The sequence below is a fragment of the bacterium genome (genome assembly GCA_014360495.1).
GTDB lineage: Bacteria > Armatimonadota > JACIXR01 > JACIXR01 > JACIXR01 > JACIXR01.
In genome coordinates this window covers 57,672-115,342 of sequence record JACIXR010000009.1, presented here as the reverse complement: position 1 = coordinate 115,342, position 57,671 = coordinate 57,672, and the positions used below count along the sequence as shown (strand labels likewise).

The 57,671-nt window shown below is 46.1% G+C and carries 49 protein-coding genes and 1 tRNA gene (2 of these 50 cut by a window edge); 24 read left to right on the top strand and 26 right to left on the bottom strand.

What is annotated here, in order from left to right:
• The 3 genes in view from H5T88_08770 to H5T88_08760 are tightly spaced (at most 54 nt apart) and all read left to right on the top strand, a layout consistent with a single transcriptional unit that may run on beyond the window.
• A protein-coding gene (locus H5T88_08770; GenBank protein ID MBC7330434.1) for a hypothetical protein crosses the window boundary here: on the top strand, positions 1–1,577 show its 3' portion. 394 nt of this gene lie to the left of the window's left edge; only the last 1,577 of its 1,971 coding nucleotides appear in the window; its start codon lies beyond the left edge, outside the window; its stop codon occupies positions 1,575–1,577.
• Positions 1,578–1,599: 22 nt separating this feature from the next.
• Positions 1,600–2,769 carry a Gfo/Idh/MocA family oxidoreductase gene (locus tag H5T88_08765; GenBank protein MBC7330433.1) on the top strand — a complete coding sequence of 390 codons (1,170 nt, stop codon included), beginning with the start codon at positions 1,600–1,602 and terminating at the stop codon, positions 2,767–2,769.
• Between the two features lie 54 nt (positions 2,770–2,823).
• The gene (locus tag H5T88_08760) at positions 2,824–3,918 is read left to right on the top strand and encodes a M48 family metalloprotease (protein ID MBC7330432.1); all 1,095 of its coding nucleotides are present in this window, start codon (positions 2,824–2,826) and stop codon (positions 3,916–3,918) included.
• A 22-nt stretch (positions 3,919–3,940) separates the two neighbouring features.
• Here H5T88_08760 and H5T88_08755 read toward each other — a convergent pair whose 3' ends face one another.
• From H5T88_08755 to H5T88_08745, 3 genes are all read right to left on the bottom strand, one after another.
• Positions 3,941–6,016, bottom strand: a complete 2,076-nt coding sequence (locus H5T88_08755) for a hypothetical protein (protein ID MBC7330431.1) — start codon at positions 6,014–6,016, stop codon at positions 3,941–3,943.
• Positions 6,017–6,184: 168 nt separating this feature from the next.
• Positions 6,185–7,435 (bottom strand): DegT/DnrJ/EryC1/StrS family aminotransferase, encoded by a 1,251-nt coding sequence (locus tag H5T88_08750; protein ID MBC7330430.1) that lies wholly within the window; start codon positions 7,433–7,435, stop codon positions 6,185–6,187.
• Entirely contained in the window at positions 7,422–8,891 is a 1,470-nt protein-coding gene (locus H5T88_08745) for a hypothetical protein (GenBank protein MBC7330429.1), read from the bottom strand. Before H5T88_08745 ends, H5T88_08750 begins: the two co-directional genes overlap by 14 nt.
• 454 nt (positions 8,892–9,345) lie before the next feature.
• On the opposite strand from H5T88_08745, the gene H5T88_08740 reads away from it, so the two are divergent.
• The 9 genes from H5T88_08740 (at position 9,346) to H5T88_08700 (ending at position 18,240) form a co-directional block, all read left to right on the top strand.
• Positions 9,346–9,786, top strand: a complete 441-nt coding sequence (locus tag H5T88_08740; protein MBC7330428.1) for a hypothetical protein — start codon at positions 9,346–9,348, stop codon at positions 9,784–9,786.
• Positions 9,779–13,291 carry a carbohydrate binding domain-containing protein gene (locus H5T88_08735; protein ID MBC7330427.1) on the top strand — a complete coding sequence of 1,171 codons (3,513 nt, stop codon included), beginning with the start codon at positions 9,779–9,781 and terminating at the stop codon, positions 13,289–13,291. Before H5T88_08740 ends, H5T88_08735 begins: the two co-directional genes overlap by 8 nt.
• 169 nt (positions 13,292–13,460) lie before the next feature.
• The gene (locus H5T88_08730; GenBank protein MBC7330426.1) at positions 13,461–13,787 is read left to right on the top strand and encodes a hypothetical protein; all 327 of its coding nucleotides are present in this window, start codon (positions 13,461–13,463) and stop codon (positions 13,785–13,787) included.
• 3 nt (positions 13,788–13,790) lie between these two features.
• On the top strand, positions 13,791–14,786 hold the full coding sequence (gene ilvC, locus H5T88_08725) for a ketol-acid reductoisomerase (protein ID MBC7330425.1): 996 nt from the start codon (positions 13,791–13,793) through the stop codon (positions 14,784–14,786).
• Positions 14,787–15,152, top strand: coding sequence for a 6-carboxytetrahydropterin synthase QueD (gene queD / locus H5T88_08720; protein ID MBC7330424.1), 366 nt, complete (start codon positions 14,787–14,789; stop codon positions 15,150–15,152). It begins immediately after the preceding gene.
• On the top strand, positions 15,142–15,837 hold the full coding sequence (queC, locus tag H5T88_08715) for a 7-cyano-7-deazaguanine synthase QueC (GenBank protein ID MBC7330423.1): 696 nt from the start codon (positions 15,142–15,144) through the stop codon (positions 15,835–15,837). The genes queD and queC overlap by 11 nt, the downstream gene beginning before the upstream one ends.
• Complete coding sequence (locus H5T88_08710; protein MBC7330422.1) at positions 15,816–16,370, top strand: DUF366 family protein; 555 nt, start codon at positions 15,816–15,818, stop codon at positions 16,368–16,370. Before queC ends, H5T88_08710 begins: the two co-directional genes overlap by 22 nt.
• 5 nt (positions 16,371–16,375) lie before the next feature.
• Entirely contained in the window at positions 16,376–17,131 is a 756-nt protein-coding gene (locus H5T88_08705; GenBank protein MBC7330421.1) for a 7-carboxy-7-deazaguanine synthase QueE, read from the top strand.
• 2 nt (positions 17,132–17,133) lie between these two features.
• The gene (locus H5T88_08700; protein MBC7330420.1) at positions 17,134–18,240 is read left to right on the top strand and encodes a gamma-glutamyl-gamma-aminobutyrate hydrolase family protein; all 1,107 of its coding nucleotides are present in this window, start codon (positions 17,134–17,136) and stop codon (positions 18,238–18,240) included.
• 5 nt (positions 18,241–18,245) lie between these two features.
• Here the strand turns inward: H5T88_08700 and H5T88_08695 are convergent, their stop codons facing one another.
• From H5T88_08695 to H5T88_08645, 11 genes are all read right to left on the bottom strand, one after another.
• Complete coding sequence (locus tag H5T88_08695) at positions 18,246–18,833, bottom strand: DJ-1/PfpI family protein (protein ID MBC7330419.1); 588 nt, start codon at positions 18,831–18,833, stop codon at positions 18,246–18,248.
• Positions 18,834–18,853: 20 nt separating this feature from the next.
• Positions 18,854–19,798 carry a hypothetical protein gene (locus H5T88_08690; GenBank protein ID MBC7330418.1) on the bottom strand — a complete coding sequence of 315 codons (945 nt, stop codon included), beginning with the start codon at positions 19,796–19,798 and terminating at the stop codon, positions 18,854–18,856.
• Between the two features lie 6 nt (positions 19,799–19,804).
• A complete protein-coding gene (locus H5T88_08685) occupies positions 19,805–22,045 on the bottom strand; it encodes a YfhO family protein (protein ID MBC7330417.1) in 2,241 nt (746 codons plus the stop codon).
• Between the two features lie 105 nt (positions 22,046–22,150).
• Positions 22,151–22,516 carry an EamA family transporter gene (locus H5T88_08680; protein MBC7330416.1) on the bottom strand — a complete coding sequence of 122 codons (366 nt, stop codon included), beginning with the start codon at positions 22,514–22,516 and terminating at the stop codon, positions 22,151–22,153.
• A 24-nt stretch (positions 22,517–22,540) separates the two neighbouring features.
• Positions 22,541–23,005, bottom strand: a complete 465-nt coding sequence (gene lepB, locus H5T88_08675) for a signal peptidase I (protein MBC7330415.1) — start codon at positions 23,003–23,005, stop codon at positions 22,541–22,543.
• Positions 23,006–23,083: 78 nt separating this feature from the next.
• Positions 23,084–23,944: a zinc metalloprotease HtpX gene (locus tag H5T88_08670; GenBank protein MBC7330414.1), complete on the bottom strand. Its 861-nt coding sequence runs from the start codon at positions 23,942–23,944 to the stop codon at positions 23,084–23,086.
• 69 nt (positions 23,945–24,013) lie between these two features.
• A complete protein-coding gene (lpxK, locus tag H5T88_08665) occupies positions 24,014–25,078 on the bottom strand; it encodes a tetraacyldisaccharide 4'-kinase (protein MBC7330413.1) in 1,065 nt (354 codons plus the stop codon).
• A complete protein-coding gene (locus tag H5T88_08660; GenBank protein ID MBC7330412.1) occupies positions 25,079–26,989 on the bottom strand; it encodes a DUF374 domain-containing protein in 1,911 nt (636 codons plus the stop codon).
• Positions 26,973–28,694, bottom strand: a complete 1,722-nt coding sequence (locus H5T88_08655) for an ABC transporter ATP-binding protein (protein MBC7330411.1) — start codon at positions 28,692–28,694, stop codon at positions 26,973–26,975. The genes H5T88_08660 and H5T88_08655 overlap by 17 nt, the downstream gene beginning before the upstream one ends.
• A gap of 69 nt (positions 28,695–28,763) precedes the next feature.
• A complete protein-coding gene (locus H5T88_08650) occupies positions 28,764–28,922 on the bottom strand; it encodes a hypothetical protein (protein MBC7330410.1) in 159 nt (52 codons plus the stop codon).
• 232 nt (positions 28,923–29,154) lie between these two features.
• A complete protein-coding gene (locus H5T88_08645) occupies positions 29,155–30,372 on the bottom strand; it encodes a Gfo/Idh/MocA family oxidoreductase (protein MBC7330409.1) in 1,218 nt (405 codons plus the stop codon).
• A 166-nt stretch (positions 30,373–30,538) separates the two neighbouring features.
• On the opposite strand from H5T88_08645, the gene dnaN reads away from it, so the two are divergent.
• The gene (gene dnaN, locus H5T88_08640; protein MBC7330408.1) at positions 30,539–31,630 is read left to right on the top strand and encodes a DNA polymerase III subunit beta; all 1,092 of its coding nucleotides are present in this window, start codon (positions 30,539–30,541) and stop codon (positions 31,628–31,630) included.
• Complete coding sequence (gene recF, locus H5T88_08635) at positions 31,594–32,697, top strand: DNA replication and repair protein RecF (protein ID MBC7330407.1); 1,104 nt, start codon at positions 31,594–31,596, stop codon at positions 32,695–32,697. The genes dnaN and recF overlap by 37 nt, the downstream gene beginning before the upstream one ends.
• Positions 32,698–32,701: 4 nt before the next feature.
• Here recF and H5T88_08630 read toward each other — a convergent pair whose 3' ends face one another.
• From H5T88_08630 to H5T88_08580, 11 genes are all read right to left on the bottom strand, one after another.
• Positions 32,702–34,108 (bottom strand): glycoside hydrolase family 32 protein, encoded by a 1,407-nt coding sequence (locus tag H5T88_08630; GenBank protein MBC7330406.1) that lies wholly within the window; start codon positions 34,106–34,108, stop codon positions 32,702–32,704.
• A 130-nt stretch (positions 34,109–34,238) separates the two neighbouring features.
• Complete coding sequence (hflX, locus tag H5T88_08625) at positions 34,239–35,516, bottom strand: GTPase HflX (protein MBC7330405.1); 1,278 nt, start codon at positions 35,514–35,516, stop codon at positions 34,239–34,241.
• 1 nt (position 35,517) lies between these two features.
• Positions 35,518–36,702: an LL-diaminopimelate aminotransferase gene (locus H5T88_08620; protein MBC7330404.1), complete on the bottom strand. Its 1,185-nt coding sequence runs from the start codon at positions 36,700–36,702 to the stop codon at positions 35,518–35,520.
• Positions 36,703–36,706: 4 nt separating this feature from the next.
• Positions 36,707–37,561, bottom strand: a complete 855-nt coding sequence (locus tag H5T88_08615; protein ID MBC7330403.1) for a diaminopimelate epimerase — start codon at positions 37,559–37,561, stop codon at positions 36,707–36,709.
• A 25-nt stretch (positions 37,562–37,586) separates the two neighbouring features.
• Positions 37,587–38,216, bottom strand: a complete 630-nt coding sequence (locus H5T88_08610; protein MBC7330402.1) for a mechanosensitive ion channel — start codon at positions 38,214–38,216, stop codon at positions 37,587–37,589.
• A gap of 202 nt (positions 38,217–38,418) precedes the next feature.
• Positions 38,419–40,512 (bottom strand): type I DNA topoisomerase, encoded by a 2,094-nt coding sequence (topA, locus tag H5T88_08605; protein MBC7330401.1) that lies wholly within the window; start codon positions 40,510–40,512, stop codon positions 38,419–38,421.
• A gap of 34 nt (positions 40,513–40,546) precedes the next feature.
• Entirely contained in the window at positions 40,547–41,641 is a 1,095-nt protein-coding gene (gene dprA / locus H5T88_08600; protein MBC7330400.1) for a DNA-protecting protein DprA, read from the bottom strand.
• Positions 41,642–41,643: 2 nt separating this feature from the next.
• Positions 41,644–42,006: a hypothetical protein gene (locus H5T88_08595; GenBank protein ID MBC7330399.1), complete on the bottom strand. Its 363-nt coding sequence runs from the start codon at positions 42,004–42,006 to the stop codon at positions 41,644–41,646.
• Between the two features lie 13 nt (positions 42,007–42,019).
• Entirely contained in the window at positions 42,020–43,531 is a 1,512-nt protein-coding gene (locus tag H5T88_08590; protein MBC7330398.1) for a PQQ-binding-like beta-propeller repeat protein, read from the bottom strand.
• A 65-nt stretch (positions 43,532–43,596) separates the two neighbouring features.
• Positions 43,597–44,052, bottom strand: coding sequence for an N-acetyltransferase (locus H5T88_08585; GenBank protein ID MBC7330397.1), 456 nt, complete (start codon positions 44,050–44,052; stop codon positions 43,597–43,599).
• Between the two features lie 40 nt (positions 44,053–44,092).
• A complete protein-coding gene (locus H5T88_08580; protein ID MBC7330396.1) occupies positions 44,093–46,969 on the bottom strand; it encodes a DUF4091 domain-containing protein in 2,877 nt (958 codons plus the stop codon).
• 84 nt (positions 46,970–47,053) lie between these two features.
• Between H5T88_08580 and H5T88_08575 the strand changes: the two genes are divergently transcribed.
• Positions 47,054–47,959: a carbon-nitrogen hydrolase family protein gene (locus tag H5T88_08575; protein ID MBC7330395.1), complete on the top strand. Its 906-nt coding sequence runs from the start codon at positions 47,054–47,056 to the stop codon at positions 47,957–47,959.
• A gap of 272 nt (positions 47,960–48,231) precedes the next feature.
• On the opposite strand, the gene H5T88_08570 is transcribed toward H5T88_08575, so the two are convergent.
• The gene (locus H5T88_08570; protein MBC7330394.1) at positions 48,232–50,154 is read right to left on the bottom strand and encodes an alkaline phosphatase family protein; all 1,923 of its coding nucleotides are present in this window, start codon (positions 50,152–50,154) and stop codon (positions 48,232–48,234) included.
• 175 nt (positions 50,155–50,329) lie between these two features.
• On the opposite strand from H5T88_08570, the gene H5T88_08565 reads away from it, so the two are divergent.
• From H5T88_08565 to H5T88_08525, 9 genes are all read left to right on the top strand, one after another.
• A tRNA-Leu gene (locus H5T88_08565) sits at positions 50,330–50,416 on the top strand.
• Between the two features lie 84 nt (positions 50,417–50,500).
• The gene (locus H5T88_08560; GenBank protein MBC7330393.1) at positions 50,501–51,313 is read left to right on the top strand and encodes an extracellular solute-binding protein; all 813 of its coding nucleotides are present in this window, start codon (positions 50,501–50,503) and stop codon (positions 51,311–51,313) included.
• Positions 51,310–52,116, top strand: a complete 807-nt coding sequence (locus tag H5T88_08555) for an ABC transporter permease (GenBank protein ID MBC7330392.1) — start codon at positions 51,310–51,312, stop codon at positions 52,114–52,116. The genes H5T88_08560 and H5T88_08555 overlap by 4 nt, the downstream gene beginning before the upstream one ends.
• A gap of 52 nt (positions 52,117–52,168) precedes the next feature.
• Positions 52,169–55,585, top strand: coding sequence for a DNA polymerase III subunit alpha (locus H5T88_08550; GenBank protein ID MBC7330391.1), 3,417 nt, complete (start codon positions 52,169–52,171; stop codon positions 55,583–55,585).
• Positions 55,582–56,361: a TIGR00282 family metallophosphoesterase gene (locus tag H5T88_08545; GenBank protein ID MBC7330390.1), complete on the top strand. Its 780-nt coding sequence runs from the start codon at positions 55,582–55,584 to the stop codon at positions 56,359–56,361. Before H5T88_08550 ends, H5T88_08545 begins: the two co-directional genes overlap by 4 nt.
• Complete coding sequence (locus tag H5T88_08540) at positions 56,358–56,984, top strand: LysE family transporter (protein ID MBC7330389.1); 627 nt, start codon at positions 56,358–56,360, stop codon at positions 56,982–56,984. The genes H5T88_08545 and H5T88_08540 overlap by 4 nt, the downstream gene beginning before the upstream one ends.
• 234 nt (positions 56,985–57,218) lie before the next feature.
• Positions 57,219–57,371: a hypothetical protein gene (locus tag H5T88_08535; GenBank protein ID MBC7330388.1), complete on the top strand. Its 153-nt coding sequence runs from the start codon at positions 57,219–57,221 to the stop codon at positions 57,369–57,371.
• A gap of 69 nt (positions 57,372–57,440) precedes the next feature.
• A complete protein-coding gene (locus H5T88_08530; GenBank protein ID MBC7330387.1) occupies positions 57,441–57,611 on the top strand; it encodes a hypothetical protein in 171 nt (56 codons plus the stop codon).
• 31 nt (positions 57,612–57,642) lie between these two features.
• Positions 57,643–57,671, top strand: the 5' end (the start) of a protein-coding gene (locus H5T88_08525) for a hypothetical protein (protein MBC7330386.1). It continues 2,695 nt past the right edge of the window; 29 of the gene's 2,724 nt are visible here — the first part of the coding sequence; its start codon is at positions 57,643–57,645; its stop codon lies beyond the right edge, outside the window.

Genomic DNA, 57,671 nt, shown 5'->3' with positions numbered 1-57,671 from the left:
TCCCACCTCCCGATAGCCCAGCTATTATAAATCGCACGTTCTTGGATTCCGCCTGGCTCGTCCCCTTCTACTTGCTCCTCGCTGGACAGGTCATCGGGCGTTTGAACTGGATAGGGATGGGTTACTTCCTATTTAGAATAACCTCCGATACGGAACGGCTGCCTTTCCCCCTTGCCCCGATAGCAGCTGCGGGAGCGACTGCGCTCGCGGAGGTTGGGAGAAAAGAGGAAACTTGGCGCTGGCCAGTTTTCTCCACGGGAGCAGTTTTGGGACTCATCTGGGGATTCTTCTATGTGGGCATCCCATCTATCTCAAGCGCCTTTATGGTCAAACCCCTCCAGTTAATCCCCATCCCTTACATTGACCTTACCCCTACCACCGAATCCTTCCTCCCTTCCGCCCCCATAGGTTTGGTGGGAGACCTAGGGCTATTCATAACGGGTTTCGTCTTGCCTTTCCCGATAGTTTTGGGGAACTTAATCGGCTCCGTCCTCTGTCAAGCTATAGCTAACCCCATAATCTACCATATGGGCTATATGCCCACTTGGCGACCGGGAATGACGATAATCTGGACTCAATTCGCTACAGCCTTCGATGTTTGGATAAGCGTGGGGGCGGGTTTCGCTGGCGCAGTTGCCATGATTGGCTTCTATAGCTTGGGTAAGGTTTTCGCTACGGCGAGAAAACAAGCAGGTGGTGAGAGAAGGGGAATCTTGGCACCTCCACCGGGGAGAGGCGATTTCCCCCTCGCTGTAGCCATTGGTATGTGGTTCACAGGAACGCTTGCCTCAGTAATCATTTGCCATAAGCTTGTCCCCAAATTCCCCCTATGGATACTCGTCCTCTTCGCCTTCCTATGGACACCATTGAACTCCTATATCTCTGCGAGAATGATTGGCTTCGGCGGCTTCTTCCCAGGCATTCCCTACCTCCGGGAAGTGACGATTATCTTAAGCGGATACAAGGGAGTGGATATCTGGTTCGCCCCTATCCCCCTCGCTGATTACGGTGGAACAGCCCAGTTCTTCCGGGAGGTAGAGCTAACGGGAACGAAATTCACAAGCATTCTCAAGGCGGAAGCTTTGATGTTCTTCGTTATCCTCGGCTTCTCCTTCCTGTATTGGCAATATATCTGGAAGCTTCGCCCAATCCCCGACCCCGCTTATCCCTATGCTCAGAAGATGTGGCCGCTCAACGCTATGAACTCAGCCCTCATAATGACTGCAAACCAAAATCCTGAGCAAGCCTGGCTCCTCAAAGCTTTAAAGCCTAAAGTCATTACCGCAAGCTTCGGGCTAGGGCTTATTATATACATCCTTATGAGCTATTTCGGACTCCCACCGATGTTCTTCTACGGCTTCGTTGGAGGAGTTACCGGTCTGCCAGCTAATACATTGGTGATATTCATCGGCGCCCTCTTAGGGAGATATTACTTCGCGAGGAGATTCGGAGAGCATAGATGGCGTGCTTATACTCCCGTTCTGGCAGCTGGCTATGGATGTGGGTTTGGGCTCATAAGTATGATTTGTATAGCCTTGACACTTATAGCTAAATCTGTAAGTTATATGCCCTATTAAATCAGGGAAAGGAGGAATGGATATGAGGACTATTAAAGCCGGAATAATCGGCACGGGTTTCATCGGACCGGCTCATATAGAAGCTGCGCGGCGATTAGGGTTTGTTGAAGTAGTTGCCTTGGCGGAAGCGGACTTAGAAACAGCGGAAAGGAAAGCCAAACAATTAGGTGTTCCTCGCTATTATGGGGATTATCGGGAAATGCTCGAGAAAGAGAAGGAATTGGAAGTAATTCATAACTGCACGCCCAATTATTTGCATTACGCGATAAGCAAGGATTGCCTTCTAGCGGGTAAGCATTTAATCTCAGAAAAGCCCTTGGCGATGAATTCTCAAGAATCAAAGGAGCTCGTCCTTCTCGCTCAGGAGAAGGGATTAGTCAATGCAGTTGACTTCAACTATCGTCATTATCCCCTCGTTCAGCAGGCAAAAGCGATGGTGGAGAAAGGGGAAGTGGGGAGGATTTACGGAGTTTTCGGTACCTATGAACAGGATTGGCTTTACCTTGATACGGATTATAACTGGCGAATAGAACCGGAGCTTGGAGGAGAATCAAGGGCGGTTGCGGACATCGGCACCCACTGGTGCGATACCGCCCAGTTCATCACGGGATTAAAGATAAAGGAAGTCTTCGCCGATATGGAGATTATCCACAAGACCAGGAAGAAGCCGAAAAGACCGATAGAGACATATGCGGGAAAGGAACTAACCCCAGAGGATTATGAAGAGGTTCCCGTTTCAACTGAGGATTACGCCAGCGTTCTCCTCCGCTTTGAGGGAGGAGCAGTGGGGGTCTTCACTGTCTGCCAGGTTTTCGCTGGTAGAAAGAACAGACTTTATATAGAGATAACGGGTTCAAAATGCGCCCTCGTCTGGGACCAAGAGGACCCGGAAAGGCTTTGGATTGGTAGAAGAGAAGCGCCTAATCAGGTCCTAATGCGGGACCCTTCCCTTCTCCATAAGGAAGCGAAGGATTACTGTCACTATCCAGGTGGTCATCCTGAGGGCTATCCCGATGGATTGAAGAACTTCCTCCGCAATGTTTATAGATACATAGCTGAGGGGAAGGACCCAAGGAAGGACCCCTGCGATTTCCCCACTTTCAAGGATGGTCATTACGAGATTTTGATGGTGGAGGCGGTTCTGAAAAGCGCCAGAGAGAAAAGATGGGTTGAGATAAATTACGACCTTTAGGGAAACAAAAGGGAGATTTTAGCGTCTAATATATTGAAGGGATAGTGAGAGAATTTGAGAAATCTCCCTAAGGTTTTATTTCTCTTTTTCAGCCTGTTTTCCTTGCTCGCCTTCCCCCTCACCCGGGAGGAAGAAATAGAGCTAGGAAAGCAGGCGGCTTTGGAGGTTGAGAAGGAGTATAAGCTTTACGACAATAAGGATATTCTGGATAAAGTAGACAAGATAGGGAAAACACTGGCTGCGGTATCGGAGGACCCTTCTCTTCCTTGGACATTTAAAGTCATTGTCTCCGATGAGATAAACGCATTTACCCTACCTGGAGGCTTCGTTTATCTCACTACCGGTCTTCTTTCCTTCGTCAGCACTGATGACGAGCTTGCTGGTGTTATAGCGCATGAAATAGCCCACGCAGCCCGCCACCACTTCATCAAATTAGCTGAACAACAGGCTAAAACAGAAAAGCAAATCGCCCCCTTCTTGTTAGCTGCCCTATTGGGAGCCAAAGGAAACGACTTTGAGAATATATACCTCGGTCTTCAGTTGATAGAGATAGCGAAGATGCACAGCTACGGGCAAACTCTGGAGGAGGACGCTGATTTATCGGGTGCACAATACCTCATAAAAACGGGGAAATATAATCCTGCTGGGATATTGACATTCCTTGAGAAGCTTGCAAGGATGGAGGAGAGGGGTGTTAAGCAAGAGTTGGGCATTCTGCAAACCCATCCATATGCGAAGGAAAGAGTTTCCAAACTTCTTTCTTTTCTCAAGTCCTCATCAGTGGAGATAAACAGAAGAAGAGCAGCTGGGTTATTCGTTGTTCGGCTTCAGCATATGGGTGACAGCGTTGCCGTGTATATAGATAAGCAATTAATAGTCCAGCTTCCAAGCGCGACCGGTGCTCAGGCGGCGGGAAAGATGGCTGAAACGCTTGATAATTTATTAGATAAAGAACTTAAAGTTTGGGAGATAGGGGCAAGAAGATTACCGAACGGAAACTCAGCGGTTGTGGCAAGAGGAATTGTTCTGATAGAGATTTCCCCTGATATGCTTCCGGATAGGCGTCAAGATACATTCGCTTTTGCCGAGACGATAGCGGGAAACATCCGCCACCGCCTTCTCCAGGAATTCCTAAACCAGATTTACTGAATGCTTCATTACTTTCGCCTTGCTAACCCTTAAAGCCAAGCAGATCTCTTTTTATTTTTTCTATTGGTATTTCCTCTAATAGAATCAACGATGTAATGGGGATTAGCAAGAACACACTTGCCACCACACCAGAATCATTGAAGGCGAAAGCGATGAGCAAAGAGAGAAAGACCGCTTTAAACCAGCCTGAGGCTTTTTTCTTTGGAATTATATAGCTGATTATATAGTGGATTAGAAGGAGGACGATTTGAACTACCAAAGGCATCGTCCAGTCGCTGAAGCGCAGAAGCTTGACATTAGTCATAACCTTCCTTTGAACCAATTCGAGCAAATCCCCCACCCTGCCGAGAAGCAGTTCTCTGAAAGCCAATCCTATATGAGTGCTTTTGGCGAATATATCAAAGGCGATGGGAAAAGAGAACAAGGCGAGGAAAAAAACGAAAACATAAATGTAAAATTCCCTTTTCCTTTTCACTTCAGATAATAGGAAATAAGAGAAAGCCGATATAGCCGTGAGAAAACCTCCCCAGTTCGCTCCCCACCAGGGAGCACCTATGAGAAGAGAAAAAACAACCCAAGCTATCAGGATTCCTAAAAATCTTTGGTGATAATAGCTTAAAAGTAGCAAGCAGCCCACTACCAATCCAGCGAACTCATTTCCAATTCCGTAATAACGAGCCCCTTCCTCAACTGCATGCCCAATTCCTGATACACCCATTAGCTTCCCACCCCGAAGTATGTCTAAAAGTATGAGGAAAGATAAGGCGAGGGAGATATAGAGCAAGGCTTTTTGAGGCTTGAGAAGACACAAAAAGAAAATGAGGATTAACAGTAGAGGGAGGAAGATGGAGAGTTGAAGTCCACTGAGAGGAAAAGGAGAAAGGATGAGCAAGCCAAGAGGAAGGATAAAGGGGAAGAGGGAGAAATAGCGAAATCCAGGGAAGAAAATAGGAAGAAAGAAGGCTAATAGAAAGAAGCCTACCGTTAAACCTATTATGTTACCGCTTATAATTCTATGGATTGTCCAACTGCGCTGGCTCTCCCTGCGAATTTGTCGGAGTCTTTCAACCTGTCCTTCCACTGGCTTAGCCACAACCTTTCTCCCCAAATAGAGACGCTCGCTACCACAGAAGAAGGAGAGAATTGTGGGCGGGAAATCGTAAAGAGAAACTACGCCAATCGTCTTGGTCGTCTTGGATGTCAGCAATCCCTTCATCTCAGCGCCAGAAAAAATGATGGGAGATAGAGTGAAGCCTTTACTCAAGGAGAACATTCCGGGATAGGGAGAAATGAGGATGAGTAAATCATCCTTCCTCAAACAGGTGATTATAAACCCTATCAAGTCGTCAACATCTTTAAGAATCCTTCCTATGAAGGTAGCGCGCATCGCCTGGCTTATGTAAGGATATTGGAGGTCAACTCGGAGGGAATCTCCCGTTTCCACCAAGATGAAGACATTGTCTTGTAAAAGATAACCTTTCAATTTCTCTTTTAAAGAAGAGAAGTTAGTGCGGAGTCCACCTGGGAAGAAGGGGTCTGGTTTCACTAAATTGCTATCAACCTCTCCTTCTCTGATTATCCCCCTTGAATTCAGGAGCACGCAGCTTGCCTCTCTATGAATCCCGCTAACAGTATCGGCATTCCCTAAAAGGATTACCTTCACTCCCTTCTCTTGGAGCAAATCTCCCAAAAGATGATAATTTGCTTTCCCTTTAAGGGAAGAGTTGCTGTTAACTATGTAGGGGAAGCCGATATGGATAAGGGAATTAGGAGGAGACTGAACCCCCCAATTTCTCAAGAAAACATCGCTTGCCTTCTCACCTTGAAACATTTCGTTTGGGGAAAGGCAGAGGCGAGCTTCCTCTTTGGGGACAAGCCTGCGAGCGCTTCCCATTGAAAGATAAGCCGATTCGCAAGGGTAGCGCTTGTTCAACTTACAATTAGCAAGCCCTATTGCTCCGTTTTCCATTATATATTCAATGTTTCTCAACCCTTTCCCAAGGACATCCTCAAGGGTTATCCCTGGAAAAGAGACAACAACTACCCTTTTGGCGAGAAGTAATGAGGCGATGAATAAGAGAATTATCAGCCGCTTCATAAATCATTAAATTCTACTCCAAAAGTGTATGGTAGGAAAGCAAGATGATGCTTATTCTTTAATTCATCTTTGATAATTTTATAATGTGCCTGCCTCTTCATAGAGGGATTCGTCCTCCCGCAAATGAAGAACGAGTTGTAGCGAGGTGAAGGGAGATAAAAACGCTTATCATAAGGCAAAAGCCTTTGAAACCTTCCTCAAACCCTTGATTATATCCCTCACTTCTTCCTCCCCCCAGCTTTCGTGAATCGCCACATTGAAATGGTTCTTTATCGCCTCCAAGGCGTTTGGAGTGAGGAATTCCCTATTGGGGTCTCCGTTATAATCGGGGCATGCCCACGGATAACCTGATGTCCCAAATACAGAACGATTCTTGAACCAATCCATCAAATGGGGAAGGGCAGATATATAGGAGGGAGTGATTGGCAATCCCTCCGCAATGAGAGCCTGGCAGAACTTTTCTTTATCCACCTTGCATCTCTCTTTATGAAAGCGAATCCTCAAGAACCAATAGCTCGGCTCAGCCCCAGGGAGACAAGCGGGAACGGAAATTGTCTCCAAATCCTCAATCTCTTCCTTTATCCTCTCTACGATTTCCCTCCTTTTCTCCACAATTTTGGGCAATTTCCTCAACTGCACCCTCCCAATGACGCAAGAAAGCTCATCCAAATTGAAATTTAAAGATGCGATTACATTTGTTGAACCGGGAGGAAGTCCAAAGGGCTTTCCCCTATCAGCGCTTCTTCTTATCTTCCAATAAAGCTCTTCGTCCTTCGTGAAAAGGATTCCTCCTTGCCCACCCGTGCAGTAGTGCTTGCCGAACATAGTTGAGAAAACGCTTATATCGCCGAAAGTCCCCAGATATTTGCCATTAAGTCTTGCACCATGGGATTGGGCACAATCCTCAATTACGGGAATATTATGTTTCCTTGCTATTTTCACGATGTTTTCAATATCCGCTGGCTCACCGCCAATGTGGGCGACCACTATTGCAGAGGTTAGAGGTGAGATGAGCTTTTCAATTTCCTCAGCGGAGGTATTATAGCTGTTTGGAGCGGTATCGGCTATTACGGGGATGCAGTTGAGGAAGACTATTGGCATCATGCCGCCGGGGTCGGTTACTGCGCTAACGATTACCTCGCTGAATGGCTCGGGATTGAGGGCATGGAGGGCAACGAAGAGAGCTGCGGTTCCCGAGCTTACAGCGTCAGCATACCCACCACCGAGAAAATCGGCGAATTCCTTGCAATAGGCTTCCTCCTCGGGACCATTGTAAACGATTCCCTCCCCTGTTGCTATCACTCTGTCAAGATAGGAGAGAATGGCTTCCCTTTCTTCCTCACCTATGAGGAAGCGGGGAGGAAAGGGTTTCTCCCTTGCTTTGGGACCTCCATCAATAGCAAGCTTATCCTCGCTCACTTTCCAAGCCTCCTTTTTGCAAAGATTTTTCCTTCTTTCCTATCTCAAGCTCCTCAAGATAGGCGTAAGTGCACCAGTAGGGAGAGGCGAATTTGAGGTTGAGTTGATATATTAAATAGATGAAAAGCTCCTTCGTCATATATTTCCTTGGCAACCACTCAAGAAGGAATAACCCAAGGAAATAGAGGAGGACACCAAAGCCCTTATGCCAGCTTTTGAGCAAGGCGAGGGCAGCACCGCTTAAGATGGTCAATAAGTATCCAAGATAGTATCTCCAACTAACTCGTGGAGGAGACGGAACTTTTTCCATTGGGGGTTTAATTGGTCCCTTTAGGAGAAGTTGCCTGGCACAATTCAGACAGAGATTCAAAGATACTCCATCCTTTTGTTTTGCCCCTAATTCAATAAGCCTTTGCCAATTCCCTTTTGCACAGAGATAGCCGAGCTGGAAACGCTGGCTGAATCCCTGAGGGAGCTCCTCTATCATCTCCCTAACTGCTTCCCATCTCCCTTGCTTCGCAAGGGAAGAAGCGAGTATTAGCCTTTCTCCCGCGTTAAGAGCAGGGGAGGCATGAGTTAGAAGCGAGATGCATTCGTCGTATTTCTGGAGGAGATACTGGGTTAAAGCGAGATATGGCCTCGCCCTCAACTCCCCATAGGAGAAAGCTCTGTTCAATTTCTGATAGGCTGAGCTGAGATTGAAACGCAGTAGGTCTCTTAAACCGAGGAAAAAATTGTGGAGAGCAGGCAAGGAGCTTTTCCCATCGTAAATCTCCGCTTGAAATAGGTCGCTTGAATTCGCCAGCAAGTAGCCTCCCTCACATACATCTTTGAAGAGGAAGGTTTCAAGGTCGAGTTCCGCCTGAGGAATGTAGCGAGAGAGCATCTTTAAAAGTTCAGGAAGACGCTCAATATCCATGGGGATAAAAAAGAGACCGTCTTTTATCAATATCAATTTCTGGCGATTTGCAATCTCTTCTTTATTTTGCCCGAGGAGCTCCCTCAAATCTTCGGGCGAAATTGAGACGAGGGCGAAGCCGTGGGATAGGTAGCGTGAGACAAGAGCTAAGCCTTGTGATAGGTAGCCGATGATGAACCTTTCCTCCCTCTTATGCGGACAGTAATAAATGCCTTTAACTTTATCGTAATCCATAGAGGATTTGCGATATTTTATTCTTTTATTTGTGAGTACCAAACTATACCCTATTTTCGCTTTATCCACGAAGCAGAAGCCGATGTATAGTAAGATGCAGAAGAGAGAAGCAATAAACAAGATGAGCAATGAAGGGGAGAGAAAACGGAGAAGGGAGTCCATTGAGAAGAGTAGGATGAGGATAATCAAGAGTCCTGATAAGAGGAAAACAGCAATAAGGAGGGCGATTTTATCCCCCTCACTGGGTTGATGGAAGCTCGCTATTATTTCCTCTTCGCTTCTGCCTTTTTTGAGAATCTTCATCTTTTCAATTTGGATTATAAGGAATTTCCAAGAGAATTGGAAGAGGTATGAATGATCGCGGAAAGATTTACTTTTTTACAAAATTATAGAAATTCCTTACCAATGGAGAAGCAATCTTTTCCTGAGTTGATTAAAAGACAAGAGAGCGGATTTCCAACAATGCAACTAAGTTGCAAGACTTTCCCATAGCAAGAGGAATGGCAATCTCCATTTTTTCATTACGAGAGCTCCCGCAGGGAGCCCGTGGCAATCTCGTGTTTTAAAGAAAAGGGCAAAAAGCGATTGCTTAGCTATATCTCGCAATAACAAAAGGGCTGATTCGTTCACCTTACATCTTTCTAATTGCGAGGCTTTCTTTAAGGAAAGCCTTTTAAGAGCTTCCAAATATACAAGGTATTGACTATTTTTTCCATGAACACAAAATATAGTAAATCTATCACAGAGGTGAGTTCAATTGAATAACGAGAAAAATGAGGAGTTTGAGCAGATTATTTTGGAAGCTTTTGATATGGATAACCTGCTTAACTTCCTCCAATCTTTGGGTTTCCAAATCGTCCTCATCTCCCATGCCACCCTCAAAGATTTCTCTGAGGTATATGAATTCGGACTCGTTCTCAAGGAAGAACCAGTTGGAGTGGTGAGAATCCATTTCATTGACAACCATTATTGGCCAATTGATGAGCTCTCTCCCGAGGAAAGAATAGCACGTGTTATGAAGCCAAGCGATTGGAATGTGATAGTTGAACCCGTCATCATTGTGATGGAGGGGAGCCCCAAGGTCCCCTCGGAGATAATCGCGGAAGTGCGAAGTTACAAGGATTCCCTTCCCTCTAACCCTGAAGCCCAGAAAGCCTATGAGCAATATATGAGCGGAAGGAGTGAAGGGTATGATTAAGCTTCCCCTCCTAACCCTTTTATCCCTTCTTTGCTTCGCTAATACAAACTGGCATAACAATCTCTATCTCTCAAATGGGGATTATTGGCGTCAGAGGGTGAAAGTGGAAGTCAGAAATGAGGGTGAGGAGGCGCATATGGGTGTTCCCGTGGAAATAAAAGTTGGAAAGGAGGAAGGGGAGGCAAATCTCATTGATAGAAAGATTGACGAGATAAGGGTTGTTGACGAGAAGGGAACGGAGATGCTTTTCAATGTGATTTCCCCCAAAGGCGAGGAGCTGAGAAAAGGCACCATCCCACAGGGAAGCAAGCTCGTCATTCCTGTGGAATGCCCTCCCCGTTCAACCGTCAGCTATTACATCTACTTTGATAATCCCTCAGCTTGGAGAGTTCCCGATTACCTTTCCTCCGCTTCCAACATCCGCAATGGTGGAGCAGAGGAAGGAGAGGACAATGAACCGGCTGGCTGGAAAGCCGACCCTCAAGATGATTCCCATCGCCTACTTTGGGTATCGGAGAATCCCCATTCCGGGAGGAAATGTCTGAAAACGGTTGTCTCTGAGGGAGCGCAGCCGACTTGGATAGCCTATAGGCAAGGAAGCATCCATATTTACGGAGGGGCGAGATATAGGCTTCGCGCTTGGGTAAAGGCGAAGGATGTGAAGGGGCAAGCGGGTTGGTATGTCCATATTGGGAATCAGCAGAATCCGATGATTCTCAATCAAGTCATAAACGCTGGTGAAGGAACCTACGATTGGAAGGAGATAGTCTTTGAGTTCACCGCCCCTAAAGAAGCGAATATGGGAGAGTTTGGAACCGTCCTCTATGGAACTGGCACAGCTTGGTTTGACGATATCAGCCTTGAATGTTTGGATACGCCAACGGTTCGGGTCGTTTTCGTCTCCAAGCCGGAGAGACTTTATTTAAGGGAAATTATCCCCAAAGGGGAATGGTTTGATGATAATCCGAAGGATGACATAAGCTGGGATTATCGTGTTCCCTTAAAGGTTTTCAATTTCTCACAAAAAGAGGAAAAGAGATATGTTTTCCTCAATTTTGCCTTTCTTTCCTCTCGCCTGAGGGGAAATCTAAACGAGGAATCGTTTCGCCTCATAGATGGTGATAGGGAAATCCCCTTCGTCCGTTTGAAAAGTGGGCTTCTCTTCCCTGCCAACCTTCCTCCTCGTTCCCTCAAAATCTTCTATCTCTATTTCTCCTCTGATAAGAGAATAAAAAGGGGAAAGGAGCTGAGCTATTCTCAGGTTTTGATGAGCGAGGCAAATCTGGTTAAAAATCCCAGCTTTGAAGAGGGGGATGAACTGCCTTCTTTTTGGGAGGGAGGAGCGGAGGGAACACAACCTCCAGGGACAAAGATTGGCATTGATTCTCCCGGTTTATTCGGAAATCGTTGTGGTAAGATTTATATACCTCACGGCGTTCAGAAAGCTTGGACTGGCTGGAGGCAGAGCGTCCCTGTTGAGCCGGTAAAAACCTATCTCTATTCCGCCTGGTTGAAGTGCGAAGATATAAGGGATGGTGAAGTGGTTATACACGCTCATTATCATAACGCTAAAGGTGAGCTCTGCAAAAGCGTCAAGTTTGCGAGCGCTGGCGAGCCAATCTCGGGAACGAGAGATTGGACGAATATGTTCGGCATCTTCAAGATGCCCGATGATTGTGCCTTCTTCCAACTCCACCTCACGATGTTCGCTACTGGCACCCTGTGGCACGACGGTGTTCTACTCATTGAGGTTGAGCAGGCTAAAATGGGCAATTTGGAAGGGAAAACGGATATAAAGGAACTGACAATCTGGCAGGTTCCTGCAGTCGTTAAGGTTTTCAAAGAGGATGTCCCTCCGAGAAAAATTATGCCTTTTAAGATATCAATGGCGAGAAACGAGAGGGAACCTCTTCAAATAGCCATTAGAAGTCCGAAGGCTATTGGGAAAGTGAAGGTGGTAGTCACTCCGCCAACGAATAAAAAGGGAGAGAAGCTGGGGCAATTCACCATCAATGTGGTGGGCTATGTCCCGATAGACCATCCCAGCGGTTATTACTCAAGCACAACTCCTCCCTGGCACCGAAAATTCCCCACTTACACACCTCAAGCAGACGGCTGGCCTGGATGGTGGCCTGACCCATTGTTGCCAATTGAGGAATTTGAGCTGAAAGCAAACGAGACCCAGCCTGTTTGGATAACCTTCAAATCCCCAAAGAACATATCTCCAGGCGATTATCAGGGAAAGATAAAGCTTCTTGCGGGCGGGAAAGTGCTTAAGGAGATTCCCTTTACCGTCCATATCTGGAATTTCACCCTTCCCGATGAAATCCATTGCGGCGCGATTTATCCATGCTGGGTAGGTGAGAAATACGTCTTGCCAGGAAAGACAAGAGAGGAAACAATGCCTTTGTTCTGGGCTTTTATGGCGGAGAGGCGTCTCTGCCCGGGATTTATCTATCCCGAACCCATTTTAAGATATGAAAACGGCAATGTGATTGCCGATTTCAAAGAATTTGATAAATCGGCTGAATACTACTTCAACGAACTGAAGCTACCCTTTGCCTATACGCCCTGGTATTTCTATCTTTTCGGCTGGGGTTTCCCTCCCTCTGAGAGATGGGGTGAAAAGCCCTATCCAGGAGACTATCCCTATAAGGAAGCTGACAGGAGCAAACTGAGGGAAGAATACAAGAAAGTTTTCCAAGCTTGTTTGAGAGTCTTTTGGGAACATTTGAAGGAGAAAGGCTGGGATAAGAAATTCGTTCTCTATATCTCCGATGAGCCTCATGATTGGCTTCCCGAGATTATCCCTCAGATGAAGGCGCTTTGCGATATGATTCATGAGGTTGACCCCTCAATACCGATATATGCAAGCACTTGGCATCATCAACCCCAATGGGATGGGTATATAAATGTTTGGGGAATCGGACCATCTGGCGATGTACCACCAGAACGAATGAAGGAGATAATGAGAAAAAAGGCAAGGTTGTGGTTCACAACTGACGGACATATGTGCATAGATACACCCTACTGTGCGATAGAGAGGCTTCTTCCCCATCTCTGCTTCCATTACGGGGTTGAGGCATATGAGTTTTGGGAGCTACAATGGATAACTTACAATCCATATGAGTTCGGCTGGCACGCTTATATCCCTCAAAGCGATAACCCTTCCAATTTCTATTACATCCGCTATCCAAATGGAGATGGCTATCTCGCCTATCCAGGGAAGCTTATAGGTTTCAATGGATTCGTCAGTTCTATAAGGATGGAGCAGGCGGGAGAGGGAATGGAGGATTATGAGTACCTTTATATCTTGAGGGAACTCTCTGAGAAAGCAAAGAACGGAGAAGTAGGTAAAAAGGCACTGGAGATGGCGAGCAAGCTGGTTAGTATACCGAATGCTGGCGGTAGATTATCAACCAAGCTTCTACCGAACCCTGAAAAAGTTTACGAGATAAGAGAGACGATAGCCAAGGCTATAGAACAATTAGCGGGAAAGAAATAGAAAAAGATTTCCCCCTCTTGCGATTTCATTGGCGCCCGCAAAAGGAGGGTGGTGCAATCTCCTCTCCTGCCATTGCGAGGGCTCCCGTAGGGAGCCAGTGGCAATCTCTAATTAAACAGAATTGTGTATAATCTTTCCAAAAGCACTAATAGGGGGTATAATCTAATATATGCCTGAGAAGGAACTTATAAGCGAGGAAGTAGTGGAAGCAGTCTTTAAATATATCGCAATTCTTCTGCCCTTCTTAGGGCTCTTACTCGGCGCTGTTTTCTCTGCCCTCAAAAAGAGGTTAACTCCTCTCTGCTGGGGAATTGGCTTCGGTCTTATCGGTCCCTTCAACCTCCTACTTTGGCGAATGTATAGCCTGATATTGGACAAACTCGGGTTTGACAGCGTGAAAGCGTTTCTGTTCAATGTCTTCTTGTTCATCGCTATAGGTTTTCTGCTCGGCTATTTATTGACATATATATTAAAACCACATAAAAAGGAGGTATGATTTATGGCAGAAATTTTTAGAGAAGAGGATGCGAACTTGGAAGTATTGAAGGGTAAGACGATTGCCATCGTTGGTTATGGCAATCAGGGAGAAGCACATGCCCTCAATCTCCGTGATTCGGGGTTGAAGGTCATCGTTGCCGAGCTGCCAAATTCTCCCGCTTGGCAAAGAGCAAAGGAGGCGGGATTTGAGGTAGGAGAAGCGAAGGAAATGGTGAAGAAGGCTGATGTGGTTATGCTTCTCACCCCCGATACCCTCCAGCCACGCATCTGGAAGGAGGAAATCGCTCCCTTCATCAAAGATGGCTCCGCTCTGGGCTTCGCTCACGGCTTCAACATCCATTACAACCAAATAAAGCCTCCCTCAACGATTGATGTCTTTATGGTAGCGCCCAAGGGACCGGGGCGTCTTGTGAGAAGGATGTTTGAGGAAGGGAAAGGAGTCCCCAGCTTAGTTGCAGTTGAACAGGATGCCACTGGCTCTGCCTGGGATATCGCTCTTGCTTATGCGAAGGGCATAGGCGCAACAAGGGTTGGAGTCATTAAGACGACATTTAAGGAGGAGACGGAAACAGACCTTTTCGGCGAGCAGGTCGTCCTCTGTGGAGGTGTCACCGCCCTCATCAAAGCCGGTTGGGAAACTCTTGTTGAGGCTGGCTATCAACCAGAGGTGGCTTACTTTGAGTGTCTCCACGAGCTCAAGCTCATAGTCGATTTGATATACGAGGGCGGAATCGCCTATATGCGCAAGAGCATCAGCGATACAGCGGAGTATGGAGATATGACAAGGGGTCCTCGCATCATTGATGAGCTTGTGAGAGAGGAAATGAAACAGATTTTGAAGGAAATCCAAACTGGGGAGTTCGCCAAGGAATGGATTCTGGAAGGGCAAGCAGGAATGCCTATGTTCAATGCTCTGAGGAGGATTGAAGCTCAACATCCCTTGGAGGAAGTCGGCAGGGAAATGCGAAAGCTGATGCCCTGGCTGAAAAAGGAATAAATGTATGGCATCATAATAAGGGATACATTCAGCGCTGCCCATTACTTAAGGGGTTATAAGGGAAAGTGTGAGCAAATTCACGGACATAATTATTTGGTGGAAGTTCAAATAGAGGGGGAAAATTTGGATAATATAGGGATTCTCTGGGATTTCAAGGAAGGGAAGGAACTCCTGCGGGGAATCCTTGAGGAGTTAGACCACTCCCTCCTCAACAAGGATTCCCCGCTAGGCTCACTTAATCCCACCGCTGAGAACATCGCCCGCTTCATATTTGGGAAAATAAAGGAAAATCTCCCCCCACACCTCCATTTGAAAAGAGTGACCGTCTGGGAAAATCAAAATAGCGCCGCCTATTATGAGGAATGAGGGAAGATACATAGTTCTTCTTTCTGGTGGCTTGGACTCAACTGTAAACTTGAAACTCGCTTCTCAGAAAGGAGATGTCATACTCGCTTTGACCTATGACTATGGTCAGATAGCGAGTCATAAGGAGATTAAAAGCAGCGCCCTAATCTGCGAGAGAATGGGAGTGCCTCACAAGCTCATTGAGCTTCACTTTTTCAAGGAGTTGAGTAAAAGCGGGATTATAAAGGGAGAAATTCCCCTTTTAAAAGATGTGAAAGAAGCTGGAAGTGAGACCATGGAAAAGGTATGGGTCCCGGCGAGAAATCTCGTTTTTATCTCAATCGCTATCGCCTTCGCTGAGGAGATGCAGGCTGATGCTGTCGTTTGCGGGTTCAACAAAGAGGAAGCCCAGACATTTCCCGATAATTCCCCGGAGTTCGTCGCGAAATTCAATTCCCTCCTCCCCTATGCTTCACTCAAAGAGATAAAGCTTCTTTCCTTTACCCAAAATTTGGAGAAATGGGAGATAGCTAAATTGGGATGGGAGATAAACGCTCCCTTGGAATATTGCTGGCCTTGTTATTTGGGAGGAGAAGAAATATGTGGAAAATGCGAATCTTGTCTCAGATTCATAAATGCTTTGAAATTAGCGGGAATTTATGAGCTCTGGAGGGATAAAAGAGAATGCTCAAAACCCTTTTCGTAAAAGATAAAATCCTCTACGATGGGAGCCAAATCCATTCCCACTGGGCTTACAGGAATTTCAATATAATCGGCGATAGCATCGTTTTTTTCTTAGGTCCCTGTGATGTCAAAAGGGAGGAAATGGTGGACTTGGAGGATTTCACGAAAGGGGAGATAATAAAGGCTAAGGAAATGCTCCACTTCATATGCGAGCATTTCGGAGTTGATATTAGAGAAATAATTTTTCTTCAAAGGATTCTGGTGATATGTGCTCAGGAGACTCTGCAAAATCTTGGCTGCAAAACAGAAAGGAAAGGCGATGATTTATTCGTTGATAACAGGAAATTATCCGTCTCAATTGCGACTAAAACCCCTATATCGGGGAAAATCCATCTCGGAATAAACATAGACCCTGAGGGGGCGCCCGTGCCAGCTATAGGTCTTAAGGAACTGGGAATAGAACCAATTGGCTTTGGGGAAGAGGTTATGAAGAGATATAAAGATGAGTTTGAGGACATAAAACTTGCTATGTGCAAGGTTAGGTGGGTGCCTTAGAAACCTTGTTTGAGCTCCCAAAGGCTTTTTTATACGAGATTTTCTCGGGAATTCAGGGAGAAGGATTGTATGTGGGGGAAAGGGAGCTTTTCATTCGTTTCTGTGGTTGCAACCTCCGCTGTCCTTACTGCGATACCAAGTTCGCCTTGGAAAATGCTCCCACTTGTCTCGTGGAGAGACGAGCGGGTGAAAGGGAATTTGACCCTTTTCCAAATCCTCTGTCCCCTAAGGAACTCCTCAACCTTATTGCTCCCCTTTTGGAAAACAAGAGAATTCATCATTCCCTTTTCCTCACCGGAGGCGAACCACTAATTTGGGGTGATTTCCTTGCCATCTTCCTCCCTCAAGCAAGATATCTCAACCTCCCTATCTCCCTTGAGACGAACGGCACTTTGCCAAGTGAATTGGAGAAAATCATCAGATGGATTGACATAATCTCCATGGATTACAAACTCCTGTCAACAATGGAGGGGAAGGATTACTCCCAAGCACATAAAGAGTTCTTGCGAATAAGTAAACAGAAAGAAGTGGTGATAAAATTCGTTATAACTTCCCAAGTGGAATTGAAAGAACTTGAGGAAGCTTTATTAAGCTTGCGAGAAGAAGGGGATTTTCCAATAATCCTCCAACCTGTTTCCCCTATAGATGATATATTCCCTCCACCCGAGCCGAAATTGCTCAAGATGCAGGAGCTAGCCAGAGGGATTTTCTCCGTAGTTAAGGTGCTTCCCCAAATGCATAAGATAATGGGAACGAGATGATTATGGAGAAAATCAGGATAGGCATCGCAAAAGGCAAAGGGGAGCTGAAAGGACAGGAGCGCTATATAAAGGCGATTGAAAAGGCAAGAGGGGAAACGGTATTGCTTCCTCCAGATAGCGCGGAGGAACTTGAGGGAATCAGGGGACTTTTGCTTGCTGGTGGGGGTGATGTTGACCCAAGCTTTTATAACGAAGAAAACGAAGGGAGCAATAGTATAGATAGGGAAAGGGACGAGTGGGAGATAAAATTAGTAAAGAAATTCAGGGAAGATGGTAAACCGATTTTAGGGATATGCAGAGGGATTCAGGTTTTAAATGTCGCTCTTGGCGGAAGCCTTCATCAAGATATTAAAGGACATAGCCGCAACAATCAAGAATTGAGTCATTTGATAAGGATTAAGGAGGGGAGCTTCCTTTACGAGATTTTAGGAGGATATGAGCAAATAGAGGTCAATTCAAGCCATCATCAAGCTATAAAGGATTTGGCCACCACCTTGGAGGCAACCGCTTGGAGCGAAGATGGATTTATTGAAGCCGTTGAGGGCAATGGGGAGGAATTCGTATTGGGGGTTCAATTTCATCCCGAGAGGTTGATAGAGGAAAACAAAGTCTTTCTCAATATATTCAAGAGCTTCATTAACGCCTGCCGAAAGGAAATATTCACCCTTGGCACATCAAATAGGGACTTTAAAGATTTCCTTTGTATATTAAATTTTTATGGAATAGAGGAAATCATAGATGTTCGGAGGTTTCCCACAAGCAAGTTTGAATGGTTCAAGAAAGAAAATTTTGAAAGGGGATTAAGGGAACTCGGTTTCTCCTACATTTGGATGGGCGAGGAATTGGGTGGTTATCGTTCAACCGGCTACGAAGCTTATATGAGCTCTAAGGAATTCAAAGAGGGGTTGAGAAAATTGATTCGTCGGGCTTTGATAAAGAGAGTAGCGATAGTCTGCGCCGAGCTTTTCCCCTGGCGTTGCCATAGAAGGTTCATTTCCTCGGCTTTGACTATAAACGGTTGGCAAGTAAGACATATATTGAACAAAGGCAAAGAGTGGAAGCCGAAATCCTCCAACGAACAGAAACTTCCTTTTGAAGAAGGAAGTTAATTCCTTTACGGCTCTATCTTTGTTCCTAAAAGCTCGAGGAATTTCCTAATCCATTCCGGATGGGCTGGCCAAGCGGGAGCAGTAACGAGATTTTCATCAACGACCGCGTTTGAAAGGGTCTCGTTGGGCTCAACCCATTTAGCTCCCGCATTGATTAAATCGGGTTTAATTGCGGGATAGGCTGTGCAGGATTTCCCCTTTAAAACCCCAGCAGCCGCGAGAACCTGCTGTCCGTGGCAGATTGAAGCAATTGGCTTCTTCTTCTCCATAAAATGGCGAACTATGGAGATTACTCTCTCATTGAGACGGATATACTCGGGAGCCCTCCCTCCGGGAATCACCAAGCCATCGTATTCGCTCGGCTCAACTTGAGCAAATGTCGCGTTGAGGAGGAAATTGTGCCCAGGCTTCTCGCTGTATGTCTGCTCTCCCGTGAAGTCGTGCACTGCTGTCTTCACTGTTTCCCCCGCCCTTTTCCCAGGGCATACAACATCCACTCTATGCCCCACCATCGTCAGCATCTGATAGGGAACCATCACTTCATAATCCTCAACGAAATCCCCTACAAGCATAAGGATTCGCTTAACCGCCATTTCAATCCCCCCTTTTTAAATTAACGGGGTGGACGATATCCTTCCAAGGGAGCGAAGGCATCCACCCAAGGTCGCAAAAGCTGACGCTTATCGGCTGGCAGGCGATTATAAGCGGCTGCCCCCGCCTCCAGTATCGGCATAGCGAATCTCGCTACCTCCCTTTGACGCTCGGGTGGAAGGGAAAGAAAACCACTCACAGCGTTGGCGAGGAACACCGCAACCCTTTGAATTATCCTATCCCTCTGGTCAGGTGAAAGTGAAAAGAGACGGTCAAATAAGTTGCTCATCAAATTTACCCTCTCCTCAGGAGAGAGTTGGAGGAATCTTTGGTATTGTTCCCTGAATCCTTGACCAGGCCTCTGCTGTCCTTGTTCTCCAGTTGGGACTTGCCCCTGTTCCCCTCCACTTTGCTCGGATAGGAACTTCTCCCAATCAACCACTACCTGAGGTTTGCTTACTATATAAACTTTCTGCCAATATACACCCAGGGAAGAACAAATCCTGTTTAGTATCCTCTCCAATTTCTGGTTCTTGAACTTGAGGGAGGGAACCGTTCCCTTAACATCGGGGTTCACTAAAATCTTGACATTGCTCGCTTCCTCAAGGGACTTGAAAACATCGCTCGCCTGTGTCCCCTCTTTAACTTGTAAGGAAACATATGGTCCTCCCAATTTCCTCGGCATCTCGCATTTCTTAGTCGTGATTAAATATCCTTCCACCCATCTCGCTGACACCTGGCGTGTAAGTGCGTCCAAAACCTCCTCAATCGTCGCCTTATTCGCCTCCAAGGAAACCTTGCCCTCAATGGGATTCAGAACAACTATCTCCACCTTCGCTTTCTCCTCAATCATCTTCACAACAGAGCTGAATGGCTCATCCAGGACCTTGAAAGTCAACAGGTTTTTGCTAGCCCCTAACGCAATACAAACCGCTAAGGCCATAAATATTACCAATAGCTTTTTCATTTCAATTCACCTCCTTGTTAAAAATATTTTAAAGGAAATAAAAGAACAAATCAATAGGAGGGAAAGAAGGGTACTATACAAGCTTAATTTGTAAATGAAAGGACGAAAGACAAAAGCGAGGCTATGTCTTCCCTTTGGGATGGAAACGCTCCTAAAGACATGAAATGGGAGAATCTTCGTTTCTTTTCCATCAAGATAGGCTTTCCAGCCCGGATAAAATGTATCATTTAAGATGAAATAGCCTTCCTTTTCTGCTTCAATCTCAAATTCTGCTCTATTTGGCTCGTAGCTCATCAATCTCAACTTCCCCTGAGGGTAAAATTCCCTATCCACTAAATTGAATCTCAGGGGATTGCCTTTATAGATATAGACCTTCGTTTCTCCAGCCTTTATCAATCGCAGATGCTCAGCGTCTATGTAAATCGGGCTTATGACGTATTTCACGCCCAATAAGCGAAGATTCTCCTCCTTAACGGATGAAGGAAGAAGCATATTACCGTTTTCCACGGGAGCGCTGTTCTTACCTTCAAGCTCATCAAGAAAGTTTTTATAATAAAGGAGAAAAAGGCTATCATATCCCGCTACATCAAATAGGCGATAGAGCATAGGGGTATTGGGAGGAAGGCAAGCGTGAGGATATCTGTATAAGGACCAATTGGGAGTTATCGCCATTATCCTATAGATACCATCCTTTGGAATCCCCTCCAATCTAGGGAAGACATCCTCCTTTTTGGTGAAATAAAGGTGAGAGAGGGAAATGGGGAGAAGGTCGAAAAGGAGAAGAGGAAGAAGAATGTAGGGAAGCATTTTCTTTTTGAAATGGAAAACTAAATAGAGAATCAGAGGGATGGCAACGAGTTTTGAGAAATCCAGATAAGGAAAAGAAGGAGAAACAGCTCTGACCATGCAAAAGGGTTCTTCTCTAACCGATAGGGGGAAAAGAATGAAAGGGAAGATTATGATAGCTAAAGCAACGAGTAAAATGGAGCGTTTTGAGATATTTATTGTGAGCGCGTTTTCCAACCCAATCCCCGAGAGGATGGAAAGACAAAGCGAGAACACTGCTATCAAGCGAGCGGGGGAGCCGGTCTTGCTCCATAAGGGAAAGAGAAAGTAAAATGGGATGTTTAGGGGAGTGCCTATCATCATAAGGAGAGATAAAAGCGATATTATCAACAAAGGAAGGGCGAATTTCCTTTTATCTTTAAAGGCAAAGGGAAGGAAAAATAGAGGTATCAAGCCAATATATAGAGCATATTCTATGTACTCCCCTGCCCCCCAATAATTTCCATTGGCGGGGTTCCCGAAGAAGTTGGGAAGAAATAAACCAAGTAGCCTTTCCAATGGGAGGGAAAGGGAAATGTAGGCTTTATAGGCGGACCAATCGACTGTGGGGGCTCTATGTGAAAGGCGGGAAAACTCAAATAGAGGAAGAAGGGAAACGGAAGAGAGAAGGAGACCGATTCCTGCACCAATGAGAGGAGTGAAGGGTTGGGCAAGGGAAACCCTCTTTTCCCAGAGGAGGCGAAGGACGATATAAATGAGGAAAAGCCAAACGGTATAAAGAAGATATTGAGGATGCCCTCCGAGAGCGCTGAGGGATATGGAAAGGGCAGAGAGGATGAACGATTTAAAGAGCTTACCTTCAAATGAGAGTTCAATAGCTAATAGGGAAAGGGGAGCCCAGACGAAAGAGCTCGCAACCGTTGGCAAGGGAAGCCAAGCGGTAACGAAACCACTCAACATATAGGAAGTAGAGGCTACAAGGGAAGCGAAGGGAGAGACATTTACCTTTCTCAGAAAGAGATAGAGAAAGAAACCGGCTAAGAACAAATGGAGGAAAGCGTTTATTCCCATAAACATTTTCCCCAGTATAGCGGTTAGCCAATTGAAGGGGTAGAAGATTGCTGATTGCCCATTGGCGTAGAAGGGGGTTCCGCAGAATTGATAAGGGTTCCAGAGTGGTAGGAATCCCTTCTTTAGGCTTTCCCCGAGGAAAGAACGCCAGGGATAGAATTGGGCGATGCTATCCCAGAGGAGGGGATTCCATTGATAATCTTTTTCGGGCATTTTGGTTTCTCCCCAGGGCTGGAAATGGTAGAGCATATCAGCGGGGAGAAAGGCATAGCCGAGAAAAACCTTTCCCATTAAAATGATTGCAAGGCAAAAGAGAGCGAGAAGGGAGAAATAATCGCCCTTTAAATGCTTCACCAAAGGCTTTTTTGAATGTTTCCGAGAAGTTGGCATAGCGATGTTTTTAATATTATAAAACTCATAAATGAGAAACTTGAACTCGTTTCCCTCATTCCGAGCCTAATGCCAATTGAGAGGAACGAAGCGAATGGGAACCGTTCAACTCAGGGAAACGAATATCACACCAAGACAGATGAGGAATATTCCTAATAGCCTATACGGACCCATAGCGTCGTTGAAAATGAGCCAGGAAAGAAGGGCTATGAGGGCGAAATTCAGACTGATGAAGGGATAAACGAAGGAAAGCTCCGCCTGGGAAATGGAGATTAGCCAAAAAAGACTTGAGACAGCATAAGCAAATAACCCCAACAAAACCCAGGGATTAAAGAAAGCGCGAAGGAATTGAATGTTAAATCCCGCCAACTTCCCTTCTTGCCTAACTCCCCATTTCAAACTTATCTGCCCTGCAACTCCCAACAAAAGCGCTATTGATAAAGCCATCCAGAAAGGAATTCCCTTGTTCATCTTCTTCTCTCCTTTCCTTTAAATTTAGTAGAAGCTTTTTATCCTTTTCAATGGCCAGATGATGGCTACCACCACTCCCTTGACCAAATCCCTTCTAATCGGTCCGTAATCTGAGGAATCCTCGCTTCGGTTCCTATTGTCCCCCAAAACGAAGATATAGCCTGGCGGAACATAAACAGGTGGAAGGATATAAAGGGGAGGCTCCTGTATATAGGGTTCATATAAAGGCTGCCCATTGACGAAAACCGTCCCCCGATAGATTGCTACCCAACTATCCCCTTGGGCAATGAGTCGCTTAATGATTGTTTCCCCTTTACGAAAAGGGTCCTCCAGGACGATTATCTCTCCATTTCGAAGTGCACTATTTGGACCTACTCTTTCAACAAGCAAACGGTCGCCAGGCAAAAGGGTAGGCTCCATAGAGCTTAATGTAACAACAGCAGTGAAAAAGAGATACTTCCTTATGAGAAGTCCAGCAATCAATCCCAAAACAACAGCTATTAATAGTCCCCAAACTCCCCTTTTCTTCTTTTTATAATCCTCGGACGATATCCGAATTTCTTCTCCTCACCTTACCCCCATTGAATAGGCCATTTCTTTCAACCTTTTCACTCTCTCCTCTATTGGAGGGTGGGTGGAGAAGAGGCGAACGATGAAATCCCCACCCCTTAAAGGATTCACTATGAAGAGATGTGCTGTATTTGGGGAGGCGGGAAGGGGTATCATTCTCGCTGCAGCCTGCAGTTTCTCAAGCGCGCTGGCAAGATAAAGAGGATTGCCCGAAATTTTTGCTCCCGATTCATCCGCCGCGTATTCTCGGGAGCGAGATATCGCCATCTGAATTAGAAGAGCTGCAAGGGGAGCGAAGATCGCGAGGAAAACCATCGCGACTACCGCCAGTATATTCCCTTCCCTGTCATCTCCCGCTACGGGGGCAAAGAAGAAGAGCATACGGGCAAGCAGCATTATTGCTCCAGCTAATGTAGCAGCTATCACAGCAATAAGGGTGTCCCTATGCTTGATATGAGATATCTCGTGGGCTAAAACTCCCTTTATTTCTTGGGGATTGAGAAGCTTCAATAGTCCCGCCGTTACAGCGACGGCGGAGTTCTGGGGATTCCGACCCGTTGCAAAGGCATTAGGTGAGCTATGGGGAACGATGTAAACGCGAGGAGTGGGTATTCCTGCGGATGCAGATAGCTCCTCCACTATTGGGTACAATAGCTGTCCCTCTGGGTCGGATGGTGAAACCTCCTGTGCTCCATACATAGCTAAAACGAGCTTGTCAGAGAAGTAGTAGGAAAGAAAATTCAAGCCTCCAGCGAAAAAGAGGGCTATAAGCATTCCATCCCTTCCCCAGATGCTCCCTATTGCAACAAGGAGAAGGGTAAGAAAGAGCATAAACAAGAACGTTTTGAAAGTGTTCATCGCAACACCTCCATTTAAAAATTATATTTTATGAGCAATATATTGACAACTGAAAAGAGTGCACTCTATTTAAAACAAAACTGAGCGTATCTTTCTCCAAAAAGGCTCGTGCGGGGAGATGACAAGCTCCACCCGAAGAACGAAAAAAGGAACCTCCTGTGGCAGTTCCTTTCCCATTAATTCCTTTATCTTTATTCCATCTTTCTCCGTCATCACTATGGCGGAAAGCCCTTTCATTTTAGCCTCACTCAAAAGGGAAATGATGTCTTTTCTTTTAAAATCGTAATGGTCGGGAAAAGCTTTAAAATAAACCTCTCCCGCTAACCCCTCAAGCGTCTTCCTAAATCCCTCTGGACATCCTATGCCAGCCACACCCATCACCTTTTTCCCTTTTAGCCAGTCCAATCCCCTAATTGTTCCTTCCCTTGTCTCTGTAAGCTCTTTGGACCTGTAATTCGCCTCAAAAATGAGGGCGGAAGGATTTATTCTCCTTATCCTCTCTATTATCTCCCCTTTATCATCCACAGCATCCGCATTGTTTAAGATTATGACCTGCGCTCTCCTCAAACCGGTGATAGGCTCCCTAAGGGAACCACGAGGAAAAAGATAACCATATCCAAATGGAGAGAAAGCGTTAAGCATCGCTATTTCAAGGTCCTTCTCTATGCGGAAATATTGCATCGCATCGTCCAATATTATCACTTCTGCCCCTTCTTTAATGGCTTCCCACGCCATCTTCACTCTATCCCTTCCCGCCCAGACATCCCCCTTTTCCAGATTCGCAGAGAGGAGAAAAGCTTCATCCCCCACTTCTTTTACTCCCTTTCCCCTCACTTTCCCTTGGCTTTTCCCGCCATACCCTGTGCAGAGTATTGCAACTTTATATCCCATCTCCTCCAAACGCCTCGCTAAAAGAATTGCGAGGGAAGTCTTTCCCGTTCCGCCAAGGGTTAGGTTCCCTATGCTGATAACGGGGCAGGGAAGCTTCACTGGACGAAGGCTCTGTGCCCACCGGAAAAGAACGAACAGAGGGAGATAAAGAAAAGATAACATATGTAGCAAGAAACGAAAAAGGTCATAGAAAAAGCCCTTTTCCCCGCTAATCGCTTTTCTCCAGAGTTCTTCAATCCTCATTTATTTTTGCTCTGCAAGGAGAGTTAAAATGAAATCAGCATATCTATTTCCTGCACCGCGCATCCTCTCTATCAAAGCCAATGCCTTCTCCTCTATCTCCTTCCTCCAGGAGGGAAGGGATAAAAGGAGCTTGATTTTCTCCCCCAATTCCTTCTCGTTTCTTACCTCTATCCCCACCCCCTCTCTCTTCGCCAATTCCGCTATATCGCGGAAATTGTTCATGTAGGGTCCGAAGAGCACTGGTTTCCCCCATACCAATGGCTCAAGGATATTGTGTCCACCTTTGGGAATCAAACTACCCCCTACAAAGGAAACGGTTGAGAGACCGTAAAGTGTTGATAATTCTCCGACAGTATCAATGAGGATGATGGAATGGGGGTCTAAGGTTAGGGTGGGAAGAGAACTTCTCCTCACAAAGGAAAAACCTTCTCTTGCGAGAAGCGCCTCCACTTGTGGGATTCTCTCCGGATGACGAGGGGCGATTATCAAGCGAAGGTCGGGATAAGAGAGCCTGACATCCCAATAAGCCCGCAAAACCTTCTCCTCTTCCCCTGGATGTGTGCTTCCGGCAAGAAGGACCTCTTCATATTCACTTATACCGAGGTCTCTTCGCAGACCTTCCAACTTCTCAATGCTCCTCAGCCCGCTAACTTGGTCGAACTTAGTATTTCCCAACACCTTTACATCTTTCCCACCACACATTTCCACCCGCCTCGCATCTCTCTCGGATTGCATAAGGAGATTAATTTGCCTGAGGAAAGGAGCAAAGAAGAAACGAAGTGCCCTGAGGGAAAGAAGGCTTTTATCGGATATCCTACCATTGACCAAGAGAACGGGTATGTTCATCAATCTCGCTATAAAAATCAAATTTGGCCATATCTCGGTTTCAACCAGGCAGAGGAGAGATGGTTTGAGTCTCTTCAGGGCTATAATGGGGAAAGGTAGGATATCAAAAGGGAAAAAGAAGATTGTGGCAAGGGAAGAAAGATGCTTGTTTGCTGTTTCCCTTCCTGTATGCGTTATCGTGGAGAGGAATATTTTCTTTTCAGGGGCTCGGGAAGTGATTATATCTATTATCGGCTTAACAGCCATAACTTCTCCAACTGAGACAGCGTGAAACCAGACCCCTCCCTTTGATTTAGGGACAAAACCAAACCTTTCCTTCCATCCCCTCAAGTGCTTTCCTTTTACCTCCCTCAGGAAAAGGGCTAAGAGAATGAAGGGAGAAAGCAGAAAAATGGCGATATTGTAGAGCAAAATAGGGAAGAGCATTTCCCAGAGGGAATTTCCTTCGCTTTTCAACAGCCTTTCTGCGTTTTCCTCTTCCCTATCTATCGCTTCCTTTATAATATCAATTTCTTCCTTCCCTCCCTTCAAAAAAATCGGCTCACCGAAGGAAACCACTATGCGGGAGAAAGGAAGAGGTAGAAGGTGTTTATCCCATGTTCTAAGACGAATGGCGGGTTCGGCGGAAACGCCCACGGGAATCACTGGATGTCCTTCCCTCGCTAAGAAGAGAACCCCTTTATGGGGAACGCGAGGCGGTCCCAACGGTCCGTCGGGAGTTATCCCCAATATCTCTCCCCTGTTAAGCTCCTCGCTCGCCTTGCGAAGCGCTGTTACCCCTCCCTTTCGCGTTGAACCTCTTATCACCTTACACCCACTCAGCAGGAGGAATCTTTCAAGAAGCAATCCATCCTCGGAAGGGGATACGATGCAAGTTAGATGCAATTTCCGCAAGATAAAAACGGGAAGAGAAAAAGAACCATGCCAGGAGGCAAGGATTGAGCCAGGCTTAATCCTTTCTCTTCCAACGACTATCAAGCGCGAAGTTATTGTGACAAACCAAAGGATTAGCCAGCCTAAATAGGGAGCTAAAAATGAAAGGATTTTCTCAACTACTCTCCGCATTTTGTCCTAATTGAAGCTCATATAACCGGGCGTATAACCCTCCCTTCTTTAGTAGTTCCTCGTGCGTTCCCTCCTCCACTATCCTTCCCTGATTGAGAACGATTATCCTATCCGCAATGCGGGCAGTTGATAGGCGGTGGGCGACGAGGATGACCGTATACCCACCTTGGGAGATAGCGTTTAGAAGACGTTGTTCCGCTATTGAATCCAAGTTCGCTGTCGCTTCGTCCAGAATCAAAATTGCTGGCTTGCGTAAGAGGGCACGAGCTATCGCCAATCTCTGCCTCTGCCCAGCAGAAAGAGTTAATCCCCTCTCCCCTATTACTGTGTCCAACCCATCTGGAAGTGAGGAAACGAAATCCAAAAGGTCTACCTTCTCCAAAGCTTCCCTCATTTCCTCCTCCGATACTTCCTCTGGATAGGAAAGATTTTCCCTTATCGTTCCCCCAAAGATGAAAGGCTCCTGAGAAACGATTGCTATCTGCCGACGAAGAGAGAGAACATCTATTTCCCTTATATCCTTTCCATCAACTTCTATCTTCCCTTCTACTGGGTCATAGAAATGGGGAATGAGGTCAACAAAGGTTGTTTTCCCGGCTCCCGAGGGACCGACTATCGCTAAAATCTCCCCTTTCCTAACTTGAACATTTATTCCCTCTAAAACTTCGGAACCATTATAGGAGAAGGAAACATCTTCAAACTTTATCTCCTTTCTAAATGAGGGAATTTTCACCCCTTCTTTTCTCTCGGGGATGGAGGTCATTTCCAAAAGCTCTATCAGGCGGGTAGAAGCACCTAAGCACTGCTGGAGAGCCATAACTCCATCCCCTAACCCTCTCATCTGTTGATAAACGGAGCTCAGAAGGACGACGAAGCTTGTTAACCTGCCAACATCAAAGTTTGCCCCCTTTCCTATCTGCCAAGCGGCGAATAGGATTATTCCTATAACCCCAACCGCTCCCAAAAATTGTATTGAAGGGCTAAGGAGCGCCCTTAACCTTACCCCTCGCATAATAGAGCCGAAGGTCTTTTCCGCAAGGTTCTTGAATTTGTTATCCTCAAAATGCTCGGCGCAGAGGGCTTTTATCTCTTTGATGAATGCGAAAGAATTCTCCAAAGCCGTGTTCAGGTCAGCGAGCCTTCGCTGAATCTCTATTTGAACCCTCCTCATCTTTTTCCCTGCGATGTTAATCAAGTAGCCGAGTAACGGAAGGGCAATGGCGCTGAGGAGGGCAAGTTGCCAATTGAGGACAAAGAGCGCGACGGAAAGAAAAAGAGCAACTATAGGGGATGCAACAAGCCTCTCCACCGCAGAAGGTATATTGGCTTCAAGCACTCCCACATCAACAATAACCCTTGACATCAGGTCCCCAACCCTTCTTTTGTGAAAGAGGGAAACCGGAGAACCGATGAGGCGGGAAAAGAGAAGCTTACGAATTTCCATTCCTATGTTATTTGAGGCACGGGGAAGGAAATAGGCGCCCATATATTGGCAGATACCAATGACGAAATAAACGACCAATCCTTTAAGACATACATTTAGAACTTGTTGGAAGTTTCTTTGGGCAACTCCATTTATCGCTTCCCCAGATAGGTCCGCAACGACCTTAACCAAAATGCCACCTCCCAGGGAACCCACAAGCCCCAAGAGGATATACCAAATGTATCGCCTGAGCCAGGATAATAACCAGGGCAAAGGTTTCATAAAAAATATTTTATAGGCACTAAGAGAGATTATCAAATTTATTTATAATTCCATAACATTTGAGACTCCTTAGGAGATTTCCCATATTGTTTGACTATAAAAGCCAAAGACTGTGCTTCTTGAAACGCCAAAAGCTTCCTTTGCTGATTCTACTCCATACTTATCGGAAAACTCCATTACTTCTAACCTAAACTTAACTATATCTTCTCCTTTCAAATCTCTCCTCAAATAAAATTTACCTCTTGAAATTATTCAATTATTCCCCACAATAGGGAGGAAGCCTAAAAATTTTGTAATTTACCGATAGATACGGCTTGCCCCTAAGGGGGCTTGCAATTGTTTTATTTTGACAAGTGGGACCGAGATTGCTTCCCTCCCCACCTCTATGGGCAAGGGAAACAGTGAAAAATTCTTTAAATAACCTCCCTATAAGGTGTTCTTTTTATAAATTCTTGTTTCCTTATCGCGCTATCCATTCCAATTGCTGACGAAGAAGCTCTGCTGATGCCTTATCCTTCTTCTCCTCCTTTAATCTCAGGGCAAATTCCTTGAACTCCTTCAAGCTCACGGCTCTTCCCAATCCCTGCGACATATATGCCGAACCAACTATCGCCTGGGATTCCGCTCCCATCCTCTCATCCGAAATTGAGCGTTCTCCCCGCAAAACGCACTTGACCATATTCCTTATCTCCCCCACGAACCCTCCAACTCCCTCAACGGGAATGGAGAACTTGTTTCCTTTACCATCAATGAATGTTAAAGCTGGACCTCCTTCCTCCCAAGGGAATTTTATCTGCACTATCCCCTTGCTCCCAATCAAGCTCATCTGAGGAGTATCCTGATAATACCAAGAACCCTCAACGAGTGCACTCGCCCAATGTCCTGTTATCTTATCCTCAAACCTTATGAGTATATGTCCTTTATCTTCCACCTTTACCTCCTCATATTTCCCCTCAATAATCCTTTTCTTAATCATCGTCCTAATCCCCACGGGGGGAACAGCCTCAACCATCACGGGCTCCTTATCCAAACCGATTATGAACCAGGCGCAGGTGATGGCATGAATTCCGTTATCAAGAAGGGCACCGCCACCCGCAATCTCCCCCTGCCAGAACCAGCTTGCCCACTCCGGTCCTCCGTGAGCCGCGGGAATAATCATTAAAAGAGGTTCTCCCACTATCCCTCCTTCAACAGTTTTCCGCAGACTATACCATAGGGAATCAAAGATGAAGTTCTCGTTATGCTGATAAAGCCTTCCCGTCCTCTCCACAGCTTCGCAAATCTCAAGACAATCAAGATAGGTGAGCGCCATCGGCTTTTCACACATCACATTTACCCCCCTTTCAAGTGCCTCTATGGCGAGCTTGCTATGTGTATTCGGAGGTGTGCAGATGTCAACGAGCTCCACATTCTCGCAAAGCCCTTCAAAGGATGACAAGACCCGAAAATCTTTTGCATCCTCTCTAAGGGTTTTCGCCTTTTCAATATTCCCCATTTCCTCCGCCCTTTTAGCTTCTTCCTCGTAAAGCTTCTTCGCGATTTCCCTAGCCTCCTCAGCCTTCTGAGGAACGCTATCGTAGAAAGCGTAGAGCTTTGCCTCAGGGATAGAGAGATACGCTGGGAGGTGAGCTCCTCTGAAGATAGAGCCAGTTCCAGCTACGCCGATTCTCACTCGCATAAGATTTTACCTCCTTATGAATAATTTGTTGTTATGAGTATAAATTAAAGGGATAAGTTTGGGAAGGCTTTGTTGTAATATCATTATTCAGAAAAAATCTATTGCCAATTCCAAGGTTTTAAAGTATAAATTTTTTAAGAACGAAAATTTAAAGGAGGATGTAATTATGGCAACTCTTAACAAGGACGAGCTTTCAAAGGTTCTCAGTCATGTGGTGCGCCTCACAACCTCGCAGAGAACTCTTCCCATACTTTCCAACATCTACATTTTCCCGGTCGAGAACAAGCTCCATCTTATGGCTTCCAACTACGAGATGTGGATTGAGGAAGCGATAGATTTTGAGGGAGAAATCGGAAGTTTCCTCATAAAAGGGAAAACTTTTCAGGAGATTGTCTCCTCATTAGATGCGGATGAAGTGGCGATAGAGATGGAGGATGACAGAGTACGCATATCAGCGGGGAAGACAAGTTATATATTGGAGATATGGAGAGAAGAATTCCCAGCTCCACCCGCTGAGGAGTTCGCGAAGCATTTCACTTTCAGTGGCGAGCAATTGAGGGAAGGATATTCCAAGGTCTCCTTCGCCGTGGCGAAGGAGGACATACGCCCAGAGTTCACGGGCATCCTCTTAGATGCAAGGGAAGGTCAACTTAATTTCGTCGCCTCCGATGCCTCACGCCTCGCCCTACAGCGTTTCCCCTATGAAGGGGAGGATTTTCAATTCCTTCTGCCGGAGAAGGCTTTCGCTGAATTGGTGAGGGTAATAGATGATGAGGACGAAATTATCATAGCCCATAACGACCTCATAGCGATAACGGGAAGAAAAGAAGGGGAGGTGAAATTCCGCCTCGTTTCCCGCGCGATAACGAGGAAATTCCCCGCTTACGATAAAGTCATCCCCACGCAGGGGAAAGTCCAACTGATGACGGCAAAAAGCGAATTAATGCGAGCGCTCAACAGAGCGAGGATAGTGGCGAGGGAGAATATGGAAAGGGTCAGGCTGGATATCCAAAAGGATAGGATTATAATCTCAGCAGAAGCCCCAGCTATGGGAGGATTTATGGAAGAGGTTCCTGCTATGGTTGAGGGGGAGAGCGAAAGTTATGTGTTCAATGTTCAGTTTCTCCTTGACGGCTTAAAGGTTATTGATGAGGAAAATGTGCGACTTACCTTAAACGAACCAACTCAGGCAGCCAAAATGGAGAAGGGCGAAGGAGAGGATTGGGTGTATGTGGTTATGCCAATGCACCCAACCTAATGTTCATCAGGAGGATTGTCCTCCGCTCATTTCGCAACTTCACCAACCTTGAGCTAAACCCCTCAAAAGGGATAATCCTTATAAAGGGAGGAAACGCACAAGGGAAAAGCAATCTATTGGAGGGGCTTCATTTCCTCTCCGTCCTTAAATCCCTTCGTGCAAGAGAGGATTCAGATTTAATTAACAAGAACTCTCAAAGAGCCTATATCAGGGGGGAGGTGTCAAGGGAAGGAAGGATTTACATAATTGAGTGTTATATCAGTGAGCAGGGAAAAGCTGTGAAGGTTGATTACAAGTTCAGAAAAGTGGGAGAGGCAACAGGAAAATGTGTTTCCATTCTTTATCGGGATGAGGATAAGGAGATTGTAAGGGGCGAACCCGCGAGGAGAAGGGATTACTTAGATGAAGAGCTTTCCCTCCTTTTCCCTCGCTATAGAGACGCCCTTTCTTCCTTTCGCAAGGCTCTCTCACAGCGCAACGCCCTTTTAAAAACCGAGGTCTCACAGGATGAACTGCAGCCCTGGAACGAGGAGTTCGCCCAACTCTCAAGCGTTCTTATAAAAATGAGAAAGCAGTTCATAGCGGAGCTCCTTCCTTATTTCCAAGAAGTACATATGAGAATCACGGAGGGAAGGGAAAAAGCGTGGCTCCGCTACTCCGCAACGACGGGAGAAACGGCAGAGGAGATACTGAAGGCATTGAAAGAAATGGAAGCAGAGGAGAGGGAGAAAGGAATGAGCTTGATAGGACCCCAGAGAGATGATATGGAAATAGGGATAAACGATATGGATGCGAGATATTTCTCTTCACTTGGACAAGCGAGAACTCTTTCGCTTTCCCTTCGCCTCGCCCAGTATATTTACACAAAGCAACTCTTGGGCGATTCCCCTGTTTTCCTCTTTGACGACCTCACCTCAGACCTTGAAGAGGAAAGGAGAAAGAAGATAGGGGAAATTCTGCGAAGTATGGAACAAGTGTTCATTGCCACGACGGAGAGAAACCTCTTCCCCTTACCCATTGATATGGAAATAGAGCTAAAGAATGGACGAATAGCCCGGATTTCCTAATTCTTTATTTCCAAATAGTGCAGACCTCCCATATCTCCAATTCCTCCAATTCGGTCTTCCCGCCTTTAGAAAACAGCCCAACTCCTAAACTATCCCTACGAGTTGGATAAACTCTTGTCGCAAAAGCGATTTTACTGTTAACGAACACCTCTATCACAGAGCGGTCAACATATATATGCAGGCTGAGGGGGTTACTTTTCAATTCCAAACCAGCATAGCAAATGGGCTTCGCTACAGAATCGTCAAGGGAAGAGCGGGAGGCATCAACAAAAATAGCCTTCTTATCTGCATCGTAGCCGATAAGCGTTTCTTCCTCTCCGTCCTCCGACCTCCTCACCACGATTCCGAAAGATTTCCCTTCTATTTGACGGAAGCGAGCGATTATCTCAAGGGCATCACCTTTAACATTCTCCAATGGAAGGAACGAATCGCCCTGAAGCTCTATATTTGATAACGAACTTAACCGCTTCCCCCGCAGCTTCTCCGCCTCCGGAACTACATCAACCGAAAATTCACCATCTTTTAAGCTAATCTGGCGTGGAAGGGACATAACCCCCGACCAGCCAGCCTCCTTCTGCGCCTCAGCCGAGCGTAGCTCCCTCAACCATCCAAACATAATCAACCTTCCCTTCCTATCCCGAAAGATTTGTGGTGCGTAAAAGGAATGCTCGCATCCGTCAACTTTCCCAATCCCCTCAACGCTTAAACGATGCTCCTCATACTTCCCCATCAAATAGATTGGATAACCAAGAGGAATAGGAGAGGTAATGAGAACATATTTGTCCTCACCTAGGGGGAAGAAATTTGGGCATTCCCACATAAAGCCCGTTTCCTCTTCCTTTCCTTCGCAAAGTGGATGAAGATATTCCCAATTCCTAAGGTCCTTGGAATGGTAAAGAAGGGCAAGTCCTCCCCTCCCCTTGATTCCCGAGCCCAAAACGAGATACCATCCATCTGGCTCCCTCCAAACATATGGGTCCCTGAAACCCGTTACATCCATCCCCTCCGGAGGCTTTGCTATGACAGGATTCTTTTCGTATTTTTGGAAGGTGAGCAATTTTTCATCCCCCCTCGCTATACAGACGCATTCAGGGAAAACGCCTGTGTAGATTAGGGTTGGCGTGCCGTTATCGTTGACGGCACATCCCGTCCAGCAACCGTCTTTATCGGGTCCGCCAGGTGTAGGGGAAAGAGCGACCGGATAATCCTGCCAATGGAGCAAATCCCTGCTCACTGCGTGTCCCCAACGAATATTAGCAGGCTGGGGAAAATCGGGATTGTATTGATAGAAAAGATGATAGGTTCCATCCTCCCACTGGATTAACCCATTAGGGTCGTTCATCCAATTTGCTGGAGGAAGGAAATGATAAATAGGACGATGCGGGTCGGATTCAAACTTTTTCCTTTCCATCGGATTCCCTCCTTCGGTGATGATGGGGAATATTAAAACAAATAAAAATAAAGTCAAGCGAATTTCCCTTAGCCTTGCTTTATGTGAAGAAATAAATTTCCTCTGCATTCCGTCTTTATAGCGAAAGCCTTTATTTCCCCTTGCTGTTTGTAAGAAGCAAAATTTTATCCCTTAAATCCACAGGAACCCTTGCGAGGATGTTTATTCCCTTACCTCCGAAATCCTCCCCAAGAACCCTTCCCTTCTCATAAAGCAGGGATAGGATATCGCCCCTCTCATAGGGAATAGTGAGCTCAACGAGACAGAATTCCTCCTCCAAAATCTTACCGATTTTCTCTAAAAGCGCCGAGATGCCCCTTTGCTGAAGTGCGGAGATGAAGCAAACATTGGATAATCCCGCTGGCAGCTTCGCCATAACCTCGTGGATATCGGCTTTATCCATCTTATTTATCGCATAAACCATCTTCTTCTCCCCCACCTCGACAACATCTTCCAATATCTTATTGACCGTCATTATCTGCTCAGCCATTCGCGGATGGCTTCCATCGGCTACATGGAGGAGGATATCAGCCTCCCTAACCTCCTCCAGAGTCGCTCTGAAAGCCGCTACCAAGTTGGGAGGCAAATCCCTGATAAATCCCACCGTATCCGTGAAGAGAACAACTCCTCCACCTTTCAACTTCACCCTGCGAGTTGTTGGGTCCAAGGTTGCGAAGGGGCGGTCGTCAACATACACGGAAGCCTTCGTTATGGCGTTTAGAAGGGTTGATTTACCGACATTTGTGTAGCCCACAAGGGCGACTATTGGTATGTCCTCCGCCCTCCTCCAGAGACGCCTCTTCGCCCTCTGCTCCCTCACCTCGTCTATCTCCTTCCTCAACTGGTTTATTCTATCCCTTATCCTTCGCCTATCATACTCCAGCTTCGTCTCTCCCGGACCCCTTGTCCCAATTCCACCTCCCAAACGAGAGAGGAAAACTCCCCTTCCCGTTAAGCGAGGGAGTAGATAAGTGAGCTGGGCGAGCTCTATTTGAAGCTTTCCTTCCTTTGTATGAGCTCTTTGGGCGAAGATATCAAGGATGAGCTCAGTCCTATCAACGACTTTCGTTTGAAGGATTTCCTCTAAATTGCGGTGCTGAACCAAATTCAGGCTCGCATCAACGATAACCAAATCCGCGTCCAACTCTTTTATCAAAACAGCCAATTCCTCCGCCTTCCCCCTACCTATGTAGTAAAACGGGTCTGGCTCCTCCCTCTTCTGCCTCACCTCCCCCACAACTTCCGCCCCCGCCGAGATAGCAAGCTCCTTCAGTTCCTCCATTCTTTCTTGCCAATCGTCCCCCCGCTCCAAGCCGACTAAAATAGCCTTCTCGTTGGCTACCCCTCTGCGTGAAACTCTTTCAAGCAACTTATCTATCTCCTTCACCTCTCTTGAGAAATTCCTTTATCCTTCTTACGGCTTCCCTGAGAGTTCCATCCACATCCTCTGCTTTAACCGTCAAGGCAATCCTTACATATCCCTCACCATACTCTCCATACCCCCTACCAGGCGTAACAACAACTCCTTCTTCGTTCAGCAACCTCCCCGCCCAATCAGCGGACGAAATCCCCGAGGGAAGGGCAACCCAGATATAAAATGTAGCTGGTGGAGGGGAAACCTCCAATCCAGCCTCCCTTAATCCTTCAACAACGATGTCCCTCCTGCTCCTATATATCTCCCTCATCTTCTCTGGGTGCCCATTGGGATTCTCAAGGGCATAAGCGGCTACATCCTGTATAGCCATGAACACCCCTGAATCTATGTGGGATTTGAAGGAAGTCAAGAGGCTCACTATTTTTTCATTTCCCACCGCGAATCCCACCCGCCATCCCGTCATATTAAAAGTCTTGGAGAGGGAATGAAATTCAATCCCGACTTCCTTCGCCCCGGGAACGCTTAAAAAGGAGATTGGTGGAGTATCATAATATATCTCTGAATAGGCGCAATCGTGGCAGACTATTATCTCGTTTTCCAATGCGAATTCAACAACCTCTTCAAAGAATTCCCTCGGAGCGACGCTCCCCGTTGGGTTGTTGGGATAGTTAAGAAACATAAGCTTCGCTTTCCTCGCCACTTCCTTGGGGATAGCTTTTAGGTCGGGAAGGAAGGCATTCTCCCTCCTCAAGGGCATTATATAAGGGGTTCCTCCCGCCAAGAGGGTATTGTTTTTATAAACGGGATAGGCAGGGTCGGGAACGAGAACGATGTCATCGGGATTCTCTACCAAAGCCCAAATTATATGGGCAAGCCCTTCCTTACAACCGATAAGGGATAAGACTTCCTCCATCCCCAACTCCACCCCAAATCTTTCCCTATACCAATTTATCACCGCTTGCCTAAAAATCGGCAATCCTTTATCACTTTCATCGTAGCGATGATAATCCCCATTAAGAACTGCTTCCCTCATCCTCTCAACGATATGTGAAGGGGTTGGGATATCGGGGTCGCCGATTCCCAAATCTATTATTGACAATCCCTTCTTCTCCGCCTCTCTGCGGGCGGCTACGAGTTGACTGAAAAGATAAGGCGGAACTCTTTCCAATCTACTCTTCATATTCTCACCTTTTTCCGAGAAATTTCTCCAATTTAAACTCTCCTTGAAATACTTCTTCAGCTGGTCCGCTCAGGAAAACCTCCCCGCTCTCCTGCCACTCCACAATGAGGTCTCCACCCTTTAAATGTATCCTCGCTGACCTATTCGTCAACCCCTTTAAAGCAGTAACGACGAGGGAGGCGCAAGCGCCAGTTCCACAGCCCAGCGTCTCCCCAACGCCCCTTTCCCAAACCCTTATCTTCAATTCATCTCGGTTCAAAACCTCCACGAATTCCACATTAGTCCTTTGAGGGAATAGTGGGTGTTTCTCTATTTCCGGTCCGACTTTTTCCACTGGGAAATGCTCAACATCGTCAACGAGAATGACGCAATGGGGATTGCCCATAGAGAGCGCGGATACCTCCCATCTTCTCCCACCAGCTCTCAAACTCATATTCAAGGGATTGTGCTTTCCCTTGATAGGTATGCTTTCCCTTTGGAAAATCGGATTCCCCATACCAACCCTCACACCTTCAACTTTCTTTCCTTCTAAAAACATTTTCACCCTTTTAACGCCCGCAAGGGTCTCTATATCAATGTTCTTATCCTCCCAAAGCCCGTGCTCATAGAGATATAGGGCGAAGCAGCGGATGCCGTTCCCGCACATCTCCGCCTCTGAGCCATCGGAATTGAAGATTCTCATACGAAAATTGGCAATCTTAGAGGGCAAAAGGAGGAGCAACCCATCGGCGCCAACCCCGAAATGCCTATCACAGATGTTCCTCGCCAATACTTCAAGAGGAACATCCGTCAGCTGTTCCTCAAAACAATTTATTAAGACGAAATCGTTTCCTGTGGCTTGTAATTTGGAGAATTTCACCATCTATAAAAAGTATAATCCTTCCTCATATCAATTTCAATTGCTTTTCAAAGAATGTGTCCCGAGTTACTTCCCTGAACATTAACTCCGCCTCTCTTCTCCTACTCGGATTCACAATCAAAGATAAGCGATATACCGTCTTAGCTGAATCAAAGGAAGACAAGTCCTCTATTTTGGGTAGGGAGAGCAAATCGTCACCCAATATATTTTTCAATCTCTCTCCGACCTCTTTTATCGCTTCCTCCACCCTCCCCCTCTTTTCCTCATTTGATATTGCAACCTCAAGAGAGATATAAAAACCTCCACGAGAATGATTACAGACCTGCGTAATGCTGCTATTAGAGATTATATAGAGCTTTCCATCCTCCCCTCTTATCTTCGTCGTTCGGAAGGTCATTGCCTCAACCGTTCCCGTTACCCCAGCTACTGTCACAACATCTCCTTGCCGAAATTGGTCCTCCAAAACTATGAGGAACCCATAAAAGGCATCCCTTATGAATGTCTGCGTCCCCAAACCAACCGCTACACCTAAGACTCCAGCCGCTCCCAAAATGGGCGTCGTCTTTATACCCATTATATCCAAAATCATCAAAATCAATATGAAAATCAAGACGAGAGAATAGAGACTACCCAATAGCGAACGTATCGTCTTCACCCTGCTAGCTGAGGAAGGGTCTTCCCGTTTCTCTAAAGGTTGGGTGAGTTTACGAATCAAGGATTTCCCGATAATGCTTGCTATCCAAAAGAGGATAACAAGAACAACAATTTTCCCACCTTTTGATATTATTATTGGGAGATTATCCTTAATTCCCTTAAGAATTTGCTCAAGAAATTGCTCGCTCCAAGACATTGCCAAACTATTCCGATGCTTTTATCTCCTCTTTCGCTCCCACCTCTTCTTGATAATCGCAACCTTCCCGCAGGCATACGAGGCTAACAACCTCTCCCTTCGTCCTCTTCTCCCCCAAAATAAATCCACATTTCGGGCAAACGTGATCAGTTGGCTTCAACCAGCTTGCGAACTTGCACTTGGGATAATTTGAACATCCATAGAAAAGCCTTCCCTTCCTTGTCCTTCTCTCCACAATTTCCCCATCGCACCCCTCCATAGGACACTTAATTCCCAGGGATGGAGTGATTGACCGCTTATATCTACATTGAGGGAAATTTGAACAGGAAATGAATTGACCATACCTACCATATTTTAGGACAAGGGGAGCACCGCAAAGGGGGCACTTCTCATCAAGCTTTTCCTCTTTTTTCTCCTCCTTCTCAATAACCGCAAAAGCTTGTTTCAGGGTCTTGGAGAATGAATCGTAAAACTTCTCCAAGACGAAATCCCATCGCAATATTCCCCTCTCGATATCGTCAAGCTCTTCCTCCATCTTAGCGGTAAAGGAAACATCAACGATATCGGGGAAATGCTCTACGAGGAGGTCATTGACTTTGAATCCCATCTCCGTAGGAATGAGCTGACGGTTCTCCCGCGTAACATAATGCCTATCAAGAAGGGTTTGTATTATCACAGCATATGTGGATGGTCTTCCTATTCCCTTCTGTTCCAATGCCTTGACTAAACTGGCGTCGTTATAGCGGGGTGGCGGCTGGGTGAAATGCTGAGCGGGAATCAACTCTATCAAATCCAATATCTCGCCCTCAAATAGCTCGGGCAAGGCTATTTCCCCCTTCTTTTCCTCATAGATTATGAGGAAGCCCGGGAATTTTACAACCGAGCCCGTTGCCCGGAAGATGAAGTCCTTTGCGGATATATCAACGGTTGTATGGTCAACAATTGCTTCCTTCATTTGAGAAGCCAAGAACCTTTTCCAGATTAAAGTATAAAGCTTCAACTGGTCGGAATTGAGATAGGGAGCAAGCCTTTCCGGGGTGCGGAAAACGCTCGTAGGACGAATTGCCTCATGGGCGTCCTGCGCGCTCTCCTTCACTTTGAATCTGCGAGGAGCGGGAGGAAGGAACTCCTCGCCGAAATTCTGCTTAAGGAACTCTCTTGCCTCGGCAAGAGCGCTCTCCGCTATCCTCACGGAATCCGTGCGCATATAAGTGATTAGACCCACCGTTCCCTCATCAATCTCTATTCCCTCGTATAACTGTTGAGCTATTCTCATAGTGCGAGCCGGCGTGAAGCCCAAACGATTTGAAGCTTCCTGCTGAAGAGTTGATGTTATGAAAGGTGGTGGTGGATTTCTTCTTCGCTCCTGCTTCCTGACGCTTTTAACCCTATATTCCGCCCCCTCAAGCTCTAGGAGGATTTTATTTGCCTCTTCCTCGTTCTTGATGCTTATCTTCTCCCCATTCCTTGTGATTAAAATGGCATCAAAGGGGAAATACTCCCTTTGGGAGGTCAAACGAGCGGTTATCGTCCAATATTCCTCGGGGACGAAAGCCTGAATCTCCCTTTCCCGCTCGCAGATAAGGCGCAATGCAACAGACTGAACCCTACCAGCGGAGAGGGTCTTGAAACCGAGCTTATCCCAGAGGAGGGGGCTAAGCTTATAGCCGACGATTCTGTCAAGGATTCTGCGGGCGTGTTGGGAGTAAACCCTATTCATGTCTATTTGGCGAGGATGCTTCAATCCCTCAAGGACCGCATCTCTTGTTATCTCATTGAACTCTATGCGGAGGGGATTTTTGAGCCTAAGGACCTGAACAAGATGCCAGGCTATCGCTTCCCCTTCCCTATCGGGGTCAGAGGCAATGTAGACGGCATCTGCGTCCTTTATCTCATCCTTTAGTTTCTGAACGACGGCTTTCTTCTTAGGTATAATAACAAACCTGGGAGTGAAGCCATCTTCAATATCCACTCCAAATGCTCGCTTTGGGAGGTCTCGGATATGCCCCATAGAAGCCGTGACTTTAAAGCCGTCCTTCAGAAAGTTCTTCAGCGTCTTCGTCTTCGCCGGCGACTCAACAATAATTACCTTCTTCTCCATAATATTTATATTTTACCCTCTCTACCTTCTATTTTCAACTCGCTAAGATGAAGTGGTCGCCTGGGAGGCGTTTTACTAATCCTTTAATCTCTAAAAGCGTCAATATGGAGGCTACTCGGGAGGGCGGAAGCCCCGATTCCTTTGTTATATCGCCTATGTATCTTTCCTCATGAGATAGGAGCTTGAGCAATTGCTCCTCTTCGGGGGGCAAGAATAAGCTGGGTGTTTTGGGGGTGGGTGTCGGAGAAGGATGAGTTATCTGGGAGGGAATGCCGAGCTCGGTTATTATGTCATCAACTAACTCCACGAGCTTCGCTCCCTCTTTTATAAGCTGGTGAGGTCCTTTAGAGCGAGGGTCCTCTATGTTTCCTGGCACCGCGAACACTTCCCTCCCCTGCTCAAGAGCGAGATTGGCTGTGATGAGAGCTCCCGAGCCCTCGGGAGCTTGAACGATAACCGCCCCTAAAGACAACCCGCTTATCAGTCTATTCCTCTCGGGGAAATGCCAGGGCTGAGGCGGAACACCAGGTGCAAACTCGCTTATCACAGCACCCTTCTCTATTATCCTGTCCATTAACTCCTTGTTCTCCTGGGGATAAACGATATCAATTCCGCATCCCAAAACCGCTATGGTCCGCCCACCTCCATCCAATGCCCCTTTGTGAGCGAAAGTGTCTATTCCTCTCGCCAATCCCGATACAACTGTGAATCCTCTCTGCACAAGCTCGCTCGCCAATTTGTAAGCAACGCTTCTACCATATTCGGTTGGTCGCCTCGTCCCAACTATCGCAACGGCGAATTTGTCCTCCTCCTTTATCTCCCCCCTAACATATAAGACTGCCGGTGGGTCGTATATTTCCCTTAAATTCGGTGGATATCGTTGGTCAAAGATGGTTATTATTTCCGCCCCAACCTTCTCCATAATTTTTTTCTCTTTATCCACGCCGATATCTCTCAGAGCGAAGATTTTCTCCACATTCCGCTCCGTGATACCCTCAACCCTTAAGAGAGCCTCTCTACTCGCCTTAAATATCTCCTGAGGAGAATTGAAGGCTTGGAGAAGCGCTAATTTTTTGCGTGGGCTTATCTCTAACTTGCTCAATAAAATCCAAGCTTCAATCTCTTGCAAGTCTATCCCTCTTCCTTAACTGAAGTAGCCTCCTCCACTTCCTCCACTTTTTGGGGTGGGGAGACGAGCTTCTGTTCCAAATCCTCAATCTTTCCAGCTAAACCTGCCAATTTCTTATCCATATCGGTAACCTTTGTTTCTATTTCCTTCTCCCATCTTCTGCGCTGTGCCCCCTTACATAGAGCGATTATGCCAGCCAAGATTAGGGCAGCGGCTGCTGAGACAAGGAATACCTCCCATACATAGGCTTGGAGCTGATAGTTTCCCGGAGGAAGGGTGATTGTGATTAAATCCTTGTTCAATATCGCCACCCAACACATCCCGAAAGCGAACAGCAAAGCAAAAAGCATAGCCCAAATATACATTTCTTTTCCTCCTTTACCTTAGATAATAAATCGTAGGTGTTTGCCCCCTGCCAGCTCCGGGAGCAAGGGAATTATCTATCGTGAATTTCCATTCCTTTTCCACAGAGTTGCCGAACCAATCGGAAACCTTTAGAGAGACAGTATGCTCTCCTTCTGGAATAGGGATGCCCGGCGCCCCAGAGGGATTGTAATCGCATTGTAGCTTGCCAGTATTGGGGTCGAATTTATAGGCTTTCGGTGGGATTATTTTGCCATCCACTTTTACTATTATGCTCATGCTATCTATGCCTGAGCCCTCATCGGTGAGGACGGCGGTGATTGTGAGGGGAACGGGAAGTCCGGACATAGGACCGCCCTCAGGCCAGATATCGCTTATAATTGGAGGTGAAACATCTAAAGGTTCGGAGGTAAAGCAGTGGAGAACTCCCAAGTCGTTTATGACGAAGAGATACCCTTGAGCCCATAGGGGTGCAGAGTAGATGGGAAATTGCTGCGTCGCGGGGAGAGCTGTGGGATATATAAGGGAAATCTGAGAGGTAAGGGCGGGAGCAGTCCTATATTGCCAGCGGAGCTTTCCCTTTTTATCTATAGCAACGAGCAATCCATTTGCCGTCCCGAAATAGATGTAGTCTCCATAAAGCATCGGAGATGTGGTTATGGATATGCCAGCGTCATAGGGCTTATAGCCCTCAATTGGCCTTCCATTTGTTGCGTCTATAGCGTAAAGCTTTCCGTCTTTACAACTTACATAGAGGATGTTATCAACCAAAAGGGGAGTCGCAGTTATCAAATCAGGGAAAGTAACCCTTCTAATCTCACGACCCGTGAGGGGGTTTACGAATAGAATATAGTTCCCCGCTGTCGCATAAAGATATCTTTTGCCTAAAACAGGAGAAGAGGAAATTTGAGAAGAAGGAAGGGGAATTTTCCATTTTAGTTTCCCATCTTCGGTTAGGGCGTAAAGATATATGTCGGAAGATTCAAAGAAGATTAAGCCCTTGCCATAAATTGCGCTTTGAGGGATATCATCACCAGCACGGAATTTCCATTTGAGCATCTTGCTCACATCGGTCGTCTCTGGGTCAACAGCATAAAGGGTATTGTCAAGGCATGGGAAAACAATGAAGTTCCCCACTACCGTGGGAGATGCACAAACCGCGCCCCCAGCCTGCACATTAATGAGCCGAATTTGTTTGCCAGTTTTGTCCAAAACATAGATGCAACCATCACTTGCCGGGACAAGTATGTTGTCCTTGTAAAGAAGCGGAGTGACCCTAAGAGAAACACCAGCGGGCAAGGTGAATCGCCACTTCGTTTCTCCTGTCTGGATGTTTATCGCATAGACATCGTTTCCCGCGGCTAAATAAATTGTTTCGCCATCCACCAGGGGCTGGACTATGCTACCTTGTAGGAAGGTCGTCGTGTATTTCCAGAGAAGAGAAAAGGGCGGCTTCGCTGTTTCCTGGGCAAACAGAGAAACAGCAAGTAAAAAAATAGCAACAAGAAAAAGGCTTCTTCTCTTCATTTAAAACACCCCCTTGGGGTTATTTTTTCAAAATTTTATAGAGAAACAGAAATTAAGTCAATTTTTTATTTTAATTCTATTATCATTGCCTCTTCCTTACAATCTGGGAAAAAGGGACATTTTATGCACTCTCCCCAGACTTTCCTCGGCAAATCGTCCTTACCTATCGGGCGGAAACCAAGTTTTTGAAAGAACGCAGGCTTGAATGTGAGGGCAAACACCTTGTTTATTCCAAGCTCCCTCGCTTCATTCAAACAAGCGTTAACCAACATCCTCCCGATGCCTTTCCCCTGATGTTCTTCCGCCACAGCTAATGATTTCACTTCAGCCAAATTGTCCCAGAGGATATGAAGTGCACAACAGCCGACCACATCGCCATTCTCCTCCACAACGAAGAAATCTCGCATATTTTCGTATATCTCGCTCTGGGAACGAGGAAGCATCTCCCCCTTCTGAGCGAAGTGATTGATTAAGTGGTATATCTTTTTGACATCATTTATCTTCGCTTTTCGTAATATCATAAAGAAAATTATAGCAGAGTTTTTACAATTCGTTGCAATTCTATTTGAAACTTTCTATCATCTTGCCTATTTCAATCCTTCGCTTCTCTATCTTATCTGCATCCATTGTGTAATGTGTTAAATCCTCCACTATCCCCTCCAACCATCTCTTGGCCTTCTCCTCCCCTACCTTTCTCTTAAGAATCGTGAGATACTCGTAGTCCTGTATCCCTTCCCTGATTATCTCCCATCTTATTGAATTTATAGGTCCATCCTCTCCGGGATAGATAAGGGAACCATCCCCATTTCCGCCTGGATATGTACGCGTGTCCTCCCAAGGGTTCTTCTCCCAATAGCTTATCGCCCAGTAGAGGAATCCATCAACATCATATTTGAAGCATTGCCAAAAGAGTATCCTATGGTCAATCCCGGGATAATCTATTGCCCAGATATTAGGGTAAGGCTTCTGCGCAGAGATACAAACATACATCCATATCTCCTTTCCCTTTCTCTTGAGGGATTTCAGGTAATCGTAGTCAAAGCAATCGGAATGGGGCACGAGTATGTCAACATTATCCGCTATTTCTGAATAAGCGGGAAGTCCTTTAGCCCCGGGTTCCCAGGGACGAGTTGCCCCGTAGCCAAATGTCAAAAGTCTGCGGAGATGGGGACCGTTCTCCTTAACGAAGGAGAATATCTCCTTTATTATGGGAAAATATTCCCTGCTAGGCTCATCAATTGTGTAAATATAGCCGTATTTCAGCCATCCCTTCTCCGCAAGGTGCTTTTCCGTCTGTCTTATTATCTCCGCGCTTATCTCAAGTTGCTCGGGGTCCAACTTCCCCACCTTGCCCCAACCACCGGGAATCCTCAGCCAAGCTATATTGAATCCGTTTAGCCCCCTATCAACATAAAAGCTTATCTCCTTATCGAACTCGCTCCAGTCAATCTTGACTTTTCCATCGCTAATCTCTACTTTCGGAGAAATTATGTTGCAATCGCTAACCTTATGCTCTAACATATTGAGGCGATATCTTCTAATTAACTCCCCGAGCGTCAAATTTGAGAAGCCCTCAAAATCTTCTCTATAAAGAACTTCCCTCTGCCCATCCTTCTCTCTGTAAACCTCAATATCATCTATGAGAAATGTATGCTTACAGCCCTCGTAATCGTGGACAAACTGCAATGTATAAGAGCTTCCCACTGGTACTCCACAATCAACAACCCTTACTCTCACCTTATGCCATTTTCCCTTCTCCTGCTCCTTCGGGGTAAAGAATTTGTTTCCCTCAGAAGTACCCATAAGAAGGAATGTGGTCCCTTCGTCGTTTGATTTGTAGGCGAAGGAGACATAAGTATTTTCGTCACAGGTCCCCTGATAGGGGGCAAGGATATTGCTCCAGCGGAGCTCCGTCGGCGGAGCGATAAGGGAATGCTGCCCCTCAAAAGCGTCATCGCTCAACGAGACTGAACCCCAACGCTGAGGCGGAGACTCAAACCAACCCCAGCTCGCCTCCAAGATTTTGTGAAACTTGGGAAGATAATTTGTCCAAAGGAGAAAACAGGTCTTAAGACTTGGAGTGGTTGGGAGGGAGAAGTTGAAGACATAGAGGCGAACCTTCACCCTCTTTGAGGGAACATTTGAAGGTCTTATCTCAAGCCATCCCTCATACCATCCCGATTTAGCAGAGGGTGGAACGGAAAAGGTCAGCCAAATGGGCTGAATGCTCTCAAGAGAGACATCAAAAGGCTTGTAAGGAAGGAGTGGGTCGGGATAGATTCCCGGCTCGGCACCCTTTGTTGGTTCCTTTATCTCAACATATCCCACTAAATTTATGCTTATATTTTCCCTTCTTATCTCCCCACCCTTGCCCTTCAGAGGAGTTAAATAGATTTCCACATCCTTTAAATCGCTCTGCAGGGGGAGGATGACCAGCTGAGCTGACCTTATCTCGTTTCGGGCACAGTAAATTGAAATCTCGCTCGTCGCTTTTCCCGAAAAGGGCTTGTCCTTCCTGACCTTGCTTAGAGTGCTTTCCTCACAAACAATGTATGGTGTATCCTCTTTATTCGCCAATCTCATCTTGTGGACAAGGGGTTCTAAGGAAGAGAAATTGAACGCGCGTGGGTCAATTTCTCCCCTATCCAGAGCTTCCAAGAGATTTTGCGTTTTCTCCTTCACGATTCTCGCTATCTCTCCCTTGCTTTTGTTCGCTTCTCCCAATATCTTCATAAGATAATCCCTCACTTTCTCACCTGCTTCTTTCATCTGCTCCTCGGCAATTTGAGGGAAAGGCGGAGGAGAAGTAAAGGAAATGACCCCGAAGTTATGTGGTTCGTGAAAACTCTTCTCCAAGCTTGTCCAGCTTGAAAGTTCTTGATTTGGTCTTTCCTCTCGACAGAAGTTCGCTCGCCACTCGGAGGGGGTGTTTTTGGCTAAGGGAATAGATGAGAAAGGAATGGCTATTTCAGCCTGCCATCTATCGGAGAGGATTTTCGCTTTCGCCTCCCATTGGGCATTCCATTTTGCTTCCTTATTGATTTCGTCCTGCTGAGTTCCTATCGGATTGACTATGAAGTGGAGATAATCGGGAGGATTGGGAGAAAGGAATATCTCAATGGAATCATCCCGCCATACATCCAAATCCCTTTGCTTCTGATTCGCTACAATCTCATTTATTTTGTTCTCATAACAGATGAAGGCAATGAACAGGAAGGAATCGTTATGGGCTAAAAGGACGTCGGTTTTCTGGGAAGGTTCTCCCGTCTTTCCCAAGAGATGGGCGAGCTGAATCCTCACTGCTGTATTCCAGCAGGTGTCATTTAGTTCGCCATCTATCGTCGGGGGTGTCTCTAAGCGAGGGATGGTTACGCAAAGGGTCTGAGGAAAGGAAAGAGAAAAAGTAACAAATAAAAATAATAGAACAAGATATTTCATATCCTTGACCTCTAACTTTTTATATACTATATTTTTTACACTTCAATTTGTCAAGATAAATTATACGAAAGGAGGTCAAGGATTATGAGGATTAAGGTTGCGACTATATCTATGGCGCTTGAGTATAGGAGAGCAAGCAGGGTGGAGGAAAATTTAAAATATGTTGAGGATTTAATGGAAAGCATAAAGGATATCAAACCCGATATCGTCGCTCTGCCCGAGGTCTTCCCCTATATCGGCGTTCCCGTCAAAGCGAGAGATGTTCAGGATATAGAGAAAGTAAAAGCATTCCTCAGCGAGCTTGCCAAAAAGCATCAAGTTTACATCGGGGGTTCAATCTATGATAGAAGAGAGGGAAATGTATTCAATACCTGCTTCTTGTTCAATAGAAAGGGAGAAATCGTGGGGAAATACGATAAAATCCATCCAACCGAGCCAGAGATGGAGGATGGTGTCTGCCCAGGCGCCGAGGAACAGGAACCGATAGAGACAGAGTTCGGGAAAATCGGATTCCAGATTTGCTTTGACGCAAATTGGCATCTCTATTGGAAGAAGCTCGCTGATAAAGGGGCTAAGATGATTATCTTCTCCTCCGCCTATCCAGCGGGAAGAATTTTAAACTCCATCGCCCTTCTAAACAATGTCTACATCGTCGCTTCAACTTGGGAGCTAAAGTCGGGGATAATAGATAAGGTGGGTAGATGGCTCGTTAAGACGGATAGATTCTTCCATTGGGTGTGGCAGGACATTGAATTGGATACTGGCGTATTCCACTGGGATTTTCAGGAAGATAAGCCGAGGAAGATAAGGAGGAAATACGGAGATAAAGTCAGGATTGAGACATTCGGGGATGAAGCCCTCTTCACAATTGAACCTCTTTCGGATGCAATCAAGATGGAAGAGTTAATTAACGAATTCTCTCTTGTGCCATATAAGGAATATATTAACAGGGCGGAGAAAAAGCAGATTGAGAATAGAACTTCGCTGTGATCGCGGGGCTCTCCATAGAATGGAACGACGAAGAAATCTCTTTTTGTCATGGCGAGTGATAGAGCATATTAGATTGCGAGCCTCCCGCAAGGAGAGAAAGAAATATAAATGGATTAATTGTGATTAGCTCCTAAAAACCTATACCCATAGATGCAAGAAGCAAAGCGACGAAGCAATCTCCTTTCTTGACACCACAAATGAGAGATTGCGGGGCTTCTGCAGTGCAGAAGCCCCGCAATCTGAGAAATGACGCTTTCCTCCCTTAACAAAATTCATTCATATGAATGGGTAAGAGAACGCATAACCCTTATCGTTTCCTCCAACTTCTTATATTTTTCCTCCAGCTTCTGATATTCCCTCCAAGGGAGGTTTTCATCCTCCAATGCTTGATAAATAACCGCTCCCTCACATTGCTTGGGTACAGGCAAACCAGTGATATAGCAAAGCGTGGGGACGAGGTCAGCTATGTTCACTTGCCTCTCCAAAACGACCCCTTTCTTTATCCCTGGTCCACAAAGCATCAATGTCCCTTTCATAGAACCTATTGAATACTCCCCTGAAGTGATATGGCGACCGTGCTCGCCTGGCGCCTCAGGATAAGTCCCAAAAACTATATCTCCTACCCTCTCGCCTCTCAAGCCCAAAAGAATTGCCTCCTCCTTGCGTAGGACGAACGCAAAGGGACATCTTCCCGTGCCCGGGTCCCTGTAGGAAAACAGCGCCTCAATAATCTTCTCCCTCACCTCTTCGTAATCTTTCTCCTCAACTATTCCAAAGGGAAACCTGCTTTTAAGATTTACCCATATGTAAACCGAGCGGTCTTCAAAAGCGAGGGTATTATCCCAATCTATGCTTCCATCTTCCTTGAATTTCAAAAGTCCCTTATTTGCGAGAATCCTGTTAATGCTCAAAGCCTTGTATTGCGGATGGGTCGGGCAGGCGCCATGGTCGGAGACGATGGCGATTATAGCGTCCTCCCCTGCTCCCTCCCTAATCCTTCCAACCATTCTATCAAGGGATATATAAAAGTTCCTCTCCAATTTAGCTAATCTATTTTTCAATTGGGAATCTGGCGAATGGTCAAGGTTGTTGAGGATTAAATGGTAAGTATGGTCGGGAGCATGGGCATGCATATAAAAGATATCCCATTCTTTATTTTTCATTAGATAATTTGCTACCTCGCCGAGCCACTTATTCTCCATATCCAAAATCTCCCCATAGGTCTCGTAATCAATCCAGCCCAAAGTTACCGCGTCTTCCATCGCCCTCAAAGGCAGCCCTTCATCAATTTTACCCTCTATCTCCTTCGCTATTTCGGGAGGATAACAAGCCCCTTCAACAGAACAAAATGTAGTGAAATAGAGCCTGATCGCTCCTCCATCTTGCGATAGCTCCATCAACTTTACCTTGAAATAAGCATCCCTTTCGCCCTTTTCCGTTTGGAAAGTTAACTTCGCCCTCTTGCTCCACTCCCCTCTCTTAACTTCAAAAACAGGCTCACTCTCGCTTTTATCAAGATAGCCCCTCACAATGCCCCCTTTTGTATCAATCAAAAGAAACAGCTTTATCGGTTTCACGGGGAAGAGGTTGTTGTATTTGCCGACCTCAATCTCCGCCTCAAGGAATTCGCCATCGGGGAGATTTTTCCATCCTTTTGCAGGTAGGGGGGTGATTTTATCGGCGAGGGGCAAATCCTCACTTGCGGCGCATTGATGGTCGGCGAGATTTATAAGCCATCTCCACCCAGTTAATCCCTCCCCATCTTCCTTCATTCTCCAATCCGTTACATGAAGACCAAAACCTCCGATTTGGATACCGTCCTTCATTCGGGGAGGCCAAGTGGTAGGGTAATTGAGGACGATTGCCTTTTTGCCGATTCTTTCTCCCGCCTCCCAAATCGTCTCAGCCTTGACATCAATCGAGCGGAAAGCCTGCATACAGGTTTGCGGTGAACCGGGATAACCGTCTTCCTTGGGAATATGGAAACAGGTTATCTGGTGAGTTCCTGGGTAAGCGCCGGTGGCGATTGTTGTCCAGTTGGGAGGTGTGATTGTGGGATGGGGAACGAGACAATTTTGCATCCACACTCCCCGTTTTCTCAGGGCGTCAAGATTGGGTAGCACACCTTCATCCATAAGCTTGAGAAGGGATTTCGTTATGGGGGCATCAAAACCTATAACAACTACTTTTGGCATTATCAAACACCTCCTAAATTAAAGCTAATTTCTTTTAAAACACCAACGAAGAAAAGTCAAGCGATAAAAAGAATGAATCTCTTTTTATCATTGTGAGGCTTCCCTCTCGGGAAGCCTCCCTAGAACATCGTCATTTTACAATCTTTGCTTTATTATTATAATTATTTATGGCTCTGCGGAGGTGGCGGAACGGAAGACGCGCTGGACTCAGGATCCAGTGGACTTTTCGTCCGTGCGGGTTCAAATCCCGCCCTCCGCACCAAAACCCTCAACTTTTATTAACTTCATTTTGACAAACTAAATTCACTTTTTTGACACAAAAAAACTTTAAAATCTCTTTACTGTAATGATAAGAAGAAGAGCGATTTTCCTGGTTTTTTTAATCCCTCTCCTTCTCCTAATGCATCCTTTCCTTGCTCAAAGGAAGAAGGGAACAAAGCTTTTCGTCTACTGTGGAGCAGCTATAAGCCCACCTATGCTTGAGATAGGTAAGGAGTTTGAGAAAAGATACAACATTAAAATAGAATATACATTCTCGGGCTCCCCCTGCCTTCTTTCCCAAATTACCTTCGCGCAGGAGGGAGACCTTTATATGCCGGGTGAGCAGTGGTATATGGACCAAGCAATTGATAAAGGCTTCATCCATAGATGGAAAGTCGTAGCCTTATTCATTCCCGTGATAGCCGTTCAGAAAGGTAATCCTAAAGGCGTGAAGTCTATTTTGGATTTCCTTAGGGAAGATATAAAAGTTGGCTTGGGCAACAAGGATGCCTGCGCGATTGGACATATATCCGACGAGATATTCAAGAGGGCAGAGAAGGTGCTTAAGCAGAATGGGTTAGCGGATAAGATTTGGAAGAAGACAGCATATTTGGCTATGCAGGAACCGGAGCTTGGCAATTCCATCAAATTAAAGCAATTAGATGCGACCATTATCTGGAACGCAACAGCTCATAGAATTAGAGACTCCATTGATATCATCCCCATAGACCCAAAGTATAGAATTGATTCGCCGATACCGCTTGGAATCCTCAAATTCAGCAAGCACATTGATGAGGCAGAGAATTTCCTTAACTTCGTTCTTTCACCTAAAGGGAAGAAGATTTTCGCTAAGCACGGCTTCGCTACTGTGAACAACAACGAAAAGAAAGAGAAATGAAAGCCTCTCCCGCCGCTAAAAAGGAACTCTTCTTTCAGACCTCCACTTCTTCTCTTCTCTTTCTTTATCTCGCCTTCATTTTAGCCCTCCTCGTCGCCGATGCCCTTTACCCCAAGCCTGGAGACCTTTGGAGAGCCTTCCGTTCGGCGGAAATGCTTTTCGCCATCAAATTAAGCCTTATAACCTCCCTTACAACCACCTTCTTGTCCGCTATCATAGCTATCCCTTCCGCCTATGCCCTATCCCGCTATAGGTTTCCTTTCCCCACCCTTTGGGATACCATCTTGGATATGCCGATAGTCCTTCCTCCCCTGGTAGCTGGCATAAGCATCCTCGTTTTCTTTGGCACACCCTTTGGCAGATGGATTGAAGGGTTGGGGATTCGCTTCGTCCACACAGTCTATGGAATAGTCCTTGCCCAGTTCACAATCGCAGCCGCTTTCGCGGTGAGGGCGTGTAAGGCGGCATTTGACGATGTTGACCCTCGCTATGAAGATGTCGCCCGTTCCTTAGGCTGCTCCAGACCCCTCGCCTTCTGGAAGGTTACTCTCCCTCTGGCAAGAAATGGCATAATAGCGGGATTAATAATGACTTGGGCAAGAGCGATGGGAGAGTTCGCCCCTATAATCATCGTAGCTGGTGCCACCCCCTTAAAGACCGAGGTTCTCCCGATAGCGATTTTTATGAATCTGAGCATAGGGAGGATAGAAATAGCCCTTGCAGCTACATTGATTCTCGTCTTCATAGCGTTCTCCACTCTTCTTCTCTTCAAGCTCTTGGGTGGAAAACTTTATTTGCGATAGTAACCCCTTGCTTTCCTCAAGCTCTTCTTTATAATCTTATAAAGGAGGAGCTATGCAGTTCGTTCATCTCCATACCCATTCGGAATACAGCCTTTTGGACGGGATGTGCAGGATAGACGAGTTGGTGGAATACGCTTCCCAGCTCGGTATGCCCGCCCTTGCCCTCACTGACCACGGCGTTCTTTATGGAGCGATTCCCTTTTATCTTAAATGTAAAGAGAATGGAATAAAGCCAATAATTGGCTGCGAGATGTATGTCGCTCCTCGCAAGGCGACCGATAAGGAAGGGCAAATAGATGCCTCCTTCACACACATCGTTCTCTTGGCGAAGAATTACCAGGGTTATAAGAACCTTATTAAGCTCGTTTCATTCGCTAACACGGAAGGATTTTATTATAAGCCAAGGGTTGACAAGGAAATCCTCGCAAAATATAGCGAAGGGCTTATCGCTCTTACGAGTTGCCTCGTGGGTGAAGTCCCTCGCAAGATATTAAATGATGACATTGAAGGTGCAGAAAGAACAGCCCTCGAGCTGAGGGAGATTTTCGGGGAAAGGAACTTTTATTTTGAGCTCCAAGACCACGGACTACCTGAGGAGAAAAAGGTCAAGGAAGCTTTGATAGAATTGGGGAAGAAGCTCTCCATTCCCTTAGTAGCGACGAACGATGTCCATTATCTTCGCAAGAGCGATGCGAAAATCCACGATATCCTCCTCTGCATAGGCACGGGAAGCACCATCAGCAAGCCGAAAAAGCTCGGCTTTAGCACGCCTGAATTCTACTTCAAAACCCCCTTGGAGATGTTTAATCTCTTCCCCGAGGTTCCTGGAGCTATAGAAAACACCCTGGAGATAGCAGCGAAATGTAATCTGGAGTTGGAATTGGAGAAACCACATCTTCCCTATTTTCCAGTCCCCGAGGGTTACACCTTGGAATCCTATCTGGAAAAACTCTGCTGGGATAATTTTCCCAAACGCTACCCGACTCGTCCCAAGGAAGCGAAGGAACGCCTTAAATATGAGCTATCAATCATAATTGAGAAGGGATACGCTGGCTATTTTCTTATAGTATGGGACATCGTGAAGGCGGCACGGGAGAAGGGCATTCCAATTGGACCGGGGAGGGGTTCAGCAGCAGGAAGTATGGTTGCCTATGTCCTGGAAATCACTCAATTGGACCCTTTGAAATATGGGCTTCTTTTTGAGAGGTTCCTCAATCCTGATAGGGTGAGTATGCCCGATATAGATTTGGATTTCTGCGATGTGCGAAGGGAGGAAGTTATAAGGTATGTTATAAATAAATATGGAAAAGATAAAGTGGCACAAATAATAACATTTGGCACTATGGCTGCGCGCGCAGCGGTAAGGGATGTGGGGAGAGCCTTAGAGGTCCCTCTTTCTCAAGTAGATAGAATAGCTAAGCTAATACCTCAGGGGATGAGTATTGAGGAAGCAATTGCGAAGAGCCCGGAGCTTGCGGAGTTATACGAAAACGATGAGAAAACGCGTCAGCTTCTGAAGATAGCAACTTCCCTTGAAGGGTTAGCACGCCACGCTGGCACCCATGCAGCTGGTGTTGTCATAGCTCCAGAACCTCTGGAGGAGCTCGTTCCCCTCCAACGCTCAACAGAAGGATTTGGGTTGACAACCCAATATGATAAAGACGCCCTTGAAAAAGTGGGGCTTTTGAAGATGGATTTGCTCGGCTTACGCACTCTGACGGTCGTGGAAAATTGCATCTCCTTAGTTAGGGAATTAAGAGGAGAGAAAATAGACCTTAAGGACATCCCATTAGACGATGAGCAGACATTTGATTTGCTATCAAAAGGGAACACTGTTGGCGTATTTCAATTGGAGAGCGCAGGGATGCAGAACCTCTTGAGGCAAGCCAAGCCATCTCGGTATGAAGACTTGATAACCTTAATCGCTCTTTATCGCCCCGGACCAATAAGATCTGGAATGGTGGAGGAATTCGTTAAGAGGAAAGAAAAGAAGGGAAGCTATCTCCATCCCGCTCTTAGGGATATCCTAGAAGAGACGAGAGGGTTGCTTGTCTTTCAAGAGCAGGTTATGCAGATAGCCGCCCGCCTCGCCGGTTTCACCTTGTCTCAAGGTGAAACGCTAATGAGGGCGATGAGCAAGAAGAAAGCTGATGTAATGGAAAAGATGAGGGATGATTTCCTCAAAGGAGCGCAGAATAACGGAGTGGATTTGAAGGTTGCAGAGGAAATCTATACTCAGATGGCTCACTTCGCTGCCTATGGCTTTAACAAATCCCACTCCGCTGTTTACGCTCTTCTCGCTTACCAAACCGCGTATCTAAAGGCTCATTATCCTCTTGAATATATGTCCGCCTTGCTTACAAGCCATATGGAGAACAGGGATAAACTTGCCTTCTTCGCTGAGGAATGTCGTACCCTTAACATAAAGCTTCTTCCACCAGATATCAACAAAAGCCAACTATATTTCTCAGTTGAAGGCAATAGCATAAGAGTCCCCCTGACTGCTATAAAAGGGGTAGCGAAAGGACAGGTAGCAGAGATAGTAAAGGAAAGGGAGAAGGCAGGTGAATTCCGCTCTATAGAAGATTTCTGTATGAGAATGAAAGGGGCGAAGCTCTCTCGCCCGGTTTTGGAAGCTCTCTTTAAGGCAGGTGCCTTTGATAGCCTCGGCTATAAGCGTCAGCAACTTGTTGAAGGACTTCCCAACATATTATCAGTTCTGGAAGCTGAAGAGAACGAAAGTCAAAGCCTCCTCTTTCAAGAGGAAGAGATTCCCCCAATCAGCATAGAACTACCCTCGGTTGATGAGTATCCCGTAGAGAAAATTCTTGCTATGGAAAAGGAACTCTTAGGTATATACCTAAGCGGACATCCCCTAGCTCAAATAGCCGACACTTTGGCAAAATATCGTCCAACCCCCTCAATTAAGATTGAGGAAATGCATTCTGAGGAAAAGGTCTGCGTGGCGGGAATAGTGGTGAAAGCTAAACACATTGATACGAAGAACGGAGAAAAAATGGCGACCATAACATTAGAGGATACTTATGGAAGCATCCCCGTAAGGGTCTTTCCCTATATATATAAAGATTTCTCTCGTTTTCTCCACAAGGAGGCAATCCTCGTTATAAGAGGGAAGGTCCACTCTGAGGTGAAAGGCGATGAGGAAGAGAACGAAGTATGGGCTGAGGAGATAATCCCCCTTTCCTCCAAGGGCGAACCCTTGCTACTCCCACCCGACGCTACTTTCCACATAAGGATTGAGAAAAAACACCTAAATGACACAAACCTTCAGTTATTGAGAAATCTTATTTTATACCATAAGGGGAATACGAAGGTCATCGTTCACATTCGCACAAATAACGGAGAAGAGATTTACACACTTGGGGATGAGTTGAAAGTGAAACCTTCAACAAGGCTTATGGACGAGATTTCCTCTCTTTTGGGGAAGGATAGTATATGGGTGCAATAAAAATCGTTCATTTAGGGGAGGTGGTGGGGAGGAGTGGAAGGAAGGCATTGAAGGCTTATATCAACCAGATGAAGGAAGATGTGGATTTTATGCTTGTCAACGCTGAGAATGCAGCTGGCGGCTTTGGCTTAACGAGGAATGTCGCTGAAGAACTCTTCTCAATGGGGATAGATTGCCTTACGCTCGGCAATCACGCCTGGAGCAAGAAGGAAGGAATCGAGATAATAGAAAGCGACCCCCGCATCCTTAGACCCGCAAATTATCCTAAAGGGGTAGCGGGAAGGGGGGCGGGCATCTTCACCACTAAAGGGGGATATAAGATAGGTGTTATAAATTTAATGGGGAGGATATTTATGGAACCTATTGATTCCCCCTTTGAGGTGGGGGAAAGGATTATAGAGGAAATGAGAAAAGAGACGCCGATAATAATAGTGGATTTCCACGCTGAAGCGACTTCGGAGAAGGGAGCATTAGGGGTTTTCCTGGATGGCAAGGTCTCAGCTGTCATAGGAACTCATACCCACATTCCCACAGCCGATGAGCGAATACTCCCCAACGGCACCGCTTTCATCACTGATATCGGGATGACGGGACCGATTGATTCAATAATAGGAGTTAAGAAGGAACAGGTACTTGAGCGATTTCTTTATACGACGCCGAGGAAATTCGAGGTAGCTGAAGGACCAGCAATGGTCTGCTCTCTTTATTTGGAAATAGACCCCCAAACCGGTAAAGCGCTTTCCGTAAGGAGGGACAAAGTAATAATCTCCCAATGAGCAACACCCCTTCCCTTTACACCATCTTCATCCTCTCCTTCACTGTTGCCTTCGTTGGGGCAGCTAGCCCCGGTCCCCTTCTTGTCGTCACAATCACTAAATCCCTCAGGGAGGGGATAAAAACACCCTTCATAGTGGTTGCAGCTCATGGGGTTTTGGAGCTAATTATGCTAACGATACTTCTTTTCACTGCGAAGATGATATCTCAAAACAATTTGATTGTCTCAGTGATAGGAATAATAGGCGGGATAGCGCTCGGTTATCTTGGCTATGGGATGTGGAGGGGCGAGGAAACAGAAAGAGAGGGAAACGAAAAGACGGGAAACTCCTTCATTTTGGGCGGAATAGCCACCTTGTCCAATCCATACTGGTATCTCTGGTGGTTTGCGATTGGGCTGAACTTTCTCTTGATGGGGGTAAAAAAAGGAATCCTGGGAGTAGCTGCGTTCTTCATAGGACATATCTTGGCGGACTTCGTTTGGTATCTATTCGTTGGAGCCATCACTGTTGGTGGAAAGAAGAAGCTGGAGAGATATGAGAGAATCATCACTCAAGTGGGAGGAATTGTCCTCATCTTCATCGGAGCTTACTTCTTCGCCAGCGGAACTGCTTGGTTAAGATAATAAGCCCTTATTGACCTTCGTCTCACAGTAGTTAATTGGCGGGAAAATACTAATAGATAAAGGGAGTAAAAGCGGCAAAGAAAGCTTTGGCGTTTCAAGAAACACAGTCTACAGATGGAGGTAGATATACATAGACTCAGGTTATAACCCTGCAGCGCTCCGACCTCTCTCAAGAAGACCTAAAAACCCAGAAATAGGAGAGAAAAGGCTGAAAAGTGGCAATTTTTACCCCAAATGCCCCGGAATTTAGTCCAGATTGACTTCATCGCGATTTTCCTCAATAGCGTAAAGATTTTCCTCATTTGCGGTATAGATATTGTCTCAAGATTTGGCTTCTCTTACGGTTTCCCGAGATTATCAAGCAGGAGCGCTAGGGAAATCTCCTAAGGAGTCTCAAATGTTATGGAATCATACAACTAATATACAAATTTACCCCTTTCCATTAAAATAATAGATGTGAAAATGAAATCAGGGACGAAAAGAAGACGGCTTGCCCTAAAAGGGGTAAACGCCCTGGACCCCGCTTGGAGGGAATGCTCAATGGTTTGGATACCTCCCTCAAAGCTTGGCTTAATGGAGAGCATCCTATTCGCCGTGATGAGGAGGTCTATTCTACGCTTCGGGTAATTTATTCAAGAAAGAGGTGTTTAATCTTACAATGTGGAAGATTATTTTCATAAGCTCGGC

Coding starts and splice junctions, on each gene's coding strand:
- H5T88_08765 (MBC7330433.1), top strand. CDS start 1,600: ATGAGGACTATTAAAGCCGGAATAATCGGCACGGGTTTCATCGGACCG.
- H5T88_08755 (MBC7330431.1), bottom strand. CDS start 6,016: ATGAAGCGGCTGATAATTCTCTTATTCATCGCCTCATTACTTCTCGCC.
- H5T88_08745 (MBC7330429.1), bottom strand. CDS start 8,891: ATGAAGATTCTCAAAAAAGGCAGAAGCGAAGAGGAAATAATAGCGAGC.
- H5T88_08735 (MBC7330427.1), top strand. CDS start 9,779: ATGATTAAGCTTCCCCTCCTAACCCTTTTATCCCTTCTTTGCTTCGCT.
- H5T88_08730 (MBC7330426.1), top strand. CDS start 13,461: ATGCCTGAGAAGGAACTTATAAGCGAGGAAGTAGTGGAAGCAGTCTTT.
- ilvC (MBC7330425.1), top strand. CDS start 13,791: ATGGCAGAAATTTTTAGAGAAGAGGATGCGAACTTGGAAGTATTGAAG.
- queD (MBC7330424.1), top strand. CDS start 14,787: ATGTATGGCATCATAATAAGGGATACATTCAGCGCTGCCCATTACTTA.
- queC (MBC7330423.1), top strand. CDS start 15,142: ATGAGGAATGAGGGAAGATACATAGTTCTTCTTTCTGGTGGCTTGGAC.
- H5T88_08710 (MBC7330422.1), top strand. CDS start 15,816: ATGCTCAAAACCCTTTTCGTAAAAGATAAAATCCTCTACGATGGGAGC.
- H5T88_08700 (MBC7330420.1), top strand. CDS start 17,134: ATGGAGAAAATCAGGATAGGCATCGCAAAAGGCAAAGGGGAGCTGAAA.
- H5T88_08695 (MBC7330419.1), bottom strand. CDS start 18,833: ATGGCGGTTAAGCGAATCCTTATGCTTGTAGGGGATTTCGTTGAGGAT.
- H5T88_08690 (MBC7330418.1), bottom strand. CDS start 19,798: ATGAAAAAGCTATTGGTAATATTTATGGCCTTAGCGGTTTGTATTGCG.
- H5T88_08685 (MBC7330417.1), bottom strand. CDS start 22,045: ATGCCAACTTCTCGGAAACATTCAAAAAAGCCTTTGGTGAAGCATTTA.
- H5T88_08680 (MBC7330416.1), bottom strand. CDS start 22,516: ATGAACAAGGGAATTCCTTTCTGGATGGCTTTATCAATAGCGCTTTTG.
- H5T88_08670 (MBC7330414.1), bottom strand. CDS start 23,944: ATGAACACTTTCAAAACGTTCTTGTTTATGCTCTTTCTTACCCTTCTC.
- lpxK (MBC7330413.1), bottom strand. CDS start 25,078: ATGAGGATTGAAGAACTCTGGAGAAAAGCGATTAGCGGGGAAAAGGGC.
- H5T88_08660 (MBC7330412.1), bottom strand. CDS start 26,989: ATGCGGAGAGTAGTTGAGAAAATCCTTTCATTTTTAGCTCCCTATTTA.
- H5T88_08655 (MBC7330411.1), bottom strand. CDS start 28,694: ATGAAACCTTTGCCCTGGTTATTATCCTGGCTCAGGCGATACATTTGG.
- H5T88_08645 (MBC7330409.1), bottom strand. CDS start 30,372: ATGCGAGTGAGAATCGGCGTAGCTGGAACTGGCTCTATCTTCAGAGGA.
- dnaN (MBC7330408.1), top strand. CDS start 30,539: ATGGCAACTCTTAACAAGGACGAGCTTTCAAAGGTTCTCAGTCATGTG.
- H5T88_08630 (MBC7330406.1), bottom strand. CDS start 34,108: ATGGAAAGGAAAAAGTTTGAATCCGACCCGCATCGTCCTATTTATCAT.
- H5T88_08620 (MBC7330404.1), bottom strand. CDS start 36,702: ATGAAGAGTAGATTGGAAAGAGTTCCGCCTTATCTTTTCAGTCAACTC.
- topA (MBC7330401.1), bottom strand. CDS start 40,512: ATGGAGAAGAAGGTAATTATTGTTGAGTCGCCGGCGAAGACGAAGACG.
- H5T88_08595 (MBC7330399.1), bottom strand. CDS start 42,006: ATGTATATTTGGGCTATGCTTTTTGCTTTGCTGTTCGCTTTCGGGATG.
- H5T88_08590 (MBC7330398.1), bottom strand. CDS start 43,531: ATGAAGAGAAGAAGCCTTTTTCTTGTTGCTATTTTTTTACTTGCTGTT.
- H5T88_08585 (MBC7330397.1), bottom strand. CDS start 44,052: ATGATATTACGAAAAGCGAAGATAAATGATGTCAAAAAGATATACCAC.
- H5T88_08580 (MBC7330396.1), bottom strand. CDS start 46,969: ATGAAATATCTTGTTCTATTATTTTTATTTGTTACTTTTTCTCTTTCC.
- H5T88_08575 (MBC7330395.1), top strand. CDS start 47,054: ATGAGGATTAAGGTTGCGACTATATCTATGGCGCTTGAGTATAGGAGA.
- H5T88_08570 (MBC7330394.1), bottom strand. CDS start 50,154: ATGCCAAAAGTAGTTGTTATAGGTTTTGATGCCCCCATAACGAAATCC.
- H5T88_08560 (MBC7330393.1), top strand. CDS start 50,501: ATGATAAGAAGAAGAGCGATTTTCCTGGTTTTTTTAATCCCTCTCCTT.
- H5T88_08555 (MBC7330392.1), top strand. CDS start 51,310: ATGAAAGCCTCTCCCGCCGCTAAAAAGGAACTCTTCTTTCAGACCTCC.
- H5T88_08550 (MBC7330391.1), top strand. CDS start 52,169: ATGCAGTTCGTTCATCTCCATACCCATTCGGAATACAGCCTTTTGGAC.
- H5T88_08540 (MBC7330389.1), top strand. CDS start 56,358: ATGAGCAACACCCCTTCCCTTTACACCATCTTCATCCTCTCCTTCACT.
- H5T88_08535 (MBC7330388.1), top strand. CDS start 57,219: ATGCCCCGGAATTTAGTCCAGATTGACTTCATCGCGATTTTCCTCAAT.